Consider the following 55,861-nt stretch of genomic DNA (forward strand, 5'->3'; position numbering starts at 1 on the left):
CCCCGCAGCAGGCGTTCCATGTGGGAGATCATCCGCGCGCTGGTCGACGACTACAGCGTGACCGTCTTCCTCACCACCCAGTACCTCGAGGAGGCCGATCAGCTCGCCGACCGGATCGCCGTGCTGGACGGTGGTCGCATCGTCGCCGAGGGCACCGCGGCCGAACTGAAGAAGCTGGTGCCCGGCGGACACATCCGTCTCGAATTCGGCACCGCCGTAGAGCTTTCCGCCGCGGCCCGAGTTCTCGGTGAGACGGCCCGCGTGCTGGACGGCGTCGGCGACGAGGAGCTGACGCTCGCGGTGCCGAGCGACGGTGGCGTGAAATCGCTGCGCTTCGTGCTGGATCGGCTCGACGACGCGCGCATCGAGGTCGAAGGCCTCTCCGTGCACACCCCGAACCTGGACGACGTCTTCCTCGCCCTCACCGGGCACCCGACTGCCGAGAAGGAGATCGCGCGATGAACGCTACTTCGTTTGCCCTCGCCGATTCGGTGACCATGCTGCGGCGAAACCTGCTGCACGCCAAGCGGTATCCCAGCTTGACCTTCGGCGTGGTGATCATGCCGGTGATTCTGATGCTGGTGTTCAACTTCGTGTTCGGTGGCGCGCTGGAGAAGTCCTCGGGCGGCAACTACATCGACTACCTGACACCGGGCATGATGCTGATGCTCCCGGCGTACTTGACGGTCGCGGTATCGGTCTCCATCGCGTCCGACAAAACCAAGGGCATCGTGAACCGCCTTCGCACCATGGCGATTTTCCAGCCCTCGATGCTGGCGGGGCATGTCATCGGCGCGCTGATCCAGGCGCTCATCGGCGTCGTGATCATGGTCGCGGTGGCGCTGCTCATCGGATTCCGGCCGGACGCCAACCCGGTGGAATGGGTGGCCGTGTTCGGCCTGTTCGCGCTGGTGATGTTCGCGTTCTCCTGGCTCGGGGTGGCGCTCGGCCTGATCGCGGTCAATCCGGAGAGCGCGAGCAACCTGCCCTTCCCGCTGGTGATGATGCCGTTCCTCGGCAGCGGGCTGGTCGCCACCGACACCATGCCGGTCGGCATGCGCCAGTTCGCCGAGTACCAGCCGTTCACTCCGCTGACCGAGACGCTGCGCGGTCTGCTGATGGGTACGGAGATCGGCAACAACGGCATCATCGCGCTCGCCTGGTGCGTCGGTCTCGGCCTGGTCGGCTACCTCTGGTCGACGTCGCTGTTCCGCAAGCAGACCGTCTGAACCGACCGCCGCGACATCACCGGGTGTCGCGGCGGTTCTGGGCGCTCAAACCGTCCCGGTGAGGACCACCTTGTTGGTAGCGGACGATTTGATCTCCACCTTCTGCACCTGGTCGGGCGCCATGTCGATGGTGCGGTCCACGGTCAGCGCGGTGCCGGGGCCCGCGGGCCATTCGTCCAGCTCGAGCTGGCGGCCGTCGGCGCCGGTCACCAGCAGCGTGTACTTGTAGGTGTAGCGCAGGTCGCTCGGCCCGTAGGTGCAGCTCATCACGACACGGGCCCGCTCGCCGTCGGCCATCAGCTTGAAACTGGCCGAGATCGGGGTCGGCTCCAGCGGGCTCATCGACCGTTCCGCGATCACCTGCTCGACCACCGGAGGTTCCGTCACGGTCGTCGTGTTCAGCACCGGGATGGCGATCGCGACGGCCGCGGCGGCGGCAGCGACCGCCCCGCCGAGCGCCGCCCACCGGCCGCGCCGTCTGCGTCGCTGTTCCGCGGCGGCCAGTCTCGGCAGCAGGTCGGGAACCGGCGGCTCTGCCTCGGGCGCGGCGCCGTCGGCCGTGCCGATCATGCCGAGCGCGGTCTCGGTCGGCACCAGCGCGAGCATGCCCGGCAGTCCGGCGAGCTCGGCGACGGAGGCGCGGCAGTCGGCGCAGCGCGCGAGATGCTCCTCGTATTCGCGGCGCTCGCTGCCGGTGAGGGAGCCGAGCACGTAGGGCGCGTCCCACGTCGTGTAGTCGTCGGCGATTTGCGTCATCGGTTCGTCACCCCCATTTCGTGCAACGCCAGCCGCAGCGCCCGCATACCGTAATGCATGCGCGATTTCACCGTGCCGGGCGGAATCTCCAGTTCGGCCGCGATCTGGTGGGTGGACAGGCCGCGATAGTAGGCGCGCACGATCACCTCGCGGTGGTCGGCGCTCAGCCGGGCCAGCGCGTCGGCGACCAGCCAGCCGTCCAGCGTCCGATCGGCCTGATCGGGTGCGGGTTGTTCGGGCGGACTGTCGGTGCGGAACTCCCTGCGATTGCGTGCGCTGCGATGCTCGTCGACGACCAGGTTGCGGGCGACCGTGAACAGCCACGCGCGCGCCGACATCGTCTGCTGATCGAGCACGTTCGGCCGCTGCCACGCGCGCAGCAGCGTTTCCTGCACGATGTCCTCGGCGCGTCCGGCGTCGTGCACCAGGCCGAGGGTGTAGCGCCAGAGCGCGGGCGCGTGCTCCTGGTACAGCACGCGCATCAGCTCGGCCTGGTCGTCCGGCTCGCCCGCCGCGCCGCGCTGGGCTGCGGCCGCGTCGGTGGGCCGGGGTTGTTCCGGTGGGATACCCATGCGCTCACCGGGTCAGTTCGTGCGTTTCACGGTGTGGACTCCTTCTCGTTTCGAGGAGTACACGAGCTCAGTTGCGTTCCAGTTCAATCGGGTGCGTGGCCAGCAGCGAGAGCGGGAGCGGCTGGCGGCGCAGGACATGCGCCCAGAGATCGGAGCGGCCGGTGCTGATCGGGTCGGAGGAGAGAGCCGAGAGGACGATCCAGTCCTCGTTCTCCAGTTCGCCCTCGAGTTGTCCGAAGGTCCAGCCGGAGTAGCCCGCGAAGATGCGCAGGCCCTCGACGAGCGGGCCGATGCGCTCGGGATCGGCGTCGAGATCGACGAGCACCACGCGGCCGTCGATGCGGCGCAGACCGGGCACCCCGGCGGTGGTGGCGCCCGCCTTCAGGGTGCCGAGGCACAGTGCGGCGTCCCGTTTCACCGGTCCGCCGCTGAACAGCGTGCGCGGTGTGGTGGCCAGATCCGCCCAGCGCGGCAGCACGTCGTGTACCGCGGTGTCGGTGGGGCGGTTCAGCACGACGCCGAGACTGCCGGAGTCGTTGTGCTCGATGATGTACACGACGGTTCTTCGGAAGGTCGGCTCGACCAGGTCCGTCGCCGCCAGCAGCAGGGTGCCCGCGCGCACCGCCTGCTCGCCGCGCCGGAAATCGCGCCGGCGACGGTCACCGTGCCCGCCGTGAGTTTTCCGATCATCCGGGTCGTCTCCGCGTGCCACCCGGACATCATCGCAGTTTGTGCGCCCGAGTGCTCGTTTCCAGGCCCGTGGATTTCGGCGAAAGTTCATTCGGCGGCGTTCGACGCGCGAACTGTCTGGGCCAGCTTACCGACGTGCGATATCTCTCGCCCGCCCGATGTATCGCATGCCCGGCGACGTCGTAGAGTCGGCGGTATGGAACCGCCCGAGGTCGTCCTCGAGAACAGTGACAGCGTCTACGACTACTATCGCGATCACCGGCAGAACCGGCTGAAGGCGATGGCCGCTTATGCCCTTCTGGGACGCCGTTACCATCCGCGGATCAGCTACGCCGAGCGCGCGAAGGAGGCGGTGCGGACGCTGACCAAGAGCGGACGACCGATCATCTTCGCGATCAACCACCTGTCGCAGAGCGATCCGTACACGGTCGCCGCGGCGGCCTGGCGCAGCCCGCTGCGCTCGGTCATCGGCAAGGTTCGGGTGCTGGCCAAGGACGAGCTGTTCATCGATCCCGACCAGCGGCGCAAGGTGGACATGATGGGCGGGATCCCGGTGTTCCGCGGCAAGGACCACGGCATCAGGGCGGTGAACGCGGCGGGTCAGCGAATGATGGACATCTGCGCCGAACGGCTGGCGCGCGGCGACCACATCGCCGTCTTCCCCGAAGGCACCTGCAACGACGTCGACCCGACCCAGGTGCAGGCCGTCGGCAGCGGCATCGGGCACATCGCGTTCCGGGCCATGAAGCTCGGCGTGCACCCGGCGCTGGTCAGCCTCGGTCTCAGTTACGGTCCCCGCCCCGACCCGAAGATCGAGCCGACCAAGGAAGAGGCCAAGTCGGCCAGCTTCTACTTCCAGTCGCCGATCACCGATCTGCCGAACAAGCCCGCGGACATCGCGCGGCTGGTGCGCGCGGATTTGCAGCTGGCGCTCGATGGGGCGGTTGCGAACTACTGAGGGAGTGATCCGCAGGGCGCGTCTACTGCGGCAGGCCGAGTCGCTGTCTGGCCCAGTGCGGCACCGAGGCGATGTACTCGGGGTGCGTCTGCACGAAGTGCTGCACCAGCGGGCACATCGGCAGCACGCCGAAGCCCTCGCGGCGGGTGCCCGCCAGCGCCGTGCCGACCAGTTGGGTGGCGTAACCCTGGCGCTCGTAGCTGGGGTAGATCTCGGTGTGCACGAACGCCCGCTCGGACGCGGTGTCCTGGTACTCGGCGTACCCGGCGATCGCACCGTCGACGTAGATCTCGAATCGTTCCATGGCGGTGTTGTTGCGGACCTCGGTCGACATGGTTCGACGCTACTCTGATGCGCCCGATGGCGAGACATCGCAGCGGATCCCGGTGTGAAATAGCCGGTTCGACTTGTCTACCGGGTGGCCGCCTGAGCAGAATGCTCTTGGTCGCGTCGCGCGCTCCCCGAGAGCCGTGGCCCGGCGGAGGTGCGAAAACATGATGAGGACGCGTATTTCACGGGTGGCCGCCGCCCTCGCCGCGGCGAGCATGCTCGGCGGGTCGGTCGTGACGGGGCTCGCCGAGGCCGCTCCCACAACGGCTTTCGGATCTTGCCCGGACGGCTCGGTGCCCGAAGGCGCTGGCGTGCAGTGCGCGGTGATCAGCGTGCCGATGAACCACGCCGAACCCGACGGTCCGCGTATCGATCTCACCGTCAGCCGGATCGCCGCCACCGGCGAACGGCACGGCGTCATCTTCACCAACCCCGGCGGTCCCGGCGCGGACAGTCTCGCCTACTGGGCGCAGCGGATCGAGGTCATGCCCACCGAGCTGAACGCCCACTACGACCGCATAGCGGTGCAGCCGCGCGGTCTGCGCTGGGCCACTCCGCTCCGCTGCGCATCGGAAACAGCTGAGGGACAACAGGTGTCGATCGGCGGCGGCAGCCGCGACGAGATCAAGAAGGCCTGCGACGCGGCGCAGCCCGGCTACCTGGACACCATCACCACCGAGAACACCGCCCGCGACATGGAGGCGGTGCGCGCCGCGCTCGGCGTCGAGCGGATCAGCTATCTCGGCACTTCGTACGGGACCTATCTCGGCGCCGTCTACGCCTCGCTGTTCCCGGACCGCGTGGAGCGGATGGTGCTGGACTCCAACGTGCACCCCGACTGGGTGTGGACCGAGGAGTTCGCCCAGCAGCAAGCCGCGGGCAAGCAGCGGCTCGACGACCTGTTCGCCTGGATCGCCGAGCACAACGGCGAATACCGGCTCGGTGACACGGCTTTGCGCGTCTACCAGAACTGGGTGCGGCTGGTCTCCGCGCAGGGCGGCGGCTGGTACGCCAACCTGACGCCGCCGCCGGCGAGCGTGGCCGATCTGCCCGGCGAACTGCCCGAACCGCTGGCCGAGCTCGCCCGCGACGGTTACAACGGCACGATGGAGCAGGGCGGCAAACTGCAAAATCTGGTGCGCACCTTGATATCCGGCGGCAGCTCCGCCCAGGTGCCGCTGGTCGGCGCGACCGCGGTGGCCACCTACACCCGCTCCTTCTGGCCGACCTTCGCGCGGGCCATGTCCGACGCCAACGCCGATCCGGCGAACGTGCAGCGACTGCTCGCCATCGAGGGCGCCACCGCCACCGACCCCACCGGCCGCTTCGTCTTCTCCGCCATCACCTGCAACGAGAACGCGGTGCCCGGCCGCCCGGAACTGATCGGCGCCGCCATCGGCACCATCGCCTCCGGTGGCAACGCCATGGACGCCCGGGCCGACTTGGTCCGCGCTGGCCTCAGCTGCGGATCCTGGCGCCCGATCGCCGAGCCGGTCCCCCTCACCGGCGCCGACCTTCGCGTCAAACCCCTTGTGCTGCAAAGCCGCCACGACGCACTCACGCCGTACGAGGGCGGACCCGCGATGGCGCGAGCGCTCCAGGGTTCGCTGATCACGGTCGAGGGCGGCGACCACGGCACCTTCGGTCGTGGAAACCCCGCGGTCGACGACGCGGTGCTCACCTACTTGCGCACCGGCCAGGTCGCGACCACCCACGCAGAACAGGCCCCGCTGCCGAGTCGGTGACGCGGGCCGCGGCTTGAATGTGCATCGAAGTGGGCGTCGGTGTCAGAGTTCTTGTTCGGCGATGCGCGCGCCGACTTGTTCGAGCAGTTGTGCGGCGTTCGCCATGGAACGGGCGGGATCGGGTTGGAGGTCGCTCAGCGAGTACGCGGTGGTGAAGCCCGCGGTGTGCAGGGCATCCAGGGGGAGCTGGACGCGACCGGCTACCGCGACGACCGGGACGCCCGCGGTGCGCGCCGCGTGGCATACGCCGATGGGAGCTTTGCCGTGCAGGCTTTGCGCGTCGAGGGCGCCTTCGCCCGTCACGACGAGGGTCGCGTCGCGGAGCAGAGCCGGGAAGTCGAGGAGTTCGAGTAGTACCTCGATGCCGCTGCGTACTCGGGCGCCGAGTACCGCGAGGGCGCCGAAGCCGGTGCCGCCCGCCGCGCCCGCGCCTGGGCGTTCGGCGAACTCCGGGCCGAGTAGGTTCGCCCAATTGGTCAGCGCCGCTTCGAGAATCGTCCGTTGCTCCGCGTCGGCGCCCTTCTGTGTGGCGTACACCGCGACCGCGCCTTTCGGGCCGAGCAGCGGGTTGTCCACGTCGCAGGCGAGTGTGAAACGGGCCGCGGCGGCTTTCGGGTGCAGGCCGCTGCGATCGATCCGCGTCGCGCGCGCCAAAGCCGCTCCACCCGAGGGCAATTCGAGGTCAGCGGCATCGAGCACGCGGGCGCCTAGAGCGCGCAGCAGACCCGCACCTCCATCGGTGGACGCGCTGCCGCCCAAGCCGAGCACGATGTGCGTCGCTCCGCGGTCGAGTGCGTCCGCGATGACGACGCCGAGCCCCTCCGTACCCGCGCCGAGCGGATCGAACTGGCCGCCAGGAAGTTTCAGCAGTCCGACGACCTCGGCCAGCTCCACGACCGCCGTATCGCCACGCACCGCGTAGGCGGCGGGCGCGGGCACACCCGTCGGTCCCGGCGCGATCGTCTCGACCCGCTCCCACCCCGCGGCGACGAACGCGTCCACGGTCCCGTCACCGCCGTCGGCGATCGGAACCCGCCGTATCTCCGCATCCGGACGCACCGCCGCGATCCCGGCCGCCAGCGCGGCCGCCACCTCGGAGGCGGTCAGCGAACCCTTGAACTTGTCAGGCGCGAGCAGCACCCGCGGTGCGGCGGTCATCCCCACATTGTCGGCGCGGCGGGAGGCGGTCGCATGTCACGCCGTCCGCGCGCTCGTAGCCCGGTCAGCCAACTCGCCGCGGCACAACCGGGCAGCGGGCTCGTTCACCCCACCGACGCGAGATTCCCCAGCAACTCCGCCCGATGCTTGTCGCCCCACTCTTCGAGCGGCCGCAGCGCCACCGCGAGCTCCTGCCCGATAGGCGTCAGCGAGTACTCGACGCGCGGGGGAATCTCCGGGAACACCTCGCGATGCACTACACCGCTGGCCTCCATCTGCCGCAGATTCTCGGCGAGGACCTTCTCGCTCACACCCTGGAGCAGGCGCCGGATCTCGCCGAAGCGTTGTGGTTGTTCGCCGAGCACCCACATCAGGTGCAGCTTCCACTTCCCGCCGACGACGTCGATGGCGACCGACATGCCGCACGCATCGTGATCTACGCCACTGTTGCCGTTCATCGCCGACCTCCTGACCATATTTCGGACCTCGAGGTAAGTATCCCCACCTCGACGTACGGTCTTGTCGACTCTACCTGCACAGACGACCATCGTTTCCGGCGCCGCGAACCAGCAGAACCAGAACCGAAGGGGCACACAATGTCCGAGCAGTCCACCCGCTCCGTATCCGTCGTCGGGCTCGGCCCGATGGGCCAAGCGATGGTGCGGGCGTTCCTCGAGGCGGGCGTCGAGGTGACCGTCTGGAACCGCAGCACCGACAAGGTCGACGCGATGGTCGAACTCGGCGCCAAGCGGGCCGCGACGGTCGCCGAGGCGCTCGACGCCAACGAGGTGACCGTACTCAGCCTGACCCACTACGCCGCGATGTACGACGTGCTCGGCCAGGCCGAGGACCACTTGGCGGGCAAGGTGATCGCCAACCTGTCCTCCGATTCGCCGGGAAAGGCCCGCGCGGGCGCGGCGTGGGTGCGCGAACGCGGCGCGCAGTTCATTTCCGGCGGCGTGATGTCGGCCGGTGAGAACATCACCCACCCCGCGTCCTACATCTTCTACAGCGGTCCGCGCGAGGTGTTCGACGCGCACGCCGAACTGCTGCGCCCGCTGAGCCCGCAGGAGTACCTGGGCGAGGACGACGGTCTGGCCCAGATCTTCTACCAGGCGCTGCTCACCACCTTCCATCCGTGGTTGCTCGCCTTCGACCAAGCCACCGCCATGATCGCGAAGTCGGGTCACGACATCGCGCAATTCGTGCCGTACGCGGTGCGTTCCAGCGAGGCGTACCCCTACTTCATGCAGGAGTTCTCCGTCGCCAACCAGGCGGGCGGCTGGGCGTCCTTGGCCAGTCTGAAGATGATGGTCGCGGGCGCGCAGCACATCATCGACGCCAGCGAGGAGGTCGGCGTCGACGCCACCTTCTCGCACACCGCACAGGACTTCTGGCGCAAGGCGGTCGCCGCCAGCGAGGAACGCGGCGAGGCGGTCTCCACCTACGAGCTCATGCTGGGCGAGCGCCAGGTATGACCCGCTCGGTGACGGTCATCGGGCTCGGTCCGATGGGCCAGGCGATGGTGCGGGCCTTCCTGGACGCCGGTGTCCGGGTGACCGTGTGGAACCGCACCGCCGCCCGCGCCGACGCCGTCGTCGAACTCGGCGCCGAGCGCGCGGCGACGGTTGCCGAGGCGCTCGATGCCAACGAGGTGATCGTGCTCAGCCTCACCCACTACGCGGCGATGTACGACGTGCTCGGGCAGGCGGAGGGCCGCCTGTCCGGCAAGGTCGTGGTCAACGCGTCGTCGGATTCGCCCGCCGACACGCGAGCGGGCGCCGCATGGGTGCGCGAGCGGGGCGGGCGGTTCCTCGCCGCGGGCGTCATGGCGCAGCCCGAGGGTCTCGCCCTGCCCGCCTCGTACATCTTCTACAGCGGGCCGCGAGAGGTGTTCGAGGAACATCGAGAACTGTTGGGTCTCCTGGCATCCCATGAGTACCTCGGCGACGACGACGGCTTGGCGCAGCTCTACTACCAAGCCGTCTACGCGGCGTTCCTGCCGTGGTTTCTCGGTATCGAGCAGGCGTTCGCGATGATCGACCAGGCCGGCGACGACATCGGGCGTTTCCTGCCTTTCGCGCAGCGCGCGATGCACGACGCCGAGGACTTCTACGCCGCGATGGCGTCCGCCGCGCGGGCGGGCGGCTGGGGTGATCTCGGCAATCTGCGGATGATGGCGGCGGGCGCCGCGCACGTCGTCGAAACCGGCGACGACCTCGGGGTGGACACCTCGCTGCTGCGGTCGGCGCGGGCGATCTGGGACCGGGCGCTGGCGGAGAGCGAACGGGCCGGAGAGCCGGTGCCGACGTACCAGCTGCTCCGCGGCGCGGTCGAATAGCGTCTCCGGGCGGTTCGACCTCGCCGCCGTGGTCGGTCCGAGCCGCAGATCCGGTCCAGCCGAACCAACTGCGCCCCGGACAGATTCGCCATCGGCACGGGAGCGTGCGGCAGCACAACCGAAAGCGCCTGGTGGTCAAGCGCTTTCGGCCGCAGACCCGAGCCTGGGGAACGGTGCGGTGGAGAACACGACCTCCACCGCCACCTCGAAATACTGCGCTATCCGCAGCGCCAAGTGCAGGCTCGGGCTGTACTCGCCGCGCTCGAGGTAGCCGATCGTCTGGTAGTGCACGCCGAGCGCCTCCGCCAGCTCGCGCCGGGAGATGCCGCGCTCGGCGCGCAGCATGGCGATCCGGTTGTAGATGACCTCAGTAGGCACGCTGCATGGCCTTCTCGCGACGGGCGGCGACGCTGGATCCGGACTCCCGCCGCGCCATCCTGCGCAACAGGATCGGCGCGACGAGGAACCCGGCAGCCGCCCAGACACCCAGCACCGCAACCGTTTCCAAGTGCCTCCAGGAGCCGCCGAGTTCGACGGACGCGGCCTCGTCCGGCAACATCGCCGCGCGCATGCCGAGGCCGAGCCAGTACACCGGGAAGCACTGGGCGAGCCCCTGCACCCAACCGGGCATCGAGGTGATCGGGTAGAAGATGCCGGACACCGCGACGAGTCCCATGATGGGCATGGAGGCGAACCCGACACCGCGCGGGCTGACGAACAGCGAACCGATGCACGCGCCGATGGGCAGCGTGGCCAGCATGCCGAGCAGCACGATGCCGATCAGCGACAGCCAGGCGCCGACGGTGTTCAGCTCGGTGCCGCCCACCAGGAACAACCCCGGAATCAGCACGATCACGAACGGCACGAGCACCCAGCCCGACACCGTGACCACCTTGCCGACCAAGTAGCCGACCATTCCGTTCGGAGTCGCCTTGGCGCGCAACAAGGTTCCGTCCTCGCGCTCCATACTGAGCAACTGGCCGATGCCGAATATCCCGTTGAAGGCGACGAGCATGCCAAGGATGCTCGGCAGCGCGAGCGAGCCGAGATCGAAACCGCTGGCTTCGAATGTCGCGTCGCGCATGAAGAACAGCACCACGACCATGATGACCGGCCAGAACAGCATGCCGAACAGATCTTGGCCGTTGGTCACCGATTGCCGCAGCTCGATCCAGCCGCGGGACAAGCCGGCGCGGACCGCGTTCGTCGTCGGGTTCATCGCTTCACCTCCTCCAGGGCGTGGACCTCGTTCTCCACCTCGCCGGATTCGAACTGCCGCACCAGTGTCATATACGTGTCCTCGAGCGACGCGCGCCGCACCTCCAGCTCGCCGATGTCCTCGCCGTACTGCATGAACAGCTCGTAGACGAACTTGGTCGACTCGGTGGTGGTGTGCACGAAGCGCTGGTCGTCGCGGGTCCAGCGCACCTCGGCCTCGCCCGCGATGCGACGGGACAGTTCGTCGGCCGAGCCGTCCGCGATGATCCGCCCGCCCGCCAGGATCAGGATGCGGTCGGCCAGCTTCTCGGCCTCGTCCAAGTCGTGGGTGGTGAGCAGGATGGTGGTCTGCTGGTCGTCGGCCAGACGGTGTACGAGGTCGTGGAATTCGCGGCGGGCCTGCGGATCGAAGCCTGCGGTCGGCTCGTCGAGGAAGAGCAGTTCCGGGCGGCCCACGATGCCGATGGCCACGTCGAGCCTGCGGCGCTGGCCGCCCGACAGCGACATGATCTTCGCGCCCGCCTGTTCGGTCAGGCCGACGGCCGCGATGAGGTCGTCGGTGTCCCAAGGTCGGCGGATCCGCTCGGAGCCGTACGGCGCGTAGTAGGCACCGAGGTGTGAAAGCAGCTCGCGCACACGCCATTTGCCATGATCACGCCAGGATTGCAGGACGACGCCGATGCGTGCCCGCCAGGCCTCGTCGCCGTGCGCCGGATCCGCGCCGAGCACCTCGACCCGGCCCGTCGAACGGATGCGGAAGCCTTCGAGGATTTCGATCGTGGTGGGCTGGCAGCGGACATAACCGGAGAGCGCGAAGTCCTGCCGATCGGAATGGATCTCGAGTTCGGAGCCGCGCGGCGTGGGGCGTTGCCTTATGGGCGTTGGTTATTCAGGGTGAGCTATGCCCGACACCTGCCCCACCTGCTCGTGGTCCTCGCCGATGCTCGTGTCCTCGCATCGTTCCGTTCGCTATTTGCGCTGCGTGTGCGGTAGATGGCTGGTTTCGCACGGTGGGGGTGTGGAGTTGGTTGCCGGGCACGGCGGAGCCGCTGAAACGTCAGAGGCCGAACATCTGGAGCTGATCCCGCTACCCGAAGGGTGAGGGTCGTACGGGCACCATGAAGAGACGAGAGCAGTGCTCTTGACTTCACGGCCAGGCGGGTGGATCATTGTTCTCAACAGAGAGCACCGCTCACAACAGGAGTCGCCATGAACGCCAGCACCCGCTACATCGCCCCCACCGGCCTCGATCCCGTCATGAACCGCATCTTCAACTGGCTGCCCAAGCTGGGGATCAGCATCGCCAATTCGCGGCTGCTGGCCGTCCGGGGTCGCAAGAGCGGCGAGTGGCGGACCACGATGGTGAACCTGCTCGTCGACGAGACCGGCACGCGCTACCTGGTCGCGCCGCGCGGGCACACGCAGTGGGTGCGGAATCTGCGGGTCGCGGGCGAGGGCGAGCTGCGGCTCGGGCGCAAGGTCGAGGCGTTCACGGCCACCGAGGTCGCCGACGCGGACAAGGTTCCGGTGCTGCGGGTGTACCTGGAGAAGTGGGGCTGGGAGGTCAACCGCTTCTTCGAGGGCGTGACGAAGAACGCCACCGACGCCGAACTCGCCGCTATCGCACCGGGTTTCCCGGTCTTCCGCCTCGCCTGATTCCTGCGCTCGGCGGAAAGTCCGCCGAAATCCGCTGCGCCCGATCGGGGAAATAACGGCGCACGCTGAAGGAAGTCCAGCGAAGGTCGGAGGGATGCGCGGAGTCCGCCGAAACGGCCGTGCAGGCGGGGTTACTTCAGCGAGTGGCGAGAAATTCGATCGCCGCGGCGTATCCCCGAATCCCCATTCCCGCGATCACCGCCGTCGCGATCGGCGAGATGAACGAATGGTGCCGAAATTCCTCCCGCGCGTGCACATTGCTGATGTGCACCTCCACGATCGGCACCTCCGGAATGACCAGCGCGTCGCGCAACGCCACCGAGGTGTGGGTCAGTCCGCCGGGATTGATCACGATCCCCGACTCGGCTCCCCGCGCCTGGTGGATCCGATCGATCAGCGCCCCTTCGTGATTGGACTGGAACGCGACGACCTCCCTGCCGAACCTGGCCGCGGTCCGCTCGCACAGTTCGACCACGTCGTCGAGCGTGGCCGAACCGTACACCTCGGGCTGGCGGGTGCCGAGCATGTTCAGGTTCGGCCCGTTGAGTACCAGGATCGGTGCGGTATCGGCCATGCCGTCACCCTAATTCACAGACCCTTCGGACCTTCCGAACGCAGGTCGTCCACTTTGCGCATGGCGGTGCGCAGCTCCTCGAGCCACGCCTCGGCGTGCTTGCCCGCGAGTTTCACCGTCCAGGCCAGCGCGTCCGAGCGGGAACGGGCGACGCCGGAGTCGACAAGGGTGTCGAGGACCTTGCGCTCCTGCTGGCGCAGCCGCGTCATCACGGGAACTGCCAGCTGGGTGAACATGATTCGCTCGCCGTCCACCGAGACGCCCCACGCGACATTGCGGGCGTAGCGGCGCTGGGCCTCGCCCGCGATCTGCATCCGCGCGGGGCGGGTGGATTCGCGGAAGCGGGCGACGGCGCCCTCTTTCGTCGCGGTCGGGATCTTCTCGGTGGGCGCTTCGGTGTCCTCGCCGTCGGCGCGCTCGGGTTTGGGCAGTGGCAATTCGCCGATCACCACGATCTCGTCGCGGTCGACTTCGATGACCGGTTTGCCGACGAACCAGTCGCTGGGCAATCGTCCGGCGAACCAGTCGGGCACGTCGGCGGGGTCGGGGAGATCGGCCTGCTGCCAACCGCCGGGGCGTCCGAAACCTCGTCCGCGATGTTCGTTTCTCATGGCGAGTCACCTGACTTACTGTCGTGCAGTGCTTTCAATGATTACAAGATTACGCCGCAAGTAAGCACGGCGGTTCCGCTCTGCGTGAACAGGGTCGGAAGGGGGTACTCCACGGAGGTCGCATTGTGCCGAGCGGGTTCGGCTCGAGACGGATCATCGGCGTAGGTGGTTATCGCCCGCGTTCGCGTTCCGGCCGGTACGGTAGCGGCGCCGGTTATCGCCTTGTGACTGGATGCCGTTATCGTTCGGGCCATCGGAGAAGCTGTCTTCGGGCACAATTGACAATGCTGAGCATGGGTAACGGCCCGGTCACCGGGACGTCGCGAACAGGTTCATTTCAGGTACGGTGGTCTTGTTGCTGGAGTGACAAGAGTGAAGAGTGGGCGACATGGATGTGTGGGGATCCCGCCGCTTTCGCGTTCGGGGCGCAATGGCACTCGCGGGAGTGGCGGCTGTGGCAGTCACCATGGGCTCCTGCGGGTTTCGCGAGGAACCCAATGAGCCCGCGGCCGTCGTCGAGCGCTTCACCGAACTTCTCGATCAGCAGGATTACAAGAAGGCATCGGAGCTCACCTCCTACCCGAACGCCGCTTCCGCAACGCTGAAGCAAATGTTCGAGGGTCTCGCTCCCGGCAAGGTCGACTATCAGAAGACCCAATTCATCGGCTTGGACGCGCAGTCGGCGATCTTCAGCATGGACGTCGACTGGAGCTTCGGCGAGAACAAGAACTGGGAATACAGCATCCAGGGCACGGTGCGCAAGCTCGCGATCGGCTGGCGGATCTCGTGGGAGCCGTCGGTCGTGATGCCGCAGCTGCAAGGCAACCGCACCGTGAAGCTGGTGCGCACCACGCCGAAGCCGCCGCCCCGGGTGCTCGACATGGTCGGCGCACCGCTGATGCACGAGCAGGTCATCAACGTGATCAAGCTCGATCCCACGCGGATGTCCGACCCGGTCGCCTCCACCGACGCGCTGGCCAAGGCCATCGAGCCGGTCGCGCCGCTGATCACCGGTCCGTCGCTGATGCAGCAGCTGGCGTCCTCGCAGGGCAAGCCGATCGTCGCGGTCAACCTGCGCGAGGGTGATTTCGCGATCCTCGAACCGCGCATGGCGCCGATTCCCGGTGTGGTGATGGAGAAGCACCCGCGCCTGATCTCCTCGGACCGCCGGGTCTGGTCACCGCAGCTGGACGCGCTGCGCAAGGTATGGGAGACCAGCCAGGAGGAGCACTCCGGCTGGGGCGTGCAGATCTTCGAGCCGGACGGGCGATTCATCAGCCAGGTCGCCGGTTACCAGGGTCCGCCGGGGCCGGACATCGTCGCCACCATGGACCAGCGCTTGCAGCGCGCCGCCGAGGACGCGGTGGTGAGCGTCGGCACGCCCGCCTCCATCGTGGCGATCCAGCCGTCCAGCGGCGCGGTGGTCGCGGTCGCGCAGAACAGCCAGGCCAGCGCGCACGGTCCGGTCGCGTTCACGGGTCTGTATCCGGTGGGCGGCAATATCGAGCTGTTCCGTGCCGTCGCGGCGGCGACCAACGGCAAGGCGCCGCAGGACGTCTCGGTGCAGGAAGCGGCGGAGGCCGCGAGCAGGCTCGGCATCGGCATCGATTACCAGGTGCCGGGGCTGGACGAGGTCACCGGACGGCTCGCCATCGCCGGGCGCAGCGCCGAGCAGGTACGCCAGGGCGGCGGGTCGGACGCGGTGCTGGCCAGCCCGTTCGGGATGGCGATCGCGGCGGCGTCGATCGCGCGCGGCGAGGTGCCCGCGCCGAAGATCGAGGTCGCGCGCACCGGCGGCACCGACGCGCAGCTGGCGCCGTTGGGCGGCGAGCTGACCGAACGGCTGCGCACCATGTTGCGCGAGGCCACCGGGGCTCCCCATCTGACACCGTTGCGGCCGCACCCGGTGATCGCCTACGCGGCGACAGCGGGCGAGGACGGTTGGTTGATCGCCAACATGGGCGATCTGGCGTTCGCTATTCACATCAACGATGTGGACAGCGGGAACGCGACCGCTCGGATGGCGGCCCGGATGTTGCAGTCGCTGGCGACGCCGGAGCCGTGATCAGCAGTTGATCGCTCGTGCGGCGCTCGGGCCCGAGGCCTTCATCGTGACGACGGAAGAGCGGGTCGAGCGGGTCCAATCGGTTCCGCGAATCAGTTGAGCGCCCGGATCGCCGCGCGCCAACCCAGCAGGAACAACGCGAGCACCGTGCCCGCGACCAGCACGAAGCTGAAAGCGGTCCCCTGCCCGCTGATCGCGCGCAGCACCATACCGCCGATGAGCGTGGACAACCAGACCACGACTCCCGTGGGCCACACGACCGTCCCGTCGAAACGCCCCGCGCGACCGCCGACAGCCAGCGCGATAGCCCACCCGATCGCCAGCCCGATCGCGAACGGCCAGAGCGTCTTCAGGAGCCCCGCGATCACCGCCTCGTCATGACTGCGCCGCCCGATGACACAGAACAAGATCACCAACACTGCGTCTGCCGCCACCGGAGCCAGTCTCTTCACCTGCGCAAGCGTAGTGCGGCGTCATTTCGATCTCGATCACGACACCGCCCCGAGACCTGCCCTGACGAGTCACGCGGCGGTTCACAGCATCCCGGCGAAGATCTACTCCGACCGGTCGCGTGAGGTGGTCACAGCGTGCGGCGGGTTTCGAATTCCTTTTCGTAAGCGACCTCGTCGGCCGACGGGGTGCGGAAGAGGAACGCGAAGACGATCCAGCCGACGATCGCGACCAGGATGAAGCTGATCATGCGGTAGACGAACGCCGCGGCGACCGCTTGGGCGGCGGGCAGGCCCGCGCCCGCGGTGAGGCCGTAGATCAGTGTCGCGTCGACGTAGACGATGCCGCCGGGGGCGAACGGGATGGAACCGACGGCCTTGCCCGCGGTGAAGGCGATGAGCAGTCCGGCGAGTTTCGGCTCGGCGCCGACGGCGTAGCAGGCCGCGCCGAGGCAGGCGACGTCGCCGAATCGGTGCACGACGGCCCAGCCCGCCACCCAGAACCCGTCGCGTTTGCCGAGATCCACCGACTCGAGCTGGGTGAGGATCTCGGCGACCTTCGCCATCCCGTGGTCCGCTGGCCGTTTACGAATCCGGTTGACCAGCGCGAGCAGCCTCCGCAGCACCTTCTCCAGCGAGCCCGGATTGCGCGAGATGTAGTTGCCCGCCCAGATCAGGGCGGCCACCGCGGCGAGCGAAAGGATCAGCTTGAACGGCCCGACCCGATTGCCGACCAGCAGCGCGCCGCCGACGGCGAGCAGCGCCAGTCCGGCGGTGGCGATCACACCGGAGATGACCAGCTGCCAGGAAGCGACGATCGGACTCGCGCCCCAACGCCGGGTCTGTCGATAGGTGAACGCGGTGGAGAAGACTTGTCCCGCGGGCAATGTCACCGACATCGCGGTCGCGCCGTAGACGACTGCCACGGATTTGCGCTGACTCACATCGACGCCGCCCGCGTGCAGCAGTTGTTTCTGCACCCGGCCGAATCCGCTCATCGAAAGCGCTTGAAACCAGATACAGGCCGCGACCCAGCCCCAATGAATTTCGGTGAGCTTTCGCCAGGATTCGTGTAGTCGCGGCCACAGATAGACGCCTTCGCCGATCAACAAAGCCAGCAGCGCGGCGCCCAGCAACCATTTGACCCACCAGAATTTGCGCCGGCCCTGCTCGACGGTGGACGCTCGCGGTGCAGGCCCGCCCGCTGGATCCCCGTTGGCCGTCACGCCGATCAGCCTAGCGAAGGAATTGTTTCGGCGTCGGCATCGGTGCGCGGGTCGGCGCCTTCTTTCGGCCAGGCCAATCGCGTTTTCCGTCGCCTACCGCGCAGCTGCACTTCCTCGCCCGCGATCCAGAACTCCTGCTCGCTTTCCTCCGCGAAATACAACGCGCTGCCGGAGGCGAGCACCCGGCCGGGTTGGTCTTTGGCCAATTCGGTCAAGCGGGAGGCCTCGTTGACCGGGTCGCCGATCACCGTGTATTCGAAACGATTGGCGGCGCCGATATTTCCGGCGACCGCGAGACCGGCGGAGACGCCGATGCCGATGTCGAGCCCGGGCACTTCGCGCAGCGCCTCGCGCAGTTCGCGACCCGCCGCGAGCGCCGCGGTGGGCGCGTCCGGCCGGTCCAGCGGCGCGCCGAAGATGGCCAGCGCCGCGTCGCCGACGAACTTGTTGACGAACCCGTGGTGGCGGTCGATCACGTCGACCACGATCCGGAAGAACTCGTTGAGCAGGCTCACCACCTCGGTGGGCGGCCGTTCGGCGGCGGTCGCGGTGGAGCCGACCATGTCCACGAACAGCACCGCGACGAACCGGGTCTCGCCGCCGAGCTCGGTGCCGTAGTCGAGGGCGCGCTGGGCGACCTCCTCGCCGACGTGCTGGCCGAACAGTTCCTGGAGCTGGCGCCGCTTGGCCGCCTCCTCCATCATCCGGTTGAAGCCGACCTGGAGCAGACCTATCTCGCTGCCGTCGAACACCTCGACCTGCACGTCGCGGGCGCCTTCCTGCACCCGGTCGATGGCCTGGCTGAGCTGACGCACCGGATCGGAGATGCTCGAGCCGGTGAGCATGGACAGCGCCAGCGCCTGCAAGATCACCACGCCGCAGAGCAGCAGGATCGAGATCGCCAGCGACTGCGCCGAGAACTTCACCTCCGAAGAGATCTGGGTGACGCACAGCAGCACGATGGCGATGGTCGGCGCGAAGGTGCCCATGCCCCAGGTCATCGCCATCCTGGTGCCGACGCCCGGCGTCAGGGTGTGATCGAAGATGCCCTCGGTCAACGCCTGCGCGGCGACCGGCCGCAGGATGCGCTCGCCGAGCATGTAGGTGAAGCCGAACACGATGGTCGCCGCCATGCACTCGGTGACGATCACCGCGCCCGCCAGCTCGGGCGTGTCGGAGATGATGAGTCCGGCGAGCACCGCGCCGCCGACCAACCACAGCGCCAGATGCAGCATCGCCTGGCGCAACGGCGCGTGCAGCGCGGCCATCTGTTCCTGGCGGCTCGGCGGCCCGCCGCGCATCTGCCAACGCATGACCGGGCGCAGCATCAGCGCGGAAGCGGCGAGGCTGAGCAGTCCGCCCGCGATGAAGACGAGGGCGGGGATGAGCAGACCGGTGCGTCGGGTACCGGCCGCCTCGCCTTCCGGAACGGGGAGTCCGTACTGGATGAACGCCCACACCAGCACCGCGCCGAAGGCGTTCGCCAACAGCATCGATGTCAGGTAAAGCGGCCAGCGCGTACGCATGGTCTGTTTGACCGCTTCCAAGGGCGCTGACACGCCCCCTAATCTAGCGTTTCGATCATTCGTCCACGTGCGGCTGTCCGGCGGGGCGAGTTGGTCGGCGACCTCCGTTACCCTGAGCGAGGTGACCGAGCTCGAGGAACGCCCGCGCCGGAACTCCGCCGCGGACGCGGTGCACCCGATAGTCCGGCAGACCGCGGAGTGGGCGTGGCGCCTGCTGGTCATCTTGGCCGCGGTGATCGCCCTGGCGATGATCGTGCAGCGGCTGGCGTCCGTCGTCATCCCGATGGCCATCGCGCTGCTCGCCGCCGCGCTGCTCGCGCCGCTGGTGGACTGGATGCAGCGGCTCGGCGTGCCGAGGTGGGTGGGGGTTTTCGTCTCGCTGGTCGGCTCGCTCGGGCTGGTCGCCGGGATCATGACCTTCGTCATCGAGCAGTTCGTCGCCGGTGTGCCGCAGCTGTCCGACGAATTCACCGACAGCATCCACCGAGTCCAGGACTGGCTGATCAACGGTCCGCCGCACCTCAGCGACGACCAGATCCGCAACGCGGGCGACACCATCGTCAAGGCCATCCAGTCCAATCAGGACAGTCTCACCTCCGGCGCGCTCACCACGGCCACGGTGATCGGCCACATCCTCACCGGCACCTTCCTCACGCTGTTCATCCTGATCTTCTTCCTCTACGGGGGTGATCAGGTCTGGGAGTTCGTCACCCGGGCCGTGCCGACCCAGCATCGGGAGCGGGTCCGGCTGGCCGGTCAGCTCGGCTTCGGATCGCTGGTCGGCTTCGTGCGCGCCACGGTGGTCGTCGCGGCCGTCGACGCCATCGGCATCGGCGCGGGCCTGGCCATACTCGGGGTGCCCTTGGCGCTACCGCTGGCCTCGCTGGTGTTCATCAGCGCGTTCATCCCGATCATCGGCGCGTTTCTCGCCGGTTCCATCGCGGTGTTCATCGCGCTGGTCACCAAGGGCCTGGTGACGGCGCTGATCGTGCTCGGCATCATCATCGCGGTCATGCAGCTGGAAAGCCACGTGCTGCAACCACTGCTGCTCGGCCGCGCGGTGAGCATTCACCCGCTGGCGGTGGTGCTGGCGATCGCGGCGGGCGTGGTGCTCGGCGGAATCGCGGGCGGCCTGCTCGCGGTGCCCGCCGTGGCGGTGATGAACACGGCCATCCGATCGTTGCTCGCCGGGCGTCCGGAGGAGGCGTTCGGCGAACTCCAGACCGCCGAGCACGGGATGTACTCGGCGGAGCCGGACCGGCCGGACCCCGGGCGATTCGACGTGGCGGCGACGTTGGCGGAGGAGTCCGCGCGCTCGAACCTCGCGCTGCGAAGTGCTGATGCCGATTCCGCAGCGGGCCGAGACGGTCCGCGCCTGGCGAAGGATTCCGGCGAGAACCACCACGGGGGAACCGATGCCCCGGACTCCGTCGGCTGAGCTCAGTCCCGCCGACGCGGCGACCGCGCCGCTGTGGCGGGCCGTGCAGGCGTTCCGGCTCGTCACGCTGCTGTACGCGGTCGGTCAGCAGATCGCGTCGGTGCCCTACTACCAGAACCAGCGCCTGAGCTGGGTATTCATCGCGCTGATGGTGGTGTGGTCCGGGCTTTCTGCGCTGATGCTCTCCCAGTGGCAGGTGGCCGAGGTGGCCAAGGTTCGGGTCTGGGTGGTGATCGGCGACCACGTCGTGGTGATCGGTTTGGTCGCCGCGACCCGGCTGGTCGCCGACTACGACTGGTACCACGGGCACCAGACCCTGCCGACGACCATGTGGGCGGCCAACGCGGTGATCTCGGCGGCGATCCTGCGCGGTCCGGTCGCTGGGATCGCGTCCGGGCTCTCGATCGCCGCGGTCATCATCACCGTGCGCGACCAGTGGGGTCAGGATGTGTGGGCCGACGCGACCGCGCCGGTGCTCGTCTCGGTCGGCCTCGCGCTCGGGCTGGCCGCCAACACCGCCCGGCGCGCGCAGGAGCAGTTGCAGCGCGCCGTGCGCCTGACCGCCGCCGCCGAGGAACGCGAGCGGCTCGCCCGCGAAGTGCACGACGGCGTGCTCCAGGTACTCAGCTACATCAAGCGGCGCGGTAGCGAAATCGGCGGTCCCACCGAGGAATTGGCGCTACGTGCCGGTGAGCAGGAGGTCGCGCTGCGCGTGCTGATCTCCGAGCAGGGCGCGCGCGAGGACGCGGGCGGCGCGGAGGTGGACCTGCGTCCGCTGCTGACCGTGCACGCGACGCCGAAGGTCTTCGTGTCCACGCCGGGCGAGCCGGTTCGGGTGGGGCGTTGGGCCGCGGGCGAACTCGCCGCCGCTGTCGCCACGGCCTTGGCCAATGTCGAGCTGCACGCCGGTGCGGACGCCAAAGCCTATGTGCTGCTGGAGGATACCGGCGACGAGCTGATCGTCAGCGTGCGCGACGACGGCGTCGGCATCGCACCGGGGCGGCTGGCCGAGGCGGAGGCCGAAGGGCGGATGGGGGTTTCGCGGTCGATCGTCGGTCGCATCGCCGCGCTCGGCGGCACCGCCGAACTGCTCACCGAAGGCAGCGTGGGCGAAGGCGTCGAGTGGGAGTTCCGCGTGCCACGCGATGCGCGCTGACCTGGCAGGATGAAGTAAGCGGAAGGAGCGGTGCGGTGACCGACGGTGCGGCCGAGACCATTTCGGTGATGGTGGTGGACGACCACCCGATGTGGCGCGACGGGGTCTCCCGCGACCTCGCCGAGGCCGGATTCGAGGTCGTCGCGACCGCGGACGGCGTCGGCTCGGCCACCAGGCGCGCCGCGGCGGTGCGACCCGACGTCGTGCTGATGGACATGCAGCTGCCCGACGGGAACGGCGCGACGGCCACCGCCGAGGTGTTGCGAGTGTCGCCGCAGAGCCGAGTGCTCGTGCTCTCCGCGTCGGCCGAGCGCGACGACGTGCTCGACGCGATCAAGGCGGGGGCCTCCGGTTACCTGGTCAAGAGCGCGTCGGCGGCGGAACTGATCGATGCGGTGCGTGCGACGGCGGCTGGTCAGCCGGTGTTCACTCCGGGGTTGGCCGGGCTGGTGCTCGGCGAATACCGCCGGATGGCGACCGCGCCCGCCGAGCCCGACGAACCGCACCGGCCCGCGCTCACCGAGCGGGAGACCGAGGTGCTGCGGATGGTGGCGAAAGGGTTGTCCGCCAAGCAGATCGCGTCGCGGCTCGGGTTGAGTCATCGCACCGTGGAGAACCACGTGCAGGCGACGTTGCGGAAGTTGCAGCTGGCCAACCGCGTCGAGCTCACCAGGTACGCGATCGAACAGGGCCTCGAGTAGCGCGGCATCCGACCAACGGAGGAGCCGCGCACCCGGCTCGTACTCTTGTGCGGAGACGGCACACGAACAGGCTTTGCCTTTTCCGTTGGCAGGCACTCGCACGGAGAGCCACACTGAAGGCAAGGTGCACCGGCCCCCGCCGTCATCAGGGAACGCCCTGATGCCGAGACCCGCCGAACCTCGGTAATCTCGAAACCATGGGCGGACCCGAATCGGTATCCAATGGCGTCGGCTCCGTCGGTGATCGGGATCTGCGCGTCTCCGACGCCGAACGCGAGCACGTCGGTCAGCTGCTGCAGCGGGCGGTCGGGCTCGGGATGCTCTCGCTCGGCGAGTTCACCGAACGGATGGACACCGCCCTCGCCGCCAAGACCCGCGGCGAACTGAACGCCGTGCTCATCGACCTGCCGGGCGTGCGCATGATCGGCCAGCCCGCCGCCCGGCCCACGCCCTTCGTGAACTCGACGCCCTCGTTCGCGAAGCGGCCGCCCATGCCGCCCACTCCGGCGGGCAACGTGATCCGCGGCCGCATGTCGGGCGTGACTCGGCGCGGGCCGTGGCAGGTCGCGCCCACACTGCACCTGAACAACTGGTTCTCGGGCGTGACTCTCGATTTCACCGAGGCGGTGATGTCGACCCAGGTGGTCGAGCTGAACGTCGACGATTTCTGCAGCTCGCTGACACTGGTGGTGCCCGCCGAGGCCACCGTCGACCTGAACGGCCTCGACCTCATCGGCGCGAGCGTCAACAACAAGGTCCGCACCGGCCCCCCACTCGGCCCCCTCCACCTGGTCGTGCACGGAAGCATCCGCTTCGGCTCCGTCACCGCGAAGCACCCGTTCATCGCGCATTGGCGCAAGTTGCTCGGTCACTGAGCGGCTGCCGGGCTCTTCGGCTCGGTCACCGCCATGCGTCGCTCCTCCGCGCGGCCCACCGACAGCACGGTGACGTGTCCGCACACAGCGGTGGTGGCGATCGACGGGATGGATATGCCGCAAGTCTGGAGAGCAGCGCGCAAAAGCCACGCTGTGAGATTCGGAGCAGCGTACAGCCGACGCGAAGTGGCCAGGAACCCGTCAGGTATTCACTCCGATGCGGCGGGCGAAGGCGCGCAAGGGAACTCGGCGGTCGTGGTCGAGGAGTTCGGAGACGATGTGGCGGGGGAGGGATTGGTATTTGATCCAGTCGCCGCCGCCGACGCGTTCGGCGTTCAGCAGGGCGTCCAGTGCGCGCTGGTGCTGGCCGGTGCGGGTGAGGGCGACCGCGGTGTCGGCGAGGTGGCGGGCGCGGGAGGCCTGCGGCAGACCGCTGTTCGGGGGCATCTCCTTGGCCGCCGCCAGCGCTTCGGAATAGCGTTCGGACGAAACGTTCACGTCCACCGTCTGCATCACGACTTGTGAAGGGCCGAAATAGGTTTCGTAGTCCTGGCGGTCGGCGCCGATGCGCAGCGCGACCTCGCCCGCCGCCTCGATCAGCGAGAGCGCCTCCGGCACGTCCTGGGCCCGGCCGGACGCCGTCGCGCCTTGCAGCACGAGCGAACCGTACGCGGACAGGTGCGCGGGTGGCACCTCGCCCGCGGGCTCCAGCTCCGTCGCGGCGCGCAGCGCGACCCCGCGCGACTCGTCGTAGCGGCCCTGAACCAGCAGCTGCCAGGCCACCGAGCCGCGGATGGTCGCGAGCAGCAGCGGATCGTCGCCGCGTTCGGCGGCGGTGAGCGCCTGGCGGATGGCGAGGAACGCGGGATCGGTCTGCCCGAGATGCACGAGCGTGCAACCGGTGACCCAGCACATGCGGGCGAGCAGTTCGTTGGCCGGGGCAACCGCGCCGTTGCGTGCGGCGTGCACGGTCGCGCGCAGCTGGGTGAGGTTGGCGGGCAGGATCGCGGTGAGCAGTTCGTAGCGGCCCGCCCAATACGCGCCCCAGGCGTAGTCCACCGCGCGGCGGCCGTCGTCGAGGCTCACGGCCTCTTCCTCGGGCACCTCGCCGAGCAGGTCGTCCACGGGGGTCAACGCGCGCCGGATGGCGACGATGCCCGCGTCCGGGTTGCCGGACGGTATCCCGTGGCGCTTGCCGATCAAATCGGAGATGTCCACGTCGAGGGCGCGAGCCAGTTTCTGCAGGCTCGCGATGGACGCGGTTTGGCGTCCGCCCTGCTCGAGCTTGCGCACGAGATCCACGCTCACTCCGGCCTGGTCGGCAAGCTGACGCTGGGTCAGCGCTTTGCCGCGAAAGCGCCGGATCCGCACCCCGATCGACGAATCGTCCATGTACCCGTGTCCTTTGTTACATCTGGGTTTCAGGGTACGACGCTAAGCCTTCGTGTTCATCCCTAGTGGGACATTACGTACGACTCGTTTGCCTCTGGTTGGAATACCGTTGCCTTTCTGCAACTTTGAGAACGCAAAGGGCGGCGGCAATGACAACGATGCCGAAAACCACTGTGCGAGCCCGGCGCGCCGATCGCGCGACCGCATCGCAAGTCTTTCTCGTTCGACCCGAACAGCTGCGCCCGAGCGGCCGTGACCTGCACGGCCCGCTACGCCGACGGCCGATCACCTGCCACAGCACCGTAATCGCCTGAGGGGAAGCATCATGTTCGAACGTTGTCACAGTACGCACGAAGCGGCGCACCTGCTCCGACATCGGTACGGATTGCCGGTCCAACTGCTCGCCGGACGTCCCGTGGTGACCACCGGCACCCTGCTCGGCGGCATCGTCATGCCACCGGAACTCGGCAGGAAGGTCCTCGCCATGCTGGACCGGACCTTGATCGCGCCCGTGGTCGCGGAGCCCGGCGACCGCAGCTGGACCTTTTTGGTGACTCCGCCCAGCCCCGCCACCCCGGTCGACGTGCACGTCCGGCGTTGCCTGGCCGGGCACCAGGTCACCGTGATCCCCAGCGGCCGCCACGTGCTGCTGCCGAGCACCGACTCCCGCCTCGGCTGGCACTGGGCGAGCGAGCCAGCGCCCGGCGTGCTGCGCATGCCGCCGCGGGCGAACGTCATCGGCGCCATCCACCAGGTGACCGGCATGCGCACCGCGCCCACCCCGTGACCGCCTGGCGCGACCGGCCCCCAACCGCCAGCCGGTTGGGGGTCGGTCGGGGCGAAATCGGGTAGATATCGGCCCGTCACCGGGGGTTTCTACTCATGCTCGGTACGTATGAGGGGTCGAGCATGGGGATATGACTACATCTATCGATCCGGCGCTGATCTCGCGCTTGTCGGGTGAGTTCACCGCGCTGGGTACGCGGATGGGTGCGCTCGGACGAGATCTGGCGCTGCTGGGCGAGCAGGTCGCACCGGGAGGGGCGGTGGTCGGTCCGGCGACCGAGGGTGCGCCGGACGGGACGAATTCGATTCCGGCTCCACTCCGCGGCCCTGCCTCGACATCCGCGCGAGGCGGGTTGGCCTCGACCGAGGCGGACCTCGGTTCCGCGGCCGAGGCGGACTCGACCGCGGTAGGCGGTGTCGGCGGGTCGAGTTCGGCTGGTGACGCCGCCGAGCGGTCGGCGTCGGCATCCACTGGTGGCGATTCGAGCTCTGCTCCCGTGGGGAGTGCGCCCGTTTCGCCTCCGCCGACCGTTCCTTCAGGGGTCCCTTGGCCGGGCCATGGGTCGGCGTACCCGGCTGCGGCGTCGCAGGGTTGGGGCGTTGTGCCGCCCTCGGGCGTGGTGCCTCCCCCGGGTGAGGCGGCCCGGTCGGGTGCGGTGCCGCCGGGTTTCGCGCCGCCTCGGGAGTGGGGCCGCGCGCAGCGGGGTGCGATGCCGATGGGCGGTGGGATGGTGCCGCCTGGGATGCGACCGCCCGTGCCGCCGGTGCGGCGCGAACCGCGTGTTCCGTGGTGGCAGCGGGACGGGGTGATCAGCCGGGTGCTGGCGGTGGCCGGTGTCGCGGTGACGTTGATCGGTGTGGTGATGCTGCTGGTCCTCGCGGCGCAGGCCGGATTCTTCGGACCGGTGCCGAGAGTAATTGCGGGAGGCGTCTTCTCAGCTGTGCTTGTCGGAGCGGGGATGCGAGTCTTCGGTAAGACTGGTGGGCGGGTCGGCGGAATCGCGTTGGCGGCCACCGGTATCGCGGGCGCTTACCTCGATGTGATCGCCGTGACGGCGATTTATCACTGGTTGAACCCGGTTTTCGGTTTGGCGGCGGCGTTGGCGGTCGCGGCCGGTGGCGTCGGGCTGGCGATGCAGTGGAAGTCGCAGCCGCTGGCGGTGCTCGTGGTGCTGGGTGCGGCGCTGCTCGCGCCCTTCGTGACCGTCGAGCTGGTGCTGCTCGGGTTCCTGATCGCCCTGCAACTCGCTTGCGTGCCCGTGCAATTCGACCGGGACTGGCCGTTCCTGCACGTCGTGCGTACCGCGCCCGCGGTGATCGCCACTCTCGTCGGCATCGCCATTGCGCTCCTCGAAACCGCCGACCACACCCGCGAGCCGTGGCTCCTGATCGCCGCGATCGCGACGGCGCTGATCGGCACGGTCGGCACCGCGCTCGTGGTGCGCCGCCGCGCCGATGACATCACCGCGACCGTGGCCTTCGCCATCTCGACCACTCCGTTGCTCGCGGCGCCCGCGCTGTTCGACCGCCACGTCGCCGCACTGATCGCGGGGCTCTTCGCGCTGGCGTTGCTCGCCACCGCCGCGCTGGCACTGCTGCCGAAAACCCGTGAGCTGGCCAAGCTTCCGGGACACACCGCCATTGCCGCCGCGGTCGCGGGCTCCTTCGCGTTGCTCGAGGCATGCGTCGGCGTGACGAGCACGCAGACCCTCCCCATCGCGACGCTCCTGGTAGCACTCGGCTTCCTCGGCGTGGCAGGCCAGCTGCGTTCCGGCGTCGCCGCGGGGCTCGGCATCGCCTTCGCACTGATCGGCGGACTCGCCTTCCTGGCGAGCGCGACCCCGGAAAGGCTTGCGTCACAACGCCTCGCCGAAGAGCACCTGTCCATCTCCACCGCACTGGCGGCGATCATCGGTCTCGCCGTCGTCGCGGTGGCGGTCTGGACCATCCGCCGACTGGCGGGCACGCCGAAGGGCGGCGCGGAGGACTCGATCCTCTGGATCGCCGCGAGCGGCGCGGCCCTTTACCTGGTAACCGCCGCGATCGTCGCGATCGGCGCCGCGACCGGCGCGAAGGACGGATTCGTCATCGGCCACAGCATCGCCACCATCCTGTGGATGGCGGCAGCCACCGCCGCCCTGCTCTACGGCCTGCGCAACCTCTCCCGCTCCGCCGCCATCGCCAAAGTCGCCCTCGGCTCCGGCCTGCTGGTCACCACCGCCGCCCTGGCCAAACTGTTCCTCTTCGATCTGGCCACCCTCGACGGCTTGATCCGAGTCGCGGCCTTCTTGGTAGTCGGAATCCTCCTATTACTCACCGGAACCCGCTACGCCCGAGCCTTCGCCGAAACGGAACCGCGAAGCCCCACCCATTAACCAACCTGCCCACCCCTCGCTCACGCTCCACGAGGACGCGCATCCCACACACCGTTCATACGCCTCACACAGCCAGCGGCTGTGTGAGGCGTGTACGCGCTCTGTGGGAGCACCGAACCCGGAGGACTCAGTCCTCGTCGTGGCGGCGGAGGAGCTCGTTCACGCTGACCGAGCGGCCGTCGCCGCTGTGGTGGCGGCCTTCGTCCGAATCCGCGACCCGGCGGCGGGAGGAGCGGAGTTCGGCCATCCAGTTCTCGATACTGGTGCGGTTGTCGTTCGGGTTCTCCGGCGCGCCGTTGTCCGCCGCGTGGTGGGCAGGGGTGTGGGCGGGCTGATCGGAACCCGTTGTGCCGGACGAGGTGTGGTGGTTCGTCTGCGCCGAGTGGGCCGCGCCGATCGTCGGGTCGTAGGCGCTCGCACCGTGCTGGCCCGGGTCCGTGCCGGACGTGTGGCTGCGCGCCGTGGCGCCCGCGGACGTGATCGGTCGCGTCGCGTCATCGATCGTCCCGGCCCGATCCGCCGCGAACGGCACGGCTCGCGGCCGCGGGGGCTCTGTCGGTGTCGGTTGGGCGGACCTGCCCGGGTTCGGATCCGGCAGTCCTGAGAGCGAACTGGCGCGCGGCCGGGTCGGATCGTGCGGACTCGGAGCACCGGAACGCGGTGTAGCGGGCGAACCCGCCTGCGTCTCGGGAGTCTCGGCGCCCGGAGCTGGCGACGCCGAATGCGCTCCAAGAGCAGTGGCGTCCGGCGTGGTCGGCGAAACCGCATGTGCCCCATAGGTTCCGGAACGCGGAATGGCCGACCCTGTCTGCGCCCCAGGGATCCCGCTACCCGGCGCGGCAGGCGAACCCGACTGTGTGCCAGGGGTTGTGGCACCCGGCGTGGCGGACTCGGCAGAGAATGCGCCGAAAGTCCTGGGCCGGGGCGTCCCAGACGTAGCCTGCTGCGCTCCAGCTGGCTGCGCCCCTGGAGAACCAGTGCCCGGCTCGGCGGCCGAACCGGACTGTGCGCCAGTGGGTGTGGCGCCAGGCGTGGCGGACTCGGCGGAGTACGCACCGAACGTCCGAGGCCGGGGCGTACCCGGCTGCGCTGCGGGAGATGCGGCTCCTGGCACGGCGGCCGAACCCGGCTGTGCGCCAGGGGTGGTGGCATCCGGCGTGGCGGACTCGGCGGAGTACGCACCGAACGTCCGAGGCCGGGGCGTACCCGGCTGCGCTGCGGGAGATGCGGCTCCTGGCACCGCGGCCGAACCCGGCTGTGCGCCAGGGGTGGTGGCATCCGGGGCACCGGAAGTCCCAGCGCGCGGCGTCACCGACTGCCCTCCGGGAATCGAGGCACCGGCCGCTCCGGAAGTCGCGGGCCGAGGTGCCCCAGGCGCGGAGTGCGCCCCGGAAGTCGTGGCACGTGGCGCGACCGAACTACCGGCCGAACCCTTCTTCGCGACCGGAATCGAATCGATACTCTGCGTAGGCGCCTCCGCCTCGATCTCCTCGATCGTCCGCACCCGCCGCGGCGTACGCGGCTGCTTCCCCTCCGACACCGCGGGCATCTGCATCGTCACGGGATCGGTGATCGGCGTGGTCTTCACCAGGTCGACGACCTCGCCGCCGCCCGGCCGCTCGTCGTCCAGAATCGGCTCCCCGAGGCCGATCTTCTCCTGAATGCGCTTCATCCAGGCCGGGGCCCACCAGCAGTCGTCGCCGAGCAGCTTCATGGTGGCGGGCACCAGCAGCATGCGCAGGATGGTCGCGTCGATGAACAGCGCCGCGATCAGGCCGTAGGCGATGTACTGCATCATCACCAGATCGGAGAACGCGAACGCGCCGACGACGACGAGCAGGATCAGCGCAGCGGCGGTGATGATGCGTCCGGTGTGCGCGGTGCCCGCGCGGACCGCCTCGGTGGTGGACGCGCCCTGGGTGCGCGCCTCGACCATCCGCGAGAGCAGGAATACCTCGTAGTCGGTGGACAGGCCGTAGATCACCGCGATGATCAGCACCAGCACCGGCGACATGATCGGCTGCGGCGTGAAGTTCAGCAGGCTGGCGCCGTGACCGTCGACGAAGATCCAGGTCAGGATGCCCAGCGTGGAGCCGAGGCCGAGCGCGCTCATGAGCGCGGCCTTGATCGGCAGCACCAGCGAGCCGAAGGTCAGGAACATCAGCAGCGTGGTCACGAAGATGACCAGCGCGATCATCAACGGCATGCGGTCGAGCAGCGCGTCGATGCTGTCCTTCTGGATGGCGGGCTGCCCGCCGACGTAGAGCTGGACGTTGTCGGGCATCTCCATCGAGCGCAGGTACTCGATGGTCGGGTCGGCGTTCTCCGAATCCTCCAGCGTCGCGCTCGTCCGGTAGACGTCGGGATCACTGGTGGACCGGCTGGGCACCTCGAATTTGCCCGTGAGGCCGGGCGCTTCGCTCGCTTGCTTCCACACCTTGCCGACCGCGGCGCTGTCGTCGGAGACCATCACCAGCTGCACCGGATCGGTCTTGCGCAGCGGGAAGACCTCGTAGAAGTTCTCCAGAGCCACGCGGGTCTTGTTGTCCGGCGGCAGGTATCGCTCGTTGATGCCGCCGAAGGCCAGGTTCTTCACCGGAATGATGAGCAGCAGCAGACCGATGCAGATCGGCACGGCGATCTTGAGCGGGTGCTTCATCACCCACTGCGTGGTCTTGCCCCAGAAGCCGTTCTCGACTTCCTCCGCGGTCTTGGTCTTGCGGAAGCGCTTGAAGCCGAGCATGTCCACGCGCTTGCCGAGCACGCCGAGCATGGCGGGCAGGATGGTGATCGCGGTCAGCGCGGCCAGCGAGACGGTCGCGATGGTGCCGTAGGCGACCGATTTCAGGAAGCCCTGCGGGAACAGCAGCATGCCGCCGAGGCTGGCGATGATCATGGTCGCGGAGAACACGACCGTGCGACCCGCCGTCATCACCGAGCGCCGGACGGCCGCGCGGGTGTCGTAGCCCTCGGCCAGTTCCTCGCGGAAACGACTGACGATGAACAAGCCGTAGTCGATGGCGAGGCCGAGGCCGATCATCGAGACGACGCCGGAGACGAACGAGTTCACCTCGGTGAACTTCGTCAGGAACATGATGATGCCGTTGGCGCCGATCACCGTCAGACCGCCGACGACCAGCGGCAGACCCGCCGCGACGAGACCACCGAAGATGAAGAACAGCAGCACCGCGACCGCCGGGATGGCGAGCATCTCCATGCGCTTCTGGTCGGCGGCCATGGTGTCGTTCAGCGTGCCCGATACCGCTTGCAGGCCGGTGACCTGCACGTCGACGCCCTCGATGTAGAAGACGTCCTTCACTTTCCGGTAGTTGCGCACCATGTCGGTGTCGTTGTCGCCGACGATGGCGACGGAGGCGAAGGTGTACTTCTTGTCCTTCGAACCGAAGGTCAGCGGAACGCCAGGTCCGGTCTCCGTCTGCCAGTAGGCGCCGTTGACCTTGGCGATCTCGTTCGGGTGTTCCTTCGGCAGCCGGTTGAGGCTGTCGACGATCTTGTCGCGGAACTGCGCGTCATCGATCGTCTTGCCGTCGGGAGCGGTGTAGAGCAGGATCACGTCGCTGTTGTGATCGCGCCCGAAAGCTCCGTCGGAGATCCGCGCGGCCTGCGCGGATTCCGAGGTCGGGTCGTCCCATCCGCTGGAGCTGAGGTGGTGTTCCAGGCCTAGGCCGTAGCCTCCCAATGCCAGGAGGGCCGCGCAGACCATGCCGATGACGGCCCAGCGCAGCCGGTAGACCAGATCGCCCCAGCGTGTGAACACTAAGCGACTCCTTGGGCGGGGCGAGAGGTGAGCAGCGCCGACAGCGGCCGGAACGGCTGCAGCCAAGCGCCCTCGTCGGGCAGCGAATCGAGGCTCACCCTTGGCAGCGGTTCACGGAACACGCCAGGGATGTCCTCTAAATCTATGAATTCGAGCGTATCGGATGTTACGGCCCAACTCGCGTGCTCGCGGAACCCCAACACCTGAACGGGAATTCCGCGCGCGGCCAACCGTTCGAGCGGTTCGCGGAAAGCCTGGCCGTCCGCGGAGGCGACCATGATGCCGGCCAGTCCCGCGCCGCGGCTGCGCAATTCGATGTGCGCGAGCATGTCCGCGTCGACATCGGAGTCCTCGTCGACCTTCGGCTTGGCGAACACGGCGTAGCCGACGTTGCGCAGCGCCTCCACCCACGGGCGCACCACGTCGGCGGTGCCGGGCGCGATGTTGGTGAAGACGGTGGCCTCGGGCTCGACCCTGGTCGAACTGCCGACCGATAGCTCGGCTGTCCGCGCTAGGAGCCAGCGGCCGAGCGCGTCGAACCGCGGGCGGTACGCGGCGGTCGGGCGACCGCCGAGGATCGCGCCGAGACCCATGTCGAGATTGGGCGCGTCCCAGACGAGCAGAACCCGGCGTACATCCGGCGCGGCGCCGCCGAGACCTTCCGATCCGGCGCCGCCGACCTCGGCGGACATGTCGACCACCTCGTGGGCCATCTCACTCACGCTCATGCCTCCACCTCGCTAGCGCTCGGCTCCGGCATGCGCGAGGCGCGCTGGCACATGATTCGCTCACTGCGTTCGCTCATGCCTCCGCCTCGCCGACTCTCGGCTCCGGCCTGCCCGATACCTCCGGGAGGCTTCGTACCGGGATTGCCGTGACGACTGAGCTAATGGGTCGCTCGCTGCGCTCGCTCATCATTCGATCTTGCCCCATATGAACTCGGTGATGGCGCTTCCCGCTCGATGTGCCTTGCCTTCGAACTTGGTGACGGGGCGGTCGAAGCCGATCGGAGCGGTCGCCCTGTTGTCCGCGCTGACACCGCCCGTGACCTCGTTGAGGCCGATGAGCAGCGGTTCCGCGGCGCCGACTTCGGCGATGTGTTCCGCGTAACCCGCGTGGTCGGTCGCGACATGCAACACACCGCCCGGTCGGAGCCTGCTCGCGATGAGCGCGAGGGTGGCGGGCTGCAGCAGGCGCCGCTTGTGATGTCTCGCCTTCGGCCACGGATCGGGGAAGAACACGCGGACGCCGGTCAGCGACTGCTCAGCAATCATGTGCTCGAGCACGTCGACGGCGTCGCCGCGCAGCAATCGGATGTTGTCGATGCCCTCGCGTTCGATGCGCTGCACCAGCTGGGCCAGACCCGGCTGGTACACCTCGATCCCGATCAGGTTCAGGTGCGGCTCGGCCTGCGCCATCTCGGCGGTGGCAGTCCCTGTGCCACAGCCGATCTCGATGACGAGCGGGGCCTCCCGTCCGAACCAGGCGGCGGCGTCCAGCGGCGCGTCGGAGACCTCGCGGCCGATCTGCGGCCACATACGATCCCAGGCGCCCTGCTGGTTCGGGGTCAGCGCGCCCCGGCGCGAGCGGAAGCTCGTCACCCGCGGGTACAGGCGGGAGCCGGTCGGCGATCGTCTGCCTGCTTCGAGCGGGGCCGACGCTGTGGACGGCCTGCCCGGAACCGACTCGACAGTGTGGTTGGCGGCGTCGTTCACGGCGTCCATTGTCCAGCATCCGGCGAACAGCACGGCAATCGAACCCCGGCCGCGCGGTCATCGCGAGGTCAGGCCGCGACTTCGGCGACGATCCTCGGTGCGGTGGGGGTCTCCTGCCGCAGTGGCCGCCCGAGCACGACCTTCACCGTTGTGCTCGCCATTTCCAGCAGTCCACGCAGGCCGGTCGGGGAGGCGAGCACCGACCACACGGTGGTGTCCGAATCACCCGTCGGCGGCTCGCCCGCCAGCCGGTCCGCGAGCCAGGCCAGGCTGATCGGGGTGGCCATCGGCAGCATGGAGAAGTGTTCGCTGAGCCGGTCGCGCACGTAGGTGACCTTCGCGCCGCCCTTGCGGTAGCGGGCGACCTGGCCGTCCACGCCGTCCATGTGGATGACCTGGTCGTGCACGGGTTGCAGCACCAGCAGCGGGCAGGTGGGGGTGGAGTTGCCGAGGCGCAGGTCGTCGAACATGTCTTGGAACGCGGGCGCCGCGAGGATCTCCGCGAGCGGGCGCCGCAGGAAGTCGTCCATTTTCTTGCCCGCGAGCGCGAGGATCGCGCCCAGCGGCGTCGAGGTCTCGGCCGTGGCGACGAAACGGAGCCCTTCGTCGGTGAGTTCCTCGTCGATCACCGCGCCGAGGGCCGGGTAGAGCCGGTGCAGCGCGGCGATGACGATGGCGGGCAGACCCGCGAAGTGGCCGCCGTTGAGCCGGGTGAACACCTGCTCGGGATCGCCGACCGGCGCGCCGAGCACCGCGCCCGCGATGTTCAGCTCCGGCGCGTAGGTCGGCGCCATCTCCACCACCCAGGAGCTGGCCATACCGCCCCCGGAATAGCCCCAGACGCCGATCGGGGTGTCGCCGTGCAGGCCGAGCGGTGCGAAGTGCAGCGCCGCGCGGAGGCCGTCGAGCACGCGATAGCCGGGTTCGCGCGGCGCGCCGAAGTTGCCGTGCGGTCCCTCGTGGTCGGCGATCGAGACCGCCCAGCCGCGGCGCAGCGCGTTGGCGACCAGCAGCCACTCCAGCTGGGTGACCGCGCCGATCGCGCGGGAGCCGCGGCGCAACGCGTAGGACGGCGAACACTTCTCGGTGACCGCGTCCATGGCGGTCTGAAAGGCGAGCAGCGGACGGTCCTCGGACGGGTCGGCGCCGTCGGGCAGCAGCACGGTGGTCACCGCCACCTCGGGCGAACCGTGCAGATCGTTGCTGCGGTAGAGCAACTGCCAAGCCGAAACCTGTTGTGGCACAAGGCCGAAAAGGGCGAGGTCGATGGCGCGACTACGCAGGATGGTCCCCGGTGGCCGAGAGGCGAATCCGCGCGGCGCCCGGTAGAACGGGTCCGCGCTCGGCAACAGCGGCTTGTCGCCGGGCAGCAGCGCCTGCGCGCCGCGGGTCGACCGGTGGCCGACGGGCCCCGTTTCGCTGTCGACAACACCGATGGCGTCGACGGTCATCGCAACCTCCTCGACGGGCCGTCGCACCCGCTCGAAAAGCGAAGCTGCGCACCAACTATGGTGCCGACCACAAGTGCAGAGTAAGTGACGCCCGCCATCTGTGTGAACCCTGGTAACAGGGGTCGACGGCGGCACTAGACTGCCGTCATGAGTTCACCGACCGTGTTCATCACCGGTGCGGCGGCCGGTATCGGCCGGGCCACGGCACTGCTTTTCGCTGGGCACGGGTACCACGTCGGGGCCTACGACATCGACGAGGTCGGACTCTCCCGGCTCGCCTCGGACATCAACGCCGCAGGTGGCAGGGTGCGCACCGGGGTGCTGGATGTGACGAACAACACGCACTGGACCGAGCGGCTCGCCGAGTTCCACGAGGCGACGGGCAGGCTGGACATCCTGATCAACAACGCGGGCATCCTGCGCGCGGGCCGTTTCGAGGACATCGACCTCGGCACCCATCAGACGATCATGGACGTGAACCTGGGCGGCGTGCTGGCGGGCATGCACCACGCCTTCCCGTACCTGCGCGACACCAGGGGCGCCCAGGTGGTGAATCTCTGCTCGGCGTCGGCGATCTACGGTCAGCCCGAACTCGCCAGCTACGGCGCGACCAAGTCGGCGGTCAAAAGCCTCACGGAGGCATTGGATCTCGAATGGTCGCGGCACGACATCCGGGTGATCGCGGTCTGGCCGCTGTTCGTGGCGACGGCGATGGTGGACGGCATGAGCACCGGGACGACGAAGTCGCTCGGCGTGCGGCTGACCGCCGACGACGTCGCCGACGGCATCTGGGAGGCGACGAGCAAACGTCCGCGGCTGCCCAGGGTGCACTACGAGATCGGTACCCAGGCGAAGCTGCTCGCCGCCGCGGCGAAGTACGCCCCGAGCTGGGCGGTTCGCGCGGCCAACAAATACTTCGCGGGCTCCTGACCGGTAGCGGCGCTGTATCTGACAGAACCGCGTATGTCTGACAGAATTGCGCGTCGACAAGGGGGTGTGCAGCCATGCCGACGGCCACCGAATTCAACGGGCAGATGCGTGAGCGGGGAGTTCCCACGCGCGAACAGGACCAGCTGGATCGGCTTCTCGTCGATCTGCAGTCGGTGGGCGGCCGGGCCGCCGCGATCGGTCATCACGCCAACAGTGCCGTCAACGCCTGGCGCAGGCCACCGCGCATCCAGGTGACCGGGCGCGCGCACGCGGGCCGGACCACGGTGCTGCAAGCGCTCGCGCTGATGTCGGCGGCGGAGACCGGTCCGGTGGACGAGCCGGGCGCGCCCGATCCGGTGCTCGACGCCGACATCGTCGTCTACGTGCTCGCGGGCGCGCCGCTGCCGGCCGATCGCCGGGTGCTCGCCGAGCTGCCGCCCGAGCGCACCGTGGTGGTGTTGAACAAGGCCGACGCGATCGGCTCGCGCTGGGGCGACGCGGTGGCCGCAGCCGACCAGTACACCAAGGAGCTGGGCATTCTCACGCTGCCGGTGGTCGCCGCGCTCGCGGTGCGCACGAGGGCGGGCGCCGTCACCGACGCCGACATGGCGACGTTGCGCAGGCTCGCCGCCGACGCGGACCCCGCCTTGACGCTCTCGCCGGACCTGTTCGTCTCGCCGACCGCGGGCCCCGACGTCGCCGAACGCGAGCAGTTGCTGCATCGCTGGGAGCTCTACGGCGTCACCTGCGCGCTGAGCGCCCTGCGTCACGATCCCGAGCTGAGCCCGCACGCGATCCTGCAACTGCTGCACGCCGCGAGCGGCATCGACGCGCTGCACCGGCTGCTGCACCGCCGCTACGAACAGGTCTCCGCGTTGCGCGGCGGCGAGCTGCTCGACGAGCTGGCCCGGCTGGCCGCCCGCGCGGTCCCCGGCGAGGCCGGACCGGCGAGGGACATCCTCGAGGACTACCTCTACGGCGACGACGCGATGTGGCTGGCCTTGTGCGCCGGGCTGGCGAATCCCTCGGTCGCGCACCTCGCCGCGGGTTACCCGTCGCCCGCGCCCGCCGACGCCGACGACGCGCTGAACAGGGCGGCCCGCTGGCGCGCCGTGGTCGCCAGCGACATGCCGCCGGTGGCGCGCCGCTCGGCGCTGCGGGTGCACAACGGATACATCCGACTATGGGAGCGAATGAGCAGTGCCGGACTCTGATCGACCGGATCCGGCGCCGCCGGAACCGCTGTCGTCGGACGTGGAGGCGGTGGTCGCGCGCTGGAACCCGCAGGGCATGGCGCTGCTGAAGGCGGTGCGAGGCGCGGGAACCGCCTCGACGGTCGCCCTGATCGGACCCGACGACGCCAACACCACCCTCTTGCGCACTGAGCTGGCGCGTTTCGAACCCCGCATCGATCTCACCGATCCCATGACCGACGCGAACGCGGCCGTCGAATCCACCGCCCCCGCGGGCGGCGCGCCATCGGGCGTGGCGCTGATCCTGCTCGACGCGGGCACCAGCCTCGGCACCGACACCCTCGACGTCGTGCGGGGCCTGCGGGCCGACGGCACCAAGATCCTGCTCGTCATGAACGGCGTGCACGCCTACCAGGACTGGCGCACGGTGCGTTCGCACAATCTCGAACTGCTCGCCGGGCAGGGCTTCGACGATCTCGACATCCTCCCGGTCTCGGCGCGCCTCGCGGTCGCCGGACGCACCGGCGGCGACGCCGGACTGATCGACCGCTCCGGCCTGACCGCGCTGCACGCCGAGCTGACCGCCGCGGCGGCGGGCGCGGAGGCGTCCGGCGGCGAGCGGCTGAGCGCCGTGCTCGCCCGGGTGCTCACCGACACCAGGAAGCGGGTCGTCGAGCAGGTCGCCGCACTGCGCTCGGGCGCGGAACCGGCGCGCTGGCGCGAGGAGCGCGCCACGCTGCTCGCGGGCCGCGACGGCGGCCGTGCCACGGCCATGTCGACGTTGCGCGGCCAGCTGCACCTCGCGCGGGTCGACCTGATGACCGAGGTCGGCGGACACGTCAGGGCGCTGCACACCGCCGCGCGCACCGAGCTGGACCGGCTGCGTCCCGCCGAACTCGGCGACTACCCCGACCGGCTGCAACAGTCCGTGACCGAGCTGACCGGCGCGGTGGACGCGAGCATCGAGCACCGGCTCGCCGAGCTGGCGCACCGGCTGGACGGCGCGGGCCGCGCCGACCTCTCGCCGCACCGCAGGCGGGACCCGGCGCCGCGGGTCGGCCCCGACCCGGAGCCGAGGCACCGGGGTGTCGAAGATCACCTCATGATCGCGCTGGGTGCTTCGGCGGGCGTCGGCCTCGGCAGGCTGCTCGTCGCGCCGCTGTCGCTGGTCCCGGCGCTGGATGTGACGAGCATCCCCGTCACCTTGCTGCTCGGCGCGCTCGTCGCCTGGTGGGTGGTGCGGGCGCGACGGCAGGTCGCCGACCGCGCGCACGTGCGGCAGTGGATCGCCGACGCGCTCGTCAACGTAAAAGCCCAGCTAGAACAGCGGGTTGCGACCGCGCTGGTGGAGGCGGAGACCGAACTGGCCGATCGCGTGGTGCGCGCGAGCGCCGCGCGGATCGTCGAGACCGACCGCCGGGTGGCCGAACTCGAGGCGCGGATTCGTCGCGCCGCGGCCGAGCAGCCGGGCCAGCTGGCGGCCTGTGAACGCGATATCACCATCCTCGATCGGCACATCGTGCCTGTTGAATAGGCAACCGAATGGGTAGTTAGTTAGGAACCCGATTCCGTACCGATCGTCACACCGCGTTAACCTCTAAGCAGGAACCTGGGCGTCCGCTTCGTCCTCGTCCGCCGTCCAGCCGGGGCGCGCTTTCGACTGGTCGTAGCGGGTTGCCTTCCCGCCAACGGTGGCACTCGGTGTGTTCGCGCTGGTCATGGGCCTTGGGCCAGGCGGCGAAGCATCGGAACCGCCGCCCATCTCAGGAGAGTTTTCATGACCTCAGCGACCATTCCTGGTCTTCGTGGATCCGACGGCCAGGCGCCGACCGAGCACAGCGAACTACTCGCCTGGGTACAAGAAGTCGCCGAACTCACTCAGCCGGACCGCGTGGTCTGGGCGGACGGTTCCGATGAGGAGTGGGAACGGCTGACCGACCAGCTCGTGGCCGCAGGCACCTTCAAGAAGCTGGACGAGAAGAAGAAGCCGAACTCCTTCCTCGCCCTCTCCGACCCGACGGATGTGGCCAGGGTCGAGTCCCGCACCTACATCTGTTCCAAGACCGAGGCCGACGCGGGCCCGACGAACAACTGGGTCGACCCCACCGAGATGCGCGCCACCATGACCGAGCTGTACCGCGGCTCGATGAAGGGCCGCACCCTGTACGTGGTGCCGTTCTGCATGGGCCCGCTCGGCGCCGAGGACCCCAAGCTGGGCGTGGAGCTCACCGACTCCGAGTACGTCGTCGTGTCGATGCGCGTGATGACCCGCATGGGCACCGCCGCCCTGGAGAAGCTGGGCGCCGACAAGCCGTTCGTCAAGGCCCTGCACTCCGTCGGCGCGCCGCTGGCCGAGGGCCAGGAAGACGTGCCGTGGCCGTGCAACGACACCAAGTACATCACCCACTTCCCCGAGGACCGCGAGATCTGGTCCTACGGCTCCGGCTACGGCGGCAACGCGCTGCTAGGCAAGAAGTGCTACTCGCTGCGCATCGCCTCGGCCATGGCGCACGACGAGGGCTGGCTGGCCGAGCACATGCTGATCCTCAAGCTGATCTCCCCGGAGAACAAGGCCTACTACATCGCCGCGGCGTTCCCCAGCGCCTGCGGTAAGACCAACCTCGCGATGATCCAGCCGACCGTTCCCGGCTGGCGCGCGGAGACCCTCGGCGACGACATCGCCTGGATGCGTTTCGGCAAGGACGGCCGCCTGTACGCGGTCAACCCGGAGTTCGGCTTCTTCGGCGTCGCGCCGGGCACCAACCGCCAGTCGAACCCGAACGCGATGGCGACCATCGAGGCGGGCAACACCGTCTACACCAACGTCGCGCTCACCGACCACAACGATGTCTGGTGGGAGGGCCTGGAAGGCGAGCCCGATCACCTGATCGACTGGAAGGGCAACGACTGGTACCACCGCGAGACGGAGACGCTGGCCGCCCACCCGAACTCGCGCTACTGCACCCCGATGTCGCAGTGCCCGATCCTGGCCCCCGAGTGGGACGACCCGCAGGGTGTGCCGATCTCGGCGATCCTGTTCGGCGGCCGCCGCAAGACCACCGTCCCGCTGGTCACCGAGTCCTTCGACTGGCAGCACGGCGTGTTCATGGGCGCGACGCTCTCCTCCGAGCAGACCGCCGCGGCCGAGGGCAAGGTCGGCACCGTGCGCCGCGACCCGATGGCCATGCTGCCGTTCATGGGCTACCACGTGGGCGACTACCTGGGCCACTGGATCAACGTCGGCAAGAACGCCGACGCGGCCAAGCTGCCGAAGATCTTCTACGTCAACTGGTTCCGTCGCGGCGCCGACGGCCGCTTCCTGTGGCCCGGCTTCGGTGAGAACTCCCGCGTGCTGGAGTGGATCATCGGCCGGATCGAGGGTTCCGCGCAGGCCGAGGAGACCGCCATCGGCCACGTGCCGACCGCGGCGCAGATGGATCTGGACGGCCTGGACGTGGATCCCGCCGACGTCGACGAGGCGCTCGCGGTGAGCGCCGAGGAGTGGCGCAAGGAGATCCCGCTGATCGAGGAGTGGTTCGAGTTCGTCGGCGACAAGCTGCCTTCGGGCGTGCGCGACGAGTTCGAGGCGCTCAAGCAGCGCCTGGGCTGATTCTCTTTCGCGATCGCCCGCACCGTCTTTCGGTGCGGGCGATCGCGTTTTTCGGCGCGGGCGATTGTGCCTGCTCGGTGCGAACCTGCTACTCCGGGAACGGTGCCAGCCGGATCAGTGGCGCGAATTGGGCTACGGAGAGCAGCCATTTGGCGCGGCCGTCGGGAACGGCGGTTGCCTCGGCACGCAGTGCCGCGATCATGTGGCGCTTGAAGTCGTGGCGGGGATGGCGGTGCAGTAGTTCGGCCACCCAGTCGGGGGCGAGGTCGGCCATGCGCAGACCGAGCACGTCGACGCCCGCGCCCGCGGAGACCAGACCCAGGTCGTCCGGCCGGTCGGCGACGCCGATGGTCAGGTGGGCGGCGATGGCGGCGCCGATGGTCTGCGCCTGTTCGGGTGTCGCGCCTGCTCCTTCGGCGAACCCGACCGCGCGCTCCGCGCCCGTGACCGCGAAACATTTTCCCGGCGTGGGGTGTTCGAGGTTCAGGTCGTGTAGCAGGCACGACACGTAGGCCAGTTCGTCGTCGTAGCGGACGCCGTCGAGTTCGGCGAGTGCGCGTCCGAAGAAGTAGCTCCGGTAGGAGTGTTCGAGGACGTGCGGTGTAAGGCATTCGCGCGCTTCGTTTTCCGCGGCTCGGGCCAGCCGGGAGTCGGGGAGTCGCAGGTCGGTGAAATCGACGCGGCCCGCGCCGCGGCGGCCGAGGGCGAGTCGGACCTGCCCCGCGATGATGCCCGGCAGGGCTGTGGCCAGCTTGCCGGTGAGCTGCCGGCGCTGGCGGCCGGTCAGCGCGCCACCCGTTTTCGTGGCCCAGTTCCAGTCCATGCCCGCTGGCGCTCGGTTGTCTTCTGCTGGCGCACGCACGCCGACCTCCTTCGTCTCGACGACTTTCAGTGAACCGGCCGTCCGATGCCGCAACCAGTGGCGTGAATGACAGCAATGCTCCGATTCATGCCAAACTGAAGGCGTGAAACAGGTGGTCGCCCTCGCCTTGGACGGCGTCATGACCTACGACCTCGCCTGCGCGGTCCAGGCCTTCCGGCACGGACCCGGCAAGACCGGGGAGGGTCGCGGCTTCGAGATGCGGACCTGCGGTGTGCGCCCGGGACCGGTGTGGACGCCCAACGGCTTCGACCTGCGCGTCGACCACGGCTTGGAGCTGCTCGACGAGGCCGAGATCGTGGTCGTCCCAGGCATCGGGCTGCCGACCCTGCCTCCGTCGCCCGAGGTGGTCGACGCGCTGCGGGCGGCGGCCGAGCGCGGCGCGACCATGGTGAGCATCTGCGTCGGCGCCTTCGTGCTGGCCGGGGCGGGCCTGCTGGACGGGCGGCCCGCGACCACGCACTGGGCGTATTGCGCGGAGTTCGCCGAGCTGTTCCCGGCGGTCCGGCTCGACCCCGGCGCGCTGTATGTGGACGACGGCGATGTGCTCACCTCCGCCGGTCTGTCCGCGGGCCTCGACCTGTGCCTGCACCTGGTGCGCCGCGAACTCGGCGCGGGCTTCGCGGCCGAACTCGCGCGGTGGAACGTGACGCCGCCGCACCGGGAAGGTGGTCAGGCGCAATATATTCCGGACGCGCTGGGGCGTTCCGGCGCCGGTACGTCGGGGCTGGCCGCGACCTTGGCCTGGGCCGCCGCGAATCTCGCTGCGGCCCCGGATGTTTCGGCGCTGGCTCGACATGCCCTGATGAGCGAGCGGACTTTCATCCGGCGCTTCAAGGCCGAGGTCGGCGCGACGCCGCGGCGCTGGCTGGAGGCGCAGCGCACCGCGCGGGCGCGCGAATTGCTGGAGACCACCGATCTGCCCGTGGAAGTCGTTGCGGCGCAAGCTGGTTTCGGCAGCGTCACGGCATTGCGCACCCATCTGCGCGCCGCGACCGGCGCGACACCCGCCGGATATCGCCGTTCGCTGCGCCGCTGATCGCTCGCTCCACCCGGGTGCGAGAGGTTTGCCGGTGCTGGCCTATCCTGACTTCGATATCGGCTTCACAACCGTTCGGCGCGCCGATGCTTTGGCGAGCCGAACGGAGGAACTACTTCCCTATCGCCGTCGCGGCCCCGGCGCCCCGGGCGAGCGACGCACAGACGCGTGAGAGGTGGTTGGAGCATGACCGATCTGGAGTGGGACGCGTCCGAAATCCCGTTGGTGACCGGCGTCGAGTTGGCGGCGGCGAGCACGCCACTGCGCCGCGCCGCGGGACGGTTGCAGGAGGCGCTGCCGCCCGGCTGGCGGGTCGAAGTCGTCGACAAACATATGCGGCCGGGTCCGGAGGACACGGCGGCGTTGCGGGTCGTGATGCCCGACAACTGACCGGGGGCGAGCCGAGTGGCTCGCCCCCGTGTCACCGGTCGAATCCGGCCGGAGCGCAGGCGGAGGACGCCTAACCGGTCCAGCCGAGCGGCATCAGCAGCGACTTCTGCTCGCAGAACGCGTCGAGTCCCTCGGGACCGTTCTCGCGGCCGAGGCCGGAGTTCTTGTAGCCGCCGAACGGCGAGGTCGGATCGAAGGCGTACCAGTTGATCGCGTAGGTCCCGGTGCGCACTCGCGCGGCGATCTCGGCGCCGTGCTCGATGTCGGTGGTCCACACCGAACCGGCCAGGCCGTACGCCGAATCGTTGGCGATGGCGATCGCCTCGTCCTCCGTCTCGTAGGGGATCACCGAGAGCACCGGGCCGAAGATCTCCTCCTGCGCGATGGTCGACTTGTTGTCGACGTCGGCGAAGATCGTCGGTTCGACGAACCAGCCGCGGTCCAGATCGGCGGGCCGTCCGCCGCCGAGCACCAGGCGCGCGCCCTCGGCCTTGCCCTTGGCGATGTAGCCCTCGACGCGTTCGCGCTGGCGCTCGGAGATGAGCGGGCCGAATTGGACGGACGGGTCGGTGGGGTCGCCGGTCTTCTGGGTGCGCACGTGCTCGACGAGCGCGTCGAGGATCTCGTCGTAGCGGCTACGCGGGGCGAGGATCCTGGTCTGTGCGACACAGCCTTGGCCGCTGTTCATCAGACCCGAGAACGCGAGCATCGGGATGCTCGCAGCGAGATCCATGTCCGGCAACAAAATCGCCGCGGACTTGCCGCCGAGTTCCAGCGAGACGCTCTTGAGCTGTCCGGTGGCGATGGCGCCGATCTTGCGGCCGACCGCGGTGCTGCCGGTGAAGGTGAGCTTGTCGACCCCGGGATGGGAGACCAGGTACTCGGCGACCTCGGCATCCGCGGGCAGCACCGAGAGCACGCCTTCGGGCAGACCGGCCTCGGTGAAGATGTCGGCGACCATGTTGGCGGTCAGCGGGGTGAGCGGAGCCGGCTTGAGCACCACCGTGCATCCCGCGAGCAGGGCGGGCGCGAGCTTGTTGACCGCGAGGAACAGCGGCACGTTCCACGCGGTGACGGCTGCGACGACGCCGCGCGGTTCGCGCGTGACCCGCGTGGTGCCGAAGCCGCCGACGCGCGTCTCCTGCCACGGAAAGGTCTGCGCCAGTGCGGCATACGCGTCCAGTGCCGCGGTGGCCGGTATCTGGTTGAGCGTCATGGCGATCATCTGCGGCGCGCCCATCTCGGCGGTGAGCGTCGCGAGCAGATCGGCCGAACGCTGCTCGATCAGGCGCGCGGCTCTGGTGAGCACCGCGGCGCGCTCGAGCGGCGGGGTGGCGGGCCACGGTCCGTGGTCGAAGGCGTGGCGCGCGGCGGCGACGGCAGCGTCGACGTCGGCCCGCTCCACCACGGGGACGCTGCCCACCGGCTCGACCGTGGCCGGTGAGATGACCTGAAGGCGTTCGGTGCCCGCTGGCGCGGTCCAGCGGCCGCCGATGAACAAGCTGTCGTAATGCATGAGAACACGTTACAATTTTGCCGCCCGCTTGTCTGTAACCTGTTTCAGTTTATTCCCGGCGCACCCCTCTGACCTGCTCGAATTCCAACCCGTCGGTTCGCTTTTGCCGAGAACGCACTATTGCGTTCTGTTGCTGGACAGTGGATGCTGTAGCTACTCACCAGCTCCCTCCCGCGTTTTCCGGCCGAACCGGCTTCGGCCGAGCAGGCATTGATCCGAGACCGTAATTGGGGTGAACGTGTCATGGCGGTGCAAGTGATCGGCCGGTCGTTGATGACCAGCGATCAGACCGAACACCAGGCGAAGAGCGTCGGCTCGGGCGGTTGGGTGGTGTCCTTTCTACCGGGTCGCACGCTGACGATCGAGCAGGCCACGGCGGCGATGCAGGCCGCGGAGGCGGTCGCCGTCGTCGGAATCCTCGCCGATCAGGTCGGCCTGACCACCCTGGAGACGGTCGGGCTGGCCATTCAGGAATCGCCGTGGGAGCAGGACGGGCCGTACGGCCGTCGCTGGCGCCGCGGTTGGCTCGCGAAGCAGTAGTCGGTCAGGCCGATTTCGTCGCGACAACCACGAGGTTGCTGACGGCCAGCTCGCGCACCGCGGGCACGCGCACCAGCCACCAGGCCCAACGCGGGTGATAGCGCGGGAAGACCGTGCGCACGTCGGCTGAAGTCGTTGCCGCCCAGTGCAATCCCTCGGAGGCGCGGACCGCGAACAGCGACTTCCCGTACCGGTTCTTCGGTTCCTTGCCCTGCTTGCGGCGGTACCGGCGGGCGGCGTACTCGCCGCCGAGGTAGTGCCACGGTCCGGTCTCGTGTCCGCCGAACGGGCCGAGCCAGACGGTGTAGGAGAGCACGATCAGTCCGCCGGGGCGGGTCACCCTGACCATCTCGTCGGCCATCGCCCACGGCTGCGGCACGTGCTCGGCGACGTTCGAGGAGAAGCAGATGTCGACCGCGTTGTCGCGGAAGGGCAACGCCATGCCGGAGCCGCGCACGGCGCCCGCGACGGAAAGGCCCGCGGCGTGCATCTCCGAGGGGTCCGGTTCGACGGGAATGTAGCGCGCGCCGGTCTTGGCGAATTCGTCCGCGAAATAGCCGGGGCCGCCGCCGACGTCCAGAATCGTGGTGCCCGCGAGGTCCGCTCCGGCGATGTCGGCGTAGAAATCGCCGATCATCTCGGCGGTGTCGGTGGCGAGACCGCCGTAGAAGCGCGCCGGGTCGGTCTGTTCGAAGCGGAAGCTGCCGAGTAGTCGCAGCGACCGGCGCAGCGTCGCGCGTCGCGCGAATCGGGGCGCGTCGGACGGTGTGATTTCGGCTCTCAGCACGGCGCCGAGTTTCGCACAGGGCGTCGCGTGCCCGGTTCGTGGGTTTGCTCAGGCTCGGTGGCGGCCGGGTGCGGTGGCGTCGGAGTTGTCCCGAGGCGGGCCGTCGGTTGGTCGTCGCAGGGCAGCAGGTGGGTCGCGCTCGGGGTGGCCGGGCTGTGGCGGCGCGGGGTCGGACGGTTGCGGTAGCGCCAGGGGTTGGCGCGGCGCGAAGGCGGCCCGGCGCCGCGCGCACCGGACCACCGCTTCGGGCGGCTCAGCCGACGCCGCTGCTCGCGCCGCTTCCGGTCGAGGTGGACGACGTGATCAGCGCCAGGATCATGCCGAGCAGACCGTCGAGGTCGCCGCCGTTTCCGGTGCCGCCGCCGGTCCTCGTCCGTGCGATTTTCATGGTGTTCTCCTCATCGTGATGGCCGGTCCGCCTTCGGCCGGCCTGCCCCTGAAAAGCGGGGGTGGCGCGAGGGTATCCACATCAGGCTGTGAAATGAGCCTGTTTCAGACTTATTCGTGGAAATCGCTTCGAATCGGCGGTGACGTGCCAGGATGGGCGGATAGGGCCCTTGACCGATGACCTTGTGCGAACCTTCGCATGCGCTCCGGCGGTGCGCGGACTATTACCCCACTTCGTCCGCCTGTGCCCGTTATTGTGTAGCCCGATGTCCGTCGGCCCCCGGCGAGACCCACCGACCGAGAGAAGCTCCACCGTGCGCGAAGTCCTCCTACTCTGCTGGCGTGACACCGGGCACCCGCAGGGCGGCGGCAGCGAACGGTACCTGGAACAGGTCGGCGCGCAGCTCGCCGCCCGAGGGGTCAAGGTCACGCTGCGCACCGCCCGCTACCCGGGTGCGCCGAAGCGGGAGCACGTCGACGGCATAGACATCAGCCGCGGCGGCGGACGCTACACCGTCTACCCGCGCGCGCTCGCCGCCATCGTCCTCGGCCGGTTCGGCATCGGACCGCTGCGCGGGGTGCGGCCCGACGCGGTGATCGACACTCAGAACGGCATTCCGTTCTTCGCGGCCACCGCGACCAAGGCACCCTCGGTGGTGCTCGTGCACCACGGGCATCGGGAGCAGTGGCCGGTCGCCGGTCGGCTGGTCGGGCGGATCGGCTGGTGGATCGAATCGCGACTATCGCCGCGGGTGCACCGCGAGAACCAGTACCTGACCGTGTCACTGCCCTCGGCGGAGGAGCTGGCCACCCTCGGCGTCGACCGCTCGCGCATCGCGGTGGTTCGCAACGGGGCCGAACCTGTCCCCGCCGACGCTCCGACCGGCGCCGCGACGACCCGTACATCCGAACCGCGCGTGGTGGTGCTGTCGCGGCTCGTGCCGCACAAGCAGATCGAAGACGCGCTCACGGCCGTCGCCCGGCTGCGCGACCGAATCCCCGGCCTGCGCCTCGATGTCGTCGGCGGTGGTTGGTGGGCCGAGAACCTCCAGGCCACCGCCCGCGAGCTGGCCATCGACGACGCCGTGACCTTCCACGGACACGTCGACGAACGCCGCAAACACGAACTCCTCGCCAGCGCCTGGGTGCACGTCCTGCCCTCGCGCAAGGAAGGCTGGGGACTGGCCGTCATCGAGGCCGCCCAGCACGGCGTCCCCACCGTCGGCTACCGCAGCTCCCGCGGACTCACCGACTCCATCGTCGACGGCGTCACCGGCTTGCTCGTCGACGACGTCGCCCAGCTCACCACCGCCGTCGGCGACCTGCTCGAGGATTCCGCGGCGCGCGGCGTGATGGGGGAGAAGGCGCGCGCGAGGGCCAGGGAGTTCTCCTGGGAGCAGACCGGGAACGGTGTGTACGAGGTGCTCGCGACGGTGTCGCGCGGCGGCCACGTATCGGGATTGGTTGCGGCGCCCACAGATTGAGGTTGCGCACCCTGCGCGCATAGGTACGTCGCGCGCCAGGGCCTAAGTCTTCGCGCGGGACGCGCGTCGAGCGGCAAGGGCGAGTGCGGGGCCGCCGATCAGTAGTGTCGCCCAAAGGATGTGTGCGGCGATCGCGATTCCGCGGTGGTTCTGCGGCGAAGCGGTGGTTTCGGGGCCCGGGACTCGGTAGAGGGCGAGCTGGTCGTCGGTATAGATCGGATCCAATTGGGCGAGTGTGGTTTTGGATTCGCCGAGGGGGCCGGGGGTGGTGCGTTCGACCAAGACCCATTCGACGCCGAGTCTCGCTAGATCCTGGGCCGAACCGCCGTGCAGAAGCAGGGTTTCCACATCACGGGCACGAGTGCCTTCACCGGATACCGTGCGGCCGCGCACGGGGAGCTCGCCGGTTTGCAGCACGTCGTTGGGCAGCATGCGGGGTGCGGGATCGAGGACGGGAGCGGTGCCGGAGTAGGGGAATTTGCGGAACATGCCGCCGGGGAGGACTGCGATGTCGCCGGGGGTTGTGATGAGTCGAGCGACGTTGTGCCAGGCGGGGGGATAGTGCACGGGGCGAAGGGCGTTGCCGATGCCCCAGGAGAGGTCGAACAGGGGCAGGATGAGAAACGCGATGAATGCCGTCGCGGTCAATAGTGTTCCGCGTTGGATTTTGGTCGGTTCCGCTGCGGACGAGTGTGTTTCGCGCAGGTGCTCGGTAGGGCCTGCTGTTCCCGTGGTTTCGTCACTCCGGTCGGTGTGTTCTCTTTCGGTGGTCGGCTCGATGCCTGTATCTACAGAGGGTGTTGCGGCCAAGAGGTTTTCGCCGCTCGGATGGCGGGGGTCGGTTGGCTGGGACGCTTTGCCGTTCCGCTCGCCAGGGTCTGGTGCGGGTGCTGTTTCGTCGCCTCGCTCGGCAAGCCCCTCGGCGACACCCTCCGCTCGACTGAGGAGAGCGGTGAGCGCGGTGCAACCCGCCGCCGCGCACAGGGCGTAGGCGGGCACGGCCAGCGCGACGTACTTCTGCGTGTCCCGAAGCAGTCCCGCCCCAGGCACATTGACCACCAACCACTCCATCGCCTCCATCCCCGCGCCGGTCGCGGCGAGCGCGGGCAGCACGACGGCTGCGACGGCCAGCGCCAAGAGGGCGCGACGAATGCGCAGGCTCTCGTGTCCGCCGGTCTCGACGGTGGCGACAGCGCGGACGCCGGTGACGACGATCGCCAGCAGCAGTACGGTGCCGAGCAGTGCCAGCGGCGTCGTGCGCGAATCCGGCACGGCTTCGCCGTTCCAGATGCCGCCGAGACCGGCCAGCGAGCCCAGCGTGCCGAGCCCGGGTTCGGCACGCGCGGCGAAGGCTGGAATGCCCGCGGGGTCGGAGGGCTCCGCGCCCGCGCCGGACAGCGCCGTCGCGGTCAACCAGGGAGCGGATGCCGCCGCCAACAGGACGAGCGTGCCGAGGAGATGACGACGGTGCACCGTCGCCAGCGCGGTCACGCCCGCGAGCAGCGCACCGGTCGGCGTCAGCCCGGCCGCCGCGAAACAGCCCGCCAGCCCGGCCCACGCGCCCACCGTCGCCGCGTCGGTTCGCTGCTGTGCCGCAAGCCGCAGCCGATACGCCACCAGCGCCGTCCACGGCAGCGCCGCGTAACCGGCGAGCAGACTCCAGTGCCCCTGCAAGAGCCGCTCGGCCACGTACGGGTTCCACAGCGTCACCGTCACCGCGACCAGCTGCGCGGGCAGCGGCGCGCGCGACAACTCCCGCACCAGCACCGCCGCCCCATACCCGGCGGCCCACAGCGCGAGAACGAGGATGGCCTTCACGATCAATCCGCCGTCCACCAGCGGCGACACCGCCGCAAGCAGCGCATCCTGCGGAACCGCCCGCGGCGCGGAATCCCCGAGCCCTAGGGCCGACTCGGTGAGATACGACCGCGGGGTGCTCACCGCATCCCGCAACAGCAGGTACCCGGGCCCGAACAGCGGCCCCACCATCACCGCCACGAGCACCGCGCAGAACCCGCCCGCGACCATCCGCGTCCGCAGTCCCGCACCGCCGTCACTCACGACCCAGAACCCTACGACGCCCGCCCGCGCCCGTCCTGTCGGCACCGTGCCGGGCTGCTTCGAAGCAATCGGCGGGTCGGCCGAGCCGCCGCAGCCGCAGTGTTCGACGGTGGGTGCGGCGTGCGGCTCGGCGTCGAGGGTGGCGGGCGCGCGCCGCACTCGGAAGGCGCGCGAGTGTCTTCGGCTCCGTGGCGCACGAAGGAGCGAGCGATCGGAGGGTCGAGGTGCAGCACGACGCGAGCAGCTCGCCGAGCCCAGCAGGCCCCGGTCCGAGGAACGGTCAGCGCGACTGGAGGGCTACGGGAGCGGGGGTCGGGCCGCTCGCACCAGGGCCGCGCGCAGATGTTTCGGATTGGGTGGGACGATTGCGGGATGTCTGTGGTTCGTCGTCCTCCTGTGGTGGCGGACCTGACGTTGGTCACGGCGGGGGCGATGACCGCCAACGTCGCCGGTTACCTGCTGCAACTGTTGGCGGGGCGCTGGCTCGGCGTCACCGGGTACAGCGAGTTCGCGAGTCTGCTCGCGGTGCAGCTGCTGTGTGCCGTGCCCGCGCTGGCGTTGCAGAACGTGGTGGCGCGCGAGCGGGTGCGCGGGGCCGAGGTGTCGGCGCTGCGCGGATTGCAGTGGCGGTGTGCGCTGATCGTCGCGGTGGTGGCGGCGCTGTTGGTTCCCGTGGTGACGGTCGCGCTGGACGTAGGCTTGGTCGCGTGCGCCGGTGCGCTGGGCGCCGCGCCCGCGCTGGTCCTGCTCTCCGGCGAGCAGGGGATCTTGCAGGGCGGCAGGCGCTTCCGCGAGCTCGCGGTGGTCCTGGGTTCGGCGGGTGTGGCGCGGGTGGCGCCCGCGCTGGTCGTGCTCGCGCTCGGCGGCGGGGCCGGGGCGGCGTTGTGGGCGGCGGCGCTCGGACTGGTCGCGGCGGCGATCTTCGCGCGTGTGCTGGCCGGCGCGCCGACGGCGGCGGACGAACCCGGCGGACACATCGTCGGCGTGCTCCCGGTGCTGCGGGCCGCGCAGGTGCAGGCCGCGCTGATGGCGCTGTCGTCGGCCGACCTGATCGTGGTGCGGATGGTCCTCGACGAGGTCGACGCCAGTCGCTACGCACTCGGCGCCATCGCCACCAAGATCGCGTTCTGGCTGCCGCAGGCGGTGGGCGTCGTCCTCTATCCGCGAATGGCCCAGCCGACCCACTCCGCGCGCGCCATCCGCGACGCTCTCGCCGTGCTCTCCGCCATCGGCATCGTCGCGGTGCTGTGCGCCGCCCTCGCCGCCCCGATCGCCCCGCTGCTCGCGGGCCAGGACTACGCGCCGATCCAAGGCCTGCTCTGGCTGTTCGCCCTGCACGGCGCCATCCTCGCGGTGCTGCAGGGCGCCATGCTCTCCGCGATCGCAGTCGACCGCACCGCCATGGCAGCCGTCACTTGGCTCGGCCTCGCCATCGAGGTCACCCTCATGGTCTCCTTCGCCCGCTCGGTCCCATCCCTCATCATCACGGCCGTCTCCGTCGCCGCCGCCACCACGCTCGTGGTCGCAGTCGTCGTCCTACGCACCGCCACCCACACGCAGCCCGCCGAATCCCAGCCCGCGACAGACTGAGCCCGAGACGCCCGATCGAGCGCGCCCGGGTCGCTCCGATCCCACGGACTCGGCAATGCACGAACTTCGCGCTCGGCGACTCGCCCAGCGGAACCGGCCGGGATTCGGTGTTCGCGAACGAAAACGGCCCCCCGGCCGATCAGGCCGGGGAGCCGTTCGCGCAACCGCTGAAACTCAGAGGTTCTTCTTCACGTTGATCTGCTCGGTCGGAGCGTCGTCCACACCGCGCGGCGCACCACCACTCGGGGGAGCGGCCGAACCCCTCGGCGGCAGGTTGCCACCGCGGACCGGGCGGGCCGGGGCGGGCGCGTTGCCGCCGCGAATACCCAGGATCACGCCGACGATCGCCAGGATCACGCCGAGCACACCCAGCACGATCGGCATGATGCGGCCGTACAGCGACAGACGGTCGATGTTGTCCTGAGCCACCGACATCTGCGACTCGATGGTGTTCTCGTCGAAGACGATGTTCGACTTCAGCGCGGTGACGTCCGGCTTGTCGCCGCTGCGCGCGTAGAAAATGTGGAGCTGCTCGCCGCCCTTGATGACGGTGCCGGTCTGCGGCTCGACCCACAGGTCACGGGTGTTGGTGTAGAAGCGGGTCATGGTGACCGGCTCTTCACCTTCGAGGCCCCACTTGGCGGCGGGCAGCGACAGGCGGTTGGTCGGCGCCTGCACGACGTCCCACAGGTTGGTGACCGGGACGGTCTGCCGGAAGTGGTAGACCTTCATGCTGTTGATCTCGGTCTCTTCGACGAAGTCGATGTCGAAGGTCGCGCGCGCGTTGAGGTCGAAGTACGGGTACGACTTCTTCTCGGTGCCGATCGGGAAGCGGTACTGCAGACCGGTGTGCTGAACGGGATCGGCGATGCTCTCGCCTTCCTTGTTGACCGTGGTCGCGATGGAGCCGTTGGGCTCCTTGTCGACCGGCATGCCGGTCTTGCGGTCGATGGTCACCCGGTCGACGACGGCGGTGAGCAGGCCGGTGTCGCCCTGCTTGTCGATGCGACGAAGGGTCTGACCTGCTTGGATCGTCATCTCCGTGGCGTCGGAAGGCTCTTCGACCGTGACGAACCGCTGCGAGATCAGCGGAACGTTGGAGTCCACCTTGGCCGCGCCTTCGGGCGCGGTCAGCGACCTGGAGTCGAGCACGAGGCTCTCCGAGCCCTGCTGACTGTTCGCGATGGTGGTGATCTCGAGATCGAGAGGAGTCTTGGCCAGTTTGTCGACGGTGTAAGTCGGGATCATCAGCGCCATCACGATAAGCAACGCGCCGAGACCCACGAGCAGGCAGGCCACCGTCCTTCTGGTACCGGCACTCAGTGCCATGCAAACACTCCTCGTCGTAGAACACAGGTCGGTGCGTAGTACTGCGGGCAGCCCGCGGCACTTCGTGAGCCCCGACACTAACAGTCCTTTGGCGTACCATGCGGTGCCGAGGCCGGAATCCGACCAGAAATCGCCCGAGTTTAGCGCGAAAAGTGAAACGAGTAGTTCTCACCTGGAAAAATTCCCCCGGCAGACTGGAGCTCGATGACCGCCACCCTCGCCGCCCGAACCGCGGCCGCGAATCCCGCGCGGACGCGCGGCTTCGTGCCCGCGTTGGAAGGAATGCGCGGGATGGCGGCGCTGGGCGTTCTGCTCACGCACGTCGCCTTCCAAACCGGCGCGACGGGAATGCCGGTGCTCGGCAGGATCTGGGAACGCTTCGACATGGCCGTCGCGGTGTTCTTCGCGCTCTCCGGCTTCCTGCTCTGGCGCCCGCACGCCACGGCGGCCCGCGATCTCGGCACTGCCCCATCGGTCGGCTACTACCTGCGGCATCGCGCCGCGCGCATCCTGCCCGCCTACTGGGCGGTGGTCTGCTTCGTGCTGATTCTGCTGCCGAGCGCCGCCGACACCGCGGGCTGGCGGGTATGGGCGTCCAATTTGGCGTTGACGCAGGTCTTCGTGCCGCTGACGCTGACGGATGGGCTCACCCAGATGTGGAGCCTTTCGGTCGAGGTGGCGTTCTATCTCGTGCTGCCGCTGTTGGCGTTCACGATCGTCCGGTTGCGTGGGAAATCGGCGCGTTGGCGAGCGCCCGCGGTGCTGGCATTGGGCCTGGTGAGTCTGAGCTGGAATTTCCTGCCGGTGCCGACTCCGGACGCGATTCACGCCGACAACTGGCTGCCCGCGTATCTGCCGTGGTTCGCGGCGGGCATGCTGCTCGCGGAATTAGTCGATGATGTGCATCCGCTATCAATCTGGCGGCGGATCGCGGGCAATCAGCTGCTGATGTGGTCCGTCGCGCTGATCGCGTTCCTGCTCTCGTCCACCGATTTCGGCGGACCGGCGGGACTCACCCGCGCCGAACCGTGGCAGTACGCCGCGAAGATGGCCCTCGGCGCGATCATCGGATTCGGCCTGCTCGCGCCGCTGGTGCTCGGCGATCGGAAGCACCGCTGGCTGGAATCCTCCGTCGCGGCGACCCTGGGCCGCTGGTCCTACGGCATCTTCCTCTGGCACCTCGCGGTGCTGACGATCGTCTTCCCGGTGTTCGGCATCCTGCCGTTCGGGGGGAACTTCGTCTACGTCCTCGTCCTGACCGTCGCCATCACCTTGCCCGTCGCCGCGGCCAGCTACGCGCTGGTGGAGGAGCCGTCGCGGCGGCTGGCTCGGCGGATGGATCGTCGGAAGACCGAGCGGGCGGATGCCGGGGAGGAGCGGCCGGTCGGTCCGCGGGGTGTGCCGGATCCGGCGCAGGTCGGAGCGCCCTGAAGCTGGGCGGTGTCTGGCTCGGAGCCGCGGCATGGTCCCGGCCGGGGGCTTGGTATCACCGGCCCGCGACTTCGAGCTGGCGGCGCATGTCGAGCAGGTGGTGGCGGAGTTCGTGGAGGGTGTGCACCGCCAACCAGCGCAGCGTGCGGATCGATCGTTCGGGATACGCATACAGAATTTCGCGATTCCAATCGGCGGGTCCGAGTCGATCGAGCACATTGCCGAAAAGCATTGCCGCGTCGGCGAGTTGCCTTGCCACGTCTTCAGGATGTTGATCGTTGTATCCCTCGTGTTCCACGCGCTCGTCGCGCCCCATCGGCACCGTAGTCGGCAGAGACACCCGCCGCGCCGCGAGTACCCGCTCGCGCTGGGCCAGCAGGACATCCCTTACATGGCACGCGTATTCGAGTGGCGACCACACTTCGGCGCTGACCCGGCGGCGCAGGCGTTCGGGATCGAGGGCGAGCAGCTCGCGGTACTCCGCGGCATAAGCCCGTGCGAGCCTGGAGGTCTCGTTCGAAAGCGCGAGGTCGTACACGAAACCGCATTCGGCACAGTCCATCACGGCTGTGGACGTTAGCAACCTCCCACCGCATGGCCGAGGAACATGCGGTGATGGAGGACCGCGGGACTCGTCGGGAGGTCGTCAGCCACCTTTCTCTCCCGCCGATTGCACCGTCTCGCCGGTGCGGGGTCTGCTCAGCTGGTTCGGCGGGGAGGCAGCGCGGCGAGGCCGACCGCGATCACTGCGACGAGAGCCGGGAGCTGGACCCACAGGGAGTGGCCCATGTAGCCGTCGGGCGCCCGCCATGGGCCGGTGGACAGTACGGCGGCCGAGACGGCGGTGCCGAGTCCCGCTGTCGCGGCGAGGAAGCGGCCAGTGTGGGGCGCGGCGAAGTAGGCTGCGCCCAAACCCGCTGCCACCAGCGCGGCGCCGACGGGGCCCGCGATGATCGTTGCCGCTCCGATGAGGCCGAGTGCGCCAACGACACGGCTACGCCAGGGGCGAGGCGGGGTAGCCGTATCTGCGCGACGCCCACGCGGCACCGCGAGCAACATCAACGGCACCAGCAACAGCAACCCGCCGAAAATCCCCAGCCGGTACCACCGGTCCACCGGGAACGAGATGGTGATCGGCCCCGCGGCGTCCGCGGGCAACAACCACCCCTGCTGCCACCCGTCCACCACGATCGGCTCGAGCGAACGACCGTCGGCGGTGTGCGCCTCCCAGCCGGCGTTCGTGCTCAACGGCAACACCAGCAGCCGAAGATCCGTGGCCGGGGCGACGGGCTGGAAGTCGGTGCGGTTCAGGCGCAGTCGGTCGACGGAGAACAATTCCGTAGGCGCCACGACAACTTCCGCGCGACCTTCCGGCGCCGGAAGGACTTCGTCGGAGCACGCCCGTGCGGCAACCGGTGCGCCGGAACGCAACTCGCCGACCGTCGCCGTGACGGATGTGCGCATCGTGCGTCCGCCCATGGCGATCGTCGGCCCATCCTCGCAGGGCACGGTCACCTCGCGATCCAGCCCGGCGGGCGCGGGATAGTCCGGCCCGAGCACCGTTACTTCGGCAATGCCGGGTGGCTGGGTGAGCGCGAAGCCGAGGGCGGTCTTGTCCAGCACCGGCTTCCAGCTCTGCACGCTGAGTTCGATCCGGTCGGTGACCGTGGGATGCAACGAGATTCGCGCCGGTTCGCCGGAGTCGTCGAGCTCGCGGACCTGCGGGCCGTTGCCGAGGTTCACCGACACCGAGGTGGGCGCGGCGGGCAACCCGCCGAGCGACCGGGTGATGTCGAGGCCGGTGACCAGCGCGGGTTCGGGCAGTTCGATGGTGAGAGTCGGCTTGGGGCCGGTGATGTCGCGCACCGAGTCTTCCGGCGCGGTCCAGCTGGTGCGTGGATCGCCGTCGGTCGCGGCGAACGC

At 69.2% G+C, this 55,861-nt stretch carries 52 protein-coding genes (2 of these 52 cut by a window edge); 25 read left to right on the forward strand and 27 right to left on the reverse strand.

The window, feature by feature from the left end; genetic code table 11:
• Window positions 1-462: the final stretch of an ATP-binding cassette domain-containing protein gene (locus ABZV58_RS02825; RefSeq protein WP_354998455.1), read on the forward strand. The gene continues 516 nt to the left of window position 1, outside the view; 462 of the gene's 978 nt are visible here — the last part of the coding sequence; its start codon lies beyond the left edge, outside the window; it ends in the stop codon at window positions 460-462.
• A complete protein-coding gene (locus ABZV58_RS02830) occupies window positions 459-1,229 on the forward strand; it encodes an ABC transporter permease (protein ID WP_354998456.1) in 771 nt (256 codons plus the stop codon). Before ABZV58_RS02825 ends, ABZV58_RS02830 begins: the two co-directional genes overlap by 4 nt.
• 45 nt (window positions 1,230-1,274) lie before the next feature.
• On the opposite strand, the gene ABZV58_RS02835 is transcribed toward ABZV58_RS02830, so the two are convergent.
• From ABZV58_RS02835 to ABZV58_RS02845, 3 genes are all read right to left on the reverse strand, one after another.
• Window positions 1,275-1,985 carry a zf-HC2 domain-containing protein gene (locus ABZV58_RS02835; RefSeq protein ID WP_354998457.1) on the reverse strand — a complete coding sequence of 237 codons (711 nt, stop codon included), beginning with the start codon at window positions 1,983-1,985 and terminating at the stop codon, window positions 1,275-1,277.
• The gene (locus ABZV58_RS02840) at window positions 1,982-2,557 is read right to left on the reverse strand and encodes a sigma-70 family RNA polymerase sigma factor (protein WP_354998458.1); all 576 of its coding nucleotides are present in this window, start codon (window positions 2,555-2,557) and stop codon (window positions 1,982-1,984) included. Before ABZV58_RS02840 ends, ABZV58_RS02835 begins: the two co-directional genes overlap by 4 nt.
• A gap of 67 nt (window positions 2,558-2,624) precedes the next feature.
• Window positions 2,625-3,269, reverse strand: coding sequence for a YqgE/AlgH family protein (locus ABZV58_RS02845; protein WP_354998459.1), 645 nt, complete (start codon window positions 3,267-3,269; stop codon window positions 2,625-2,627).
• Window positions 3,270-3,443: 174 nt separating this feature from the next.
• Here ABZV58_RS02845 and ABZV58_RS02850 point away from each other — a divergent pair, with 174 nt between their 5' ends.
• A complete protein-coding gene (locus ABZV58_RS02850) occupies window positions 3,444-4,205 on the forward strand; it encodes a 1-acyl-sn-glycerol-3-phosphate acyltransferase (protein WP_354998460.1) in 762 nt (253 codons plus the stop codon).
• Between the two features lie 22 nt (window positions 4,206-4,227).
• Here ABZV58_RS02850 and ABZV58_RS02855 read toward each other — a convergent pair whose 3' ends face one another.
• Entirely contained in the window at window positions 4,228-4,539 is a 312-nt protein-coding gene (locus ABZV58_RS02855; RefSeq protein WP_354998461.1) for a GNAT family N-acetyltransferase, read from the reverse strand.
• 163 nt (window positions 4,540-4,702) lie between these two features.
• Here ABZV58_RS02855 and ABZV58_RS02860 point away from each other — a divergent pair, with 163 nt between their 5' ends.
• Window positions 4,703-6,280, forward strand: coding sequence for an alpha/beta hydrolase (locus tag ABZV58_RS02860; protein WP_354998462.1), 1,578 nt, complete (start codon window positions 4,703-4,705; stop codon window positions 6,278-6,280).
• Window positions 6,281-6,322: 42 nt separating this feature from the next.
• On the opposite strand, the gene ABZV58_RS02865 is transcribed toward ABZV58_RS02860, so the two are convergent.
• Window positions 6,323-7,438, reverse strand: a complete 1,116-nt coding sequence (locus ABZV58_RS02865; RefSeq protein ID WP_354998463.1) for a glycerate kinase — start codon at window positions 7,436-7,438, stop codon at window positions 6,323-6,325.
• Between the two features lie 104 nt (window positions 7,439-7,542).
• Window positions 7,543-7,896: a helix-turn-helix domain-containing protein gene (locus ABZV58_RS02870; protein ID WP_354998464.1), complete on the reverse strand. Its 354-nt coding sequence runs from the start codon at window positions 7,894-7,896 to the stop codon at window positions 7,543-7,545.
• Between the two features lie 138 nt (window positions 7,897-8,034).
• Between ABZV58_RS02870 and ABZV58_RS02875 the strand changes: the two genes are divergently transcribed.
• Both ABZV58_RS02875 and ABZV58_RS02880 read left to right on the forward strand, forming a co-directional pair.
• Window positions 8,035-8,916, forward strand: coding sequence for an NAD(P)-binding domain-containing protein (locus tag ABZV58_RS02875; protein ID WP_354998465.1), 882 nt, complete (start codon window positions 8,035-8,037; stop codon window positions 8,914-8,916).
• Between the two features lie 8 nt (window positions 8,917-8,924).
• Window positions 8,925-9,779 (forward strand): NAD(P)-binding domain-containing protein, encoded by an 855-nt coding sequence (locus ABZV58_RS02880; RefSeq protein WP_354998466.1) that lies wholly within the window; start codon window positions 8,925-8,927, stop codon window positions 9,777-9,779.
• Between the two features lie 135 nt (window positions 9,780-9,914).
• On the opposite strand, the gene ABZV58_RS02885 is transcribed toward ABZV58_RS02880, so the two are convergent.
• The 3 genes from ABZV58_RS02885 to ABZV58_RS02895 are packed head-to-tail and all read right to left on the reverse strand — an operon-like array spanning window position 9,915 to window position 11,726.
• Window positions 9,915-10,157, reverse strand: coding sequence for a helix-turn-helix transcriptional regulator (locus ABZV58_RS02885; RefSeq protein WP_354998467.1), 243 nt, complete (start codon window positions 10,155-10,157; stop codon window positions 9,915-9,917).
• Window positions 10,147-10,998: an ABC transporter permease gene (locus tag ABZV58_RS02890; protein WP_354998468.1), complete on the reverse strand. Its 852-nt coding sequence runs from the start codon at window positions 10,996-10,998 to the stop codon at window positions 10,147-10,149. The genes ABZV58_RS02885 and ABZV58_RS02890 overlap by 11 nt, the downstream gene beginning before the upstream one ends.
• A complete protein-coding gene (locus ABZV58_RS02895; protein WP_354998469.1) occupies window positions 10,995-11,726 on the reverse strand; it encodes an ABC transporter ATP-binding protein in 732 nt (243 codons plus the stop codon). The genes ABZV58_RS02890 and ABZV58_RS02895 overlap by 4 nt, the downstream gene beginning before the upstream one ends.
• Here ABZV58_RS02895 and ABZV58_RS02900 point away from each other — a divergent pair.
• Both ABZV58_RS02900 and ABZV58_RS02905 read left to right on the forward strand, forming a co-directional pair.
• Window positions 11,646-11,990, forward strand: a complete 345-nt coding sequence (locus ABZV58_RS02900; RefSeq protein WP_354999053.1) for a hypothetical protein — start codon at window positions 11,646-11,648, stop codon at window positions 11,988-11,990. The two genes, ABZV58_RS02895 and ABZV58_RS02900, sit on opposite strands and share 81 nt — an antisense overlap.
• Before the next feature lie 216 nt (window positions 11,991-12,206).
• Window positions 12,207-12,653 (forward strand): nitroreductase family deazaflavin-dependent oxidoreductase, encoded by a 447-nt coding sequence (locus ABZV58_RS02905; protein WP_354998470.1) that lies wholly within the window; start codon window positions 12,207-12,209, stop codon window positions 12,651-12,653.
• A 136-nt stretch (window positions 12,654-12,789) separates the two neighbouring features.
• On the opposite strand, the gene aroQ is transcribed toward ABZV58_RS02905, so the two are convergent.
• Window positions 12,790-13,227 (reverse strand): type II 3-dehydroquinate dehydratase, encoded by a 438-nt coding sequence (aroQ, locus tag ABZV58_RS02910; RefSeq protein ID WP_354998471.1) that lies wholly within the window; start codon window positions 13,225-13,227, stop codon window positions 12,790-12,792.
• Between the two features lie 14 nt (window positions 13,228-13,241).
• A complete protein-coding gene (locus ABZV58_RS02915) occupies window positions 13,242-13,838 on the reverse strand; it encodes a hypothetical protein (protein WP_354998472.1) in 597 nt (198 codons plus the stop codon).
• Window positions 13,839-14,292: 454 nt separating this feature from the next.
• Here ABZV58_RS02915 and ABZV58_RS02920 point away from each other — a divergent pair, with 454 nt between their 5' ends.
• Window positions 14,293-15,903, forward strand: a complete 1,611-nt coding sequence (locus ABZV58_RS02920; RefSeq protein ID WP_354998473.1) for an NTF2-like N-terminal transpeptidase domain-containing protein — start codon at window positions 14,293-14,295, stop codon at window positions 15,901-15,903.
• A 92-nt stretch (window positions 15,904-15,995) separates the two neighbouring features.
• Here ABZV58_RS02920 and ABZV58_RS02925 read toward each other — a convergent pair whose 3' ends face one another.
• The 3 genes from ABZV58_RS02925 to ABZV58_RS02935 all read right to left on the reverse strand — a co-directional run bounded on the left by ABZV58_RS02925 (window position 15,996) and on the right by ABZV58_RS02935 (window position 19,104).
• A complete protein-coding gene (locus ABZV58_RS02925; RefSeq protein ID WP_354998474.1) occupies window positions 15,996-16,355 on the reverse strand; it encodes a DUF3054 domain-containing protein in 360 nt (119 codons plus the stop codon).
• Between the two features lie 128 nt (window positions 16,356-16,483).
• A complete protein-coding gene (locus ABZV58_RS02930; protein ID WP_354998475.1) occupies window positions 16,484-17,578 on the reverse strand; it encodes a YbhN family protein in 1,095 nt (364 codons plus the stop codon).
• Between the two features lie 5 nt (window positions 17,579-17,583).
• Window positions 17,584-19,104: an adenylate/guanylate cyclase domain-containing protein gene (locus ABZV58_RS02935; protein ID WP_354999012.1), complete on the reverse strand. Its 1,521-nt coding sequence runs from the start codon at window positions 19,102-19,104 to the stop codon at window positions 17,584-17,586.
• Between the two features lie 121 nt (window positions 19,105-19,225).
• Between ABZV58_RS02935 and ABZV58_RS02940 the strand changes: the two genes are divergently transcribed.
• The 4 genes from ABZV58_RS02940 (at window position 19,226) to ABZV58_RS02955 (ending at window position 23,274) form a co-directional block, all read left to right on the forward strand.
• Window positions 19,226-20,542 (forward strand): AI-2E family transporter, encoded by a 1,317-nt coding sequence (locus ABZV58_RS02940; protein ID WP_354998476.1) that lies wholly within the window; start codon window positions 19,226-19,228, stop codon window positions 20,540-20,542.
• A complete protein-coding gene (locus ABZV58_RS02945) occupies window positions 20,520-21,698 on the forward strand; it encodes a DUF5931 domain-containing protein (protein ID WP_354998477.1) in 1,179 nt (392 codons plus the stop codon). The genes ABZV58_RS02940 and ABZV58_RS02945 overlap by 23 nt, the downstream gene beginning before the upstream one ends.
• 68 nt (window positions 21,699-21,766) lie before the next feature.
• Window positions 21,767-22,399: a response regulator transcription factor gene (locus ABZV58_RS02950; protein WP_354999013.1), complete on the forward strand. Its 633-nt coding sequence runs from the start codon at window positions 21,767-21,769 to the stop codon at window positions 22,397-22,399.
• Between the two features lie 197 nt (window positions 22,400-22,596).
• Window positions 22,597-23,274 (forward strand): DUF1707 domain-containing protein, encoded by a 678-nt coding sequence (locus tag ABZV58_RS02955; protein WP_354998478.1) that lies wholly within the window; start codon window positions 22,597-22,599, stop codon window positions 23,272-23,274.
• Window positions 23,275-23,475: 201 nt separating this feature from the next.
• On the opposite strand, the gene ABZV58_RS02960 is transcribed toward ABZV58_RS02955, so the two are convergent.
• A complete protein-coding gene (locus ABZV58_RS02960; protein ID WP_354998479.1) occupies window positions 23,476-24,666 on the reverse strand; it encodes a helix-turn-helix transcriptional regulator in 1,191 nt (396 codons plus the stop codon).
• A 325-nt stretch (window positions 24,667-24,991) separates the two neighbouring features.
• Here ABZV58_RS02960 and ABZV58_RS02965 point away from each other — a divergent pair, with 325 nt between their 5' ends.
• Window positions 24,992-25,453: a hypothetical protein gene (locus ABZV58_RS02965; protein ID WP_354998480.1), complete on the forward strand. Its 462-nt coding sequence runs from the start codon at window positions 24,992-24,994 to the stop codon at window positions 25,451-25,453.
• Window positions 25,454-26,195: 742 nt separating this feature from the next.
• Window positions 26,196-27,827 carry a DUF2339 domain-containing protein gene (locus ABZV58_RS02970; RefSeq protein WP_354998481.1) on the forward strand — a complete coding sequence of 544 codons (1,632 nt, stop codon included), beginning with the start codon at window positions 26,196-26,198 and terminating at the stop codon, window positions 27,825-27,827.
• Between the two features lie 127 nt (window positions 27,828-27,954).
• On the opposite strand, the gene ABZV58_RS02975 is transcribed toward ABZV58_RS02970, so the two are convergent.
• The 4 genes from ABZV58_RS02975 to ABZV58_RS02990 form a co-directional block, all read right to left on the reverse strand.
• A complete protein-coding gene (locus ABZV58_RS02975) occupies window positions 27,955-31,605 on the reverse strand; it encodes an MMPL family transporter (RefSeq protein WP_354998482.1) in 3,651 nt (1,216 codons plus the stop codon).
• Window positions 31,605-32,333 carry an NYN domain-containing protein gene (locus tag ABZV58_RS02980; RefSeq protein WP_354998483.1) on the reverse strand — a complete coding sequence of 243 codons (729 nt, stop codon included), beginning with the start codon at window positions 32,331-32,333 and terminating at the stop codon, window positions 31,605-31,607. Before ABZV58_RS02980 ends, ABZV58_RS02975 begins: the two co-directional genes overlap by 1 nt.
• 186 nt (window positions 32,334-32,519) lie before the next feature.
• A complete protein-coding gene (trmB, locus tag ABZV58_RS02985; protein ID WP_354998484.1) occupies window positions 32,520-33,329 on the reverse strand; it encodes a tRNA (guanosine(46)-N7)-methyltransferase TrmB in 810 nt (269 codons plus the stop codon).
• Between the two features lie 59 nt (window positions 33,330-33,388).
• Window positions 33,389-34,771 carry a lipase family protein gene (locus tag ABZV58_RS02990; RefSeq protein ID WP_354998485.1) on the reverse strand — a complete coding sequence of 461 codons (1,383 nt, stop codon included), beginning with the start codon at window positions 34,769-34,771 and terminating at the stop codon, window positions 33,389-33,391.
• A gap of 147 nt (window positions 34,772-34,918) precedes the next feature.
• Between ABZV58_RS02990 and ABZV58_RS02995 the strand changes: the two genes are divergently transcribed.
• The 4 genes from ABZV58_RS02995 (at window position 34,919) to ABZV58_RS03010 (ending at window position 40,504) form a co-directional block, all read left to right on the forward strand.
• A complete protein-coding gene (locus ABZV58_RS02995; protein ID WP_354998486.1) occupies window positions 34,919-35,701 on the forward strand; it encodes an SDR family oxidoreductase in 783 nt (260 codons plus the stop codon).
• Between the two features lie 74 nt (window positions 35,702-35,775).
• A complete protein-coding gene (locus ABZV58_RS03000; RefSeq protein WP_354998487.1) occupies window positions 35,776-36,915 on the forward strand; it encodes a hypothetical protein in 1,140 nt (379 codons plus the stop codon).
• A complete protein-coding gene (locus ABZV58_RS03005) occupies window positions 36,902-38,428 on the forward strand; it encodes a hypothetical protein (protein ID WP_354998488.1) in 1,527 nt (508 codons plus the stop codon). The genes ABZV58_RS03000 and ABZV58_RS03005 overlap by 14 nt, the downstream gene beginning before the upstream one ends.
• 243 nt (window positions 38,429-38,671) lie before the next feature.
• Window positions 38,672-40,504, forward strand: coding sequence for a phosphoenolpyruvate carboxykinase (GTP) (locus ABZV58_RS03010; RefSeq protein ID WP_354998489.1), 1,833 nt, complete (start codon window positions 38,672-38,674; stop codon window positions 40,502-40,504).
• Window positions 40,505-40,592: 88 nt separating this feature from the next.
• On the opposite strand, the gene ABZV58_RS03015 is transcribed toward ABZV58_RS03010, so the two are convergent.
• On the reverse strand, window positions 40,593-41,327 hold the full coding sequence (locus ABZV58_RS03015; RefSeq protein WP_354999014.1) for a phosphohydrolase: 735 nt from the start codon (window positions 41,325-41,327) through the stop codon (window positions 40,593-40,595).
• A gap of 142 nt (window positions 41,328-41,469) precedes the next feature.
• Between ABZV58_RS03015 and ABZV58_RS03020 the strand changes: the two genes are divergently transcribed.
• Both ABZV58_RS03020 and ABZV58_RS03025 read left to right on the forward strand, forming a co-directional pair.
• On the forward strand, window positions 41,470-42,423 hold the full coding sequence (locus ABZV58_RS03020; RefSeq protein ID WP_354998490.1) for a helix-turn-helix domain-containing protein: 954 nt from the start codon (window positions 41,470-41,472) through the stop codon (window positions 42,421-42,423).
• A gap of 186 nt (window positions 42,424-42,609) precedes the next feature.
• Entirely contained in the window at window positions 42,610-42,813 is a 204-nt protein-coding gene (locus ABZV58_RS03025; protein WP_354998491.1) for a hypothetical protein, read from the forward strand.
• A gap of 70 nt (window positions 42,814-42,883) precedes the next feature.
• Here the strand turns inward: ABZV58_RS03025 and ABZV58_RS03030 are convergent, their stop codons facing one another.
• Window positions 42,884-44,329, reverse strand: a complete 1,446-nt coding sequence (locus ABZV58_RS03030) for an aldehyde dehydrogenase (RefSeq protein WP_354998492.1) — start codon at window positions 44,327-44,329, stop codon at window positions 42,884-42,886.
• Window positions 44,330-44,572: 243 nt separating this feature from the next.
• On the opposite strand from ABZV58_RS03030, the gene ABZV58_RS03035 reads away from it, so the two are divergent.
• Window positions 44,573-44,869, forward strand: a complete 297-nt coding sequence (locus ABZV58_RS03035; protein WP_354998493.1) for a hypothetical protein — start codon at window positions 44,573-44,575, stop codon at window positions 44,867-44,869.
• 4 nt (window positions 44,870-44,873) lie between these two features.
• On the opposite strand, the gene ABZV58_RS03040 is transcribed toward ABZV58_RS03035, so the two are convergent.
• Together ABZV58_RS03040 and ABZV58_RS03045 are read right to left on the reverse strand one after the other, a co-directional pair.
• Window positions 44,874-45,656, reverse strand: coding sequence for a methyltransferase domain-containing protein (locus ABZV58_RS03040; protein ID WP_354998494.1), 783 nt, complete (start codon window positions 45,654-45,656; stop codon window positions 44,874-44,876).
• Window positions 45,657-45,909: 253 nt separating this feature from the next.
• Window positions 45,910-46,044 carry a hypothetical protein gene (locus tag ABZV58_RS03045; protein WP_354998495.1) on the reverse strand — a complete coding sequence of 45 codons (135 nt, stop codon included), beginning with the start codon at window positions 46,042-46,044 and terminating at the stop codon, window positions 45,910-45,912.
• Between the two features lie 313 nt (window positions 46,045-46,357).
• Between ABZV58_RS03045 and ABZV58_RS03050 the strand changes: the two genes are divergently transcribed.
• Complete coding sequence (locus ABZV58_RS03050) at window positions 46,358-47,527, forward strand: glycosyltransferase family 4 protein (protein ID WP_354998496.1); 1,170 nt, start codon at window positions 46,358-46,360, stop codon at window positions 47,525-47,527.
• Window positions 47,528-47,569: 42 nt separating this feature from the next.
• Here the strand turns inward: ABZV58_RS03050 and ABZV58_RS03055 are convergent, their stop codons facing one another.
• Window positions 47,570-49,555 (reverse strand): hypothetical protein, encoded by a 1,986-nt coding sequence (locus ABZV58_RS03055; protein WP_354999015.1) that lies wholly within the window; start codon window positions 49,553-49,555, stop codon window positions 47,570-47,572.
• Between the two features lie 465 nt (window positions 49,556-50,020).
• Between ABZV58_RS03055 and ABZV58_RS03060 the strand changes: the two genes are divergently transcribed.
• Window positions 50,021-51,178 (forward strand): polysaccharide biosynthesis protein, encoded by a 1,158-nt coding sequence (locus tag ABZV58_RS03060; protein ID WP_354998497.1) that lies wholly within the window; start codon window positions 50,021-50,023, stop codon window positions 51,176-51,178.
• A gap of 174 nt (window positions 51,179-51,352) precedes the next feature.
• On the opposite strand, the gene ABZV58_RS03065 is transcribed toward ABZV58_RS03060, so the two are convergent.
• Window positions 51,353-52,507 (reverse strand): DUF3068 domain-containing protein, encoded by a 1,155-nt coding sequence (locus ABZV58_RS03065; protein ID WP_354998498.1) that lies wholly within the window; start codon window positions 52,505-52,507, stop codon window positions 51,353-51,355.
• A 204-nt stretch (window positions 52,508-52,711) separates the two neighbouring features.
• Here ABZV58_RS03065 and ABZV58_RS03070 point away from each other — a divergent pair, with 204 nt between their 5' ends.
• Window positions 52,712-53,938, forward strand: coding sequence for an acyltransferase (locus tag ABZV58_RS03070; RefSeq protein ID WP_354998499.1), 1,227 nt, complete (start codon window positions 52,712-52,714; stop codon window positions 53,936-53,938).
• A 55-nt stretch (window positions 53,939-53,993) separates the two neighbouring features.
• Here the strand turns inward: ABZV58_RS03070 and ABZV58_RS03075 are convergent, their stop codons facing one another.
• Complete coding sequence (locus ABZV58_RS03075; protein WP_354999016.1) at window positions 53,994-54,500, reverse strand: DinB family protein; 507 nt, start codon at window positions 54,498-54,500, stop codon at window positions 53,994-53,996.
• Window positions 54,501-54,637: 137 nt separating this feature from the next.
• Window positions 54,638-55,861 carry the final stretch of an alpha-(1->3)-arabinofuranosyltransferase gene (locus tag ABZV58_RS03080; protein ID WP_354999017.1) on the reverse strand. 2,928 nt of this gene lie beyond the right edge of the window, so the window shows 1,224 of its 4,152 coding nt (coding positions 2,929-4,152); its start codon lies off the right edge, out of view; it ends in the stop codon at window positions 54,638-54,640.

It is taken from the genome of Nocardia sp. NPDC004654 (genome assembly GCF_040609595.1).
GTDB lineage: Bacteria > Actinomycetota > Actinomycetes > Mycobacteriales > Mycobacteriaceae > Nocardia.

What these genes read in the sequence shown, in the direction of transcription:
- ABZV58_RS02830 (WP_354998456.1), top strand. Translation starts at nt 459, where the DNA reads ATGAACGCTACTTCGTTTGCCCTCGCCGATTCGGTGACCATGCTGCGG.
- ABZV58_RS02835 (WP_354998457.1), bottom strand. Translation starts at nt 1,985, where the DNA reads ATGACGCAAATCGCCGACGACTACACGACGTGGGACGCGCCCTACGTG.
- ABZV58_RS02840 (WP_354998458.1), bottom strand. Translation starts at nt 2,557, where the DNA reads ATGGGTATCCCACCGGAACAACCCCGGCCCACCGACGCGGCCGCAGCC.
- ABZV58_RS02850 (WP_354998460.1), top strand. Translation starts at nt 3,444, where the DNA reads ATGGAACCGCCCGAGGTCGTCCTCGAGAACAGTGACAGCGTCTACGAC.
- ABZV58_RS02855 (WP_354998461.1), bottom strand. Translation starts at nt 4,539, where the DNA reads ATGTCGACCGAGGTCCGCAACAACACCGCCATGGAACGATTCGAGATC.
- ABZV58_RS02860 (WP_354998462.1), top strand. Translation starts at nt 4,703, where the DNA reads ATGAGGACGCGTATTTCACGGGTGGCCGCCGCCCTCGCCGCGGCGAGC.
- ABZV58_RS02865 (WP_354998463.1), bottom strand. Translation starts at nt 7,438, where the DNA reads ATGACCGCCGCACCGCGGGTGCTGCTCGCGCCTGACAAGTTCAAGGGT.
- ABZV58_RS02870 (WP_354998464.1), bottom strand. Translation starts at nt 7,896, where the DNA reads ATGAACGGCAACAGTGGCGTAGATCACGATGCGTGCGGCATGTCGGTC.
- ABZV58_RS02875 (WP_354998465.1), top strand. Translation starts at nt 8,035, where the DNA reads ATGTCCGAGCAGTCCACCCGCTCCGTATCCGTCGTCGGGCTCGGCCCG.
- ABZV58_RS02890 (WP_354998468.1), bottom strand. Translation starts at nt 10,998, where the DNA reads ATGAACCCGACGACGAACGCGGTCCGCGCCGGCTTGTCCCGCGGCTGG.
- ABZV58_RS02900 (WP_354999053.1), top strand. Translation starts at nt 11,646, where the DNA reads ATGATCACGCCAGGATTGCAGGACGACGCCGATGCGTGCCCGCCAGGC.
- ABZV58_RS02905 (WP_354998470.1), top strand. Translation starts at nt 12,207, where the DNA reads ATGAACGCCAGCACCCGCTACATCGCCCCCACCGGCCTCGATCCCGTC.
- aroQ (WP_354998471.1), bottom strand. Translation starts at nt 13,227, where the DNA reads ATGGCCGATACCGCACCGATCCTGGTACTCAACGGGCCGAACCTGAAC.
- ABZV58_RS02915 (WP_354998472.1), bottom strand. Translation starts at nt 13,838, where the DNA reads ATGAGAAACGAACATCGCGGACGAGGTTTCGGACGCCCCGGCGGTTGG.
- ABZV58_RS02935 (WP_354999012.1), bottom strand. Translation starts at nt 19,104, where the DNA reads ATGCGTACGCGCTGGCCGCTTTACCTGACATCGATGCTGTTGGCGAAC.
- ABZV58_RS02945 (WP_354998477.1), top strand. Translation starts at nt 20,520, where the DNA reads ATGCCCCGGACTCCGTCGGCTGAGCTCAGTCCCGCCGACGCGGCGACC.
- ABZV58_RS02950 (WP_354999013.1), top strand. Translation starts at nt 21,767, where the DNA reads ATGGTGGTGGACGACCACCCGATGTGGCGCGACGGGGTCTCCCGCGAC.
- ABZV58_RS02955 (WP_354998478.1), top strand. Translation starts at nt 22,597, where the DNA reads ATGGGCGGACCCGAATCGGTATCCAATGGCGTCGGCTCCGTCGGTGAT.
- ABZV58_RS02960 (WP_354998479.1), bottom strand. Translation starts at nt 24,666, where the DNA reads ATGGACGATTCGTCGATCGGGGTGCGGATCCGGCGCTTTCGCGGCAAA.
- ABZV58_RS02965 (WP_354998480.1), top strand. Translation starts at nt 24,992, where the DNA reads ATGTTCGAACGTTGTCACAGTACGCACGAAGCGGCGCACCTGCTCCGA.
- ABZV58_RS02970 (WP_354998481.1), top strand. Translation starts at nt 26,196, where the DNA reads ATGCGACCGCCCGTGCCGCCGGTGCGGCGCGAACCGCGTGTTCCGTGG.
- ABZV58_RS02980 (WP_354998483.1), bottom strand. Translation starts at nt 32,333, where the DNA reads ATGAGCGTGAGTGAGATGGCCCACGAGGTGGTCGACATGTCCGCCGAG.
- trmB (WP_354998484.1), bottom strand. Translation starts at nt 33,329, where the DNA reads ATGGACGCCGTGAACGACGCCGCCAACCACACTGTCGAGTCGGTTCCG.
- ABZV58_RS02990 (WP_354998485.1), bottom strand. Translation starts at nt 34,771, where the DNA reads ATGACCGTCGACGCCATCGGTGTTGTCGACAGCGAAACGGGGCCCGTC.
- ABZV58_RS02995 (WP_354998486.1), top strand. Translation starts at nt 34,919, where the DNA reads ATGAGTTCACCGACCGTGTTCATCACCGGTGCGGCGGCCGGTATCGGC.
- ABZV58_RS03000 (WP_354998487.1), top strand. Translation starts at nt 35,776, where the DNA reads ATGCCGACGGCCACCGAATTCAACGGGCAGATGCGTGAGCGGGGAGTT.
- ABZV58_RS03010 (WP_354998489.1), top strand. Translation starts at nt 38,672, where the DNA reads ATGACCTCAGCGACCATTCCTGGTCTTCGTGGATCCGACGGCCAGGCG.
- ABZV58_RS03015 (WP_354999014.1), bottom strand. Translation starts at nt 41,327, where the DNA reads ATGGACTGGAACTGGGCCACGAAAACGGGTGGCGCGCTGACCGGCCGC.
- ABZV58_RS03025 (WP_354998491.1), top strand. Translation starts at nt 42,610, where the DNA reads ATGACCGATCTGGAGTGGGACGCGTCCGAAATCCCGTTGGTGACCGGC.
- ABZV58_RS03030 (WP_354998492.1), bottom strand. Translation starts at nt 44,329, where the DNA reads ATGCATTACGACAGCTTGTTCATCGGCGGCCGCTGGACCGCGCCAGCG.
- ABZV58_RS03035 (WP_354998493.1), top strand. Translation starts at nt 44,573, where the DNA reads ATGGCGGTGCAAGTGATCGGCCGGTCGTTGATGACCAGCGATCAGACC.
- ABZV58_RS03045 (WP_354998495.1), bottom strand. Translation starts at nt 46,044, where the DNA reads ATGAAAATCGCACGGACGAGGACCGGCGGCGGCACCGGAAACGGCGGC.
- ABZV58_RS03055 (WP_354999015.1), bottom strand. Translation starts at nt 49,555, where the DNA reads ATGGTCGCGGGCGGGTTCTGCGCGGTGCTCGTGGCGGTGATGGTGGGG.
- ABZV58_RS03060 (WP_354998497.1), top strand. Translation starts at nt 50,021, where the DNA reads ATGACCGCCAACGTCGCCGGTTACCTGCTGCAACTGTTGGCGGGGCGC.
- ABZV58_RS03065 (WP_354998498.1), bottom strand. Translation starts at nt 52,507, where the DNA reads ATGGCACTGAGTGCCGGTACCAGAAGGACGGTGGCCTGCCTGCTCGTG.
- ABZV58_RS03070 (WP_354998499.1), top strand. Translation starts at nt 52,712, where the DNA reads ATGACCGCCACCCTCGCCGCCCGAACCGCGGCCGCGAATCCCGCGCGG.
- ABZV58_RS03075 (WP_354999016.1), bottom strand. Translation starts at nt 54,500, where the DNA reads ATGGACTGTGCCGAATGCGGTTTCGTGTACGACCTCGCGCTTTCGAAC.